Annotated in this window: 59 protein-coding genes (1 of these 59 only partly in view); 39 read left to right on the plus strand and 20 right to left on the minus strand. The window is 69.6% G+C overall.

Going from position 1 to position 54,912, the window contains the following annotated elements; genetic code table 11:
• Positions 1-204, plus strand: a 204-nt coding sequence (locus tag ABZU75_RS05960) for a DUF3592 domain-containing protein (RefSeq protein WP_355549966.1), incomplete at its 5' end; no start/stop codon positions are given.
• On the opposite strand, the gene ABZU75_RS05965 is transcribed toward ABZU75_RS05960, so the two are convergent.
• A complete protein-coding gene (locus ABZU75_RS05965) occupies positions 188-1,072 on the minus strand; it encodes an EamA family transporter (RefSeq protein ID WP_355549968.1) in 885 nt (294 codons plus the stop codon). The genes ABZU75_RS05960 and ABZU75_RS05965 overlap by 17 nt on opposite strands.
• Before the next feature lie 74 nt (positions 1,073-1,146).
• Here ABZU75_RS05965 and ABZU75_RS05970 point away from each other — a divergent pair, with 74 nt between their 5' ends.
• Positions 1,147-2,115 (plus strand): LysR family transcriptional regulator, encoded by a 969-nt coding sequence (locus ABZU75_RS05970; protein ID WP_355549971.1) that lies wholly within the window; start codon positions 1,147-1,149, stop codon positions 2,113-2,115.
• A gap of 112 nt (positions 2,116-2,227) precedes the next feature.
• Here the strand turns inward: ABZU75_RS05970 and ABZU75_RS05975 are convergent, their stop codons facing one another.
• Entirely contained in the window at positions 2,228-3,094 is an 867-nt protein-coding gene (locus ABZU75_RS05975) for a DMT family transporter (RefSeq protein ID WP_355549973.1), read from the minus strand.
• 135 nt (positions 3,095-3,229) lie between these two features.
• On the opposite strand from ABZU75_RS05975, the gene ABZU75_RS05980 reads away from it, so the two are divergent.
• Genes ABZU75_RS05980 through ccsB form a run of 5 tightly spaced genes read left to right on the plus strand, consistent with a single transcriptional unit; the run spans position 3,230 to position 7,872 of the window.
• Positions 3,230-3,868 (plus strand): histidine phosphatase family protein, encoded by a 639-nt coding sequence (locus ABZU75_RS05980; protein WP_355549975.1) that lies wholly within the window; start codon positions 3,230-3,232, stop codon positions 3,866-3,868.
• Between the two features lie 56 nt (positions 3,869-3,924).
• Positions 3,925-4,494, plus strand: coding sequence for a TlpA disulfide reductase family protein (locus ABZU75_RS05985; protein WP_355549977.1), 570 nt, complete (start codon positions 3,925-3,927; stop codon positions 4,492-4,494).
• Between the two features lie 27 nt (positions 4,495-4,521).
• Entirely contained in the window at positions 4,522-5,256 is a 735-nt protein-coding gene (locus tag ABZU75_RS05990) for a cytochrome c biogenesis protein CcdA (protein WP_355549979.1), read from the plus strand.
• Positions 5,256-6,914 carry a cytochrome c biogenesis protein ResB gene (locus tag ABZU75_RS05995; RefSeq protein ID WP_355549981.1) on the plus strand — a complete coding sequence of 553 codons (1,659 nt, stop codon included), beginning with the start codon at positions 5,256-5,258 and terminating at the stop codon, positions 6,912-6,914. Before ABZU75_RS05990 ends, ABZU75_RS05995 begins: the two co-directional genes overlap by 1 nt.
• The gene (ccsB, locus tag ABZU75_RS06000) at positions 6,904-7,872 is read left to right on the plus strand and encodes a c-type cytochrome biogenesis protein CcsB (protein WP_355549983.1); all 969 of its coding nucleotides are present in this window, start codon (positions 6,904-6,906) and stop codon (positions 7,870-7,872) included. The genes ABZU75_RS05995 and ccsB overlap by 11 nt, the downstream gene beginning before the upstream one ends.
• Positions 7,873-7,922: 50 nt before the next feature.
• On the opposite strand, the gene ABZU75_RS06005 is transcribed toward ccsB, so the two are convergent.
• On the minus strand, positions 7,923-8,222 hold the full coding sequence (locus ABZU75_RS06005) for a PLDc N-terminal domain-containing protein (protein ID WP_350955364.1): 300 nt from the start codon (positions 8,220-8,222) through the stop codon (positions 7,923-7,925).
• 191 nt (positions 8,223-8,413) lie between these two features.
• On the opposite strand from ABZU75_RS06005, the gene ABZU75_RS06010 reads away from it, so the two are divergent.
• On the plus strand, positions 8,414-9,196 hold the full coding sequence (locus ABZU75_RS06010; RefSeq protein ID WP_355549986.1) for a hypothetical protein: 783 nt from the start codon (positions 8,414-8,416) through the stop codon (positions 9,194-9,196).
• Positions 9,197-9,206: 10 nt separating this feature from the next.
• Positions 9,207-9,446, plus strand: a complete 240-nt coding sequence (locus ABZU75_RS06015; RefSeq protein ID WP_355549988.1) for a hypothetical protein — start codon at positions 9,207-9,209, stop codon at positions 9,444-9,446.
• A 122-nt stretch (positions 9,447-9,568) separates the two neighbouring features.
• Here ABZU75_RS06015 and ABZU75_RS06020 read toward each other — a convergent pair whose 3' ends face one another.
• Positions 9,569-9,808, minus strand: a complete 240-nt coding sequence (locus ABZU75_RS06020) for a BldC family transcriptional regulator (protein ID WP_012887349.1) — start codon at positions 9,806-9,808, stop codon at positions 9,569-9,571.
• Positions 9,809-10,075: 267 nt separating this feature from the next.
• On the opposite strand from ABZU75_RS06020, the gene ABZU75_RS06025 reads away from it, so the two are divergent.
• Entirely contained in the window at positions 10,076-10,273 is a 198-nt protein-coding gene (locus ABZU75_RS06025) for a DUF4229 domain-containing protein (RefSeq protein WP_355549990.1), read from the plus strand.
• Here the strand turns inward: ABZU75_RS06025 and ABZU75_RS06030 are convergent.
• Positions 10,257-11,522 carry a delta-60 repeat domain-containing protein gene (locus ABZU75_RS06030; protein WP_355549992.1) on the minus strand — a complete coding sequence of 422 codons (1,266 nt, stop codon included), beginning with the start codon at positions 11,520-11,522 and terminating at the stop codon, positions 10,257-10,259. The two genes, ABZU75_RS06025 and ABZU75_RS06030, sit on opposite strands and share 17 nt — an antisense overlap.
• A 78-nt stretch (positions 11,523-11,600) precedes the next feature.
• Here ABZU75_RS06030 and ABZU75_RS06035 point away from each other — a divergent pair, with 78 nt between their 5' ends.
• The 18 genes from ABZU75_RS06035 to ABZU75_RS06120 all read left to right on the plus strand — a co-directional run bounded on the left by ABZU75_RS06035 (position 11,601) and on the right by ABZU75_RS06120 (position 31,082).
• Positions 11,601-12,326, plus strand: a complete 726-nt coding sequence (locus ABZU75_RS06035) for a demethylmenaquinone methyltransferase (RefSeq protein ID WP_355549994.1) — start codon at positions 11,601-11,603, stop codon at positions 12,324-12,326.
• A 151-nt stretch (positions 12,327-12,477) separates the two neighbouring features.
• On the plus strand, positions 12,478-13,755 hold the full coding sequence (locus ABZU75_RS06040; protein WP_355549996.1) for a geranylgeranyl reductase family protein: 1,278 nt from the start codon (positions 12,478-12,480) through the stop codon (positions 13,753-13,755).
• 121 nt (positions 13,756-13,876) lie between these two features.
• Positions 13,877-14,236, plus strand: coding sequence for an NADH-quinone oxidoreductase subunit A (locus ABZU75_RS06045; RefSeq protein WP_350918475.1), 360 nt, complete (start codon positions 13,877-13,879; stop codon positions 14,234-14,236).
• 2 nt (positions 14,237-14,238) lie between these two features.
• The gene (locus tag ABZU75_RS06050; protein ID WP_355549998.1) at positions 14,239-14,790 is read left to right on the plus strand and encodes an NADH-quinone oxidoreductase subunit B family protein; all 552 of its coding nucleotides are present in this window, start codon (positions 14,239-14,241) and stop codon (positions 14,788-14,790) included.
• A gap of 77 nt (positions 14,791-14,867) precedes the next feature.
• On the plus strand, positions 14,868-15,545 hold the full coding sequence (locus tag ABZU75_RS06055; RefSeq protein ID WP_350918471.1) for an NADH-quinone oxidoreductase subunit C: 678 nt from the start codon (positions 14,868-14,870) through the stop codon (positions 15,543-15,545).
• Positions 15,546-15,610: 65 nt separating this feature from the next.
• Complete coding sequence (locus tag ABZU75_RS06060) at positions 15,611-16,867, plus strand: NADH-quinone oxidoreductase subunit D (protein ID WP_355550145.1); 1,257 nt, start codon at positions 15,611-15,613, stop codon at positions 16,865-16,867.
• A gap of 86 nt (positions 16,868-16,953) precedes the next feature.
• Positions 16,954-17,616 (plus strand): NADH-quinone oxidoreductase subunit NuoE, encoded by a 663-nt coding sequence (gene nuoE, locus ABZU75_RS06065; protein ID WP_355550147.1) that lies wholly within the window; start codon positions 16,954-16,956, stop codon positions 17,614-17,616.
• Between the two features lie 88 nt (positions 17,617-17,704).
• On the plus strand, positions 17,705-18,991 hold the full coding sequence (nuoF, locus tag ABZU75_RS06070; protein WP_350918465.1) for an NADH-quinone oxidoreductase subunit NuoF: 1,287 nt from the start codon (positions 17,705-17,707) through the stop codon (positions 18,989-18,991).
• Between the two features lie 67 nt (positions 18,992-19,058).
• Positions 19,059-21,542 carry an NADH-quinone oxidoreductase subunit G gene (locus ABZU75_RS06075; RefSeq protein ID WP_355550001.1) on the plus strand — a complete coding sequence of 828 codons (2,484 nt, stop codon included), beginning with the start codon at positions 19,059-19,061 and terminating at the stop codon, positions 21,540-21,542.
• Positions 21,542-22,891 (plus strand): NADH-quinone oxidoreductase subunit NuoH, encoded by a 1,350-nt coding sequence (nuoH, locus tag ABZU75_RS06080; RefSeq protein ID WP_355550003.1) that lies wholly within the window; start codon positions 21,542-21,544, stop codon positions 22,889-22,891. The genes ABZU75_RS06075 and nuoH overlap by 1 nt, the downstream gene beginning before the upstream one ends.
• On the plus strand, positions 22,878-23,393 hold the full coding sequence (nuoI, locus tag ABZU75_RS06085) for an NADH-quinone oxidoreductase subunit NuoI (RefSeq protein ID WP_350955372.1): 516 nt from the start codon (positions 22,878-22,880) through the stop codon (positions 23,391-23,393). The genes nuoH and nuoI overlap by 14 nt, the downstream gene beginning before the upstream one ends.
• Positions 23,386-24,222 (plus strand): NADH-quinone oxidoreductase subunit J, encoded by an 837-nt coding sequence (locus tag ABZU75_RS06090; protein WP_350918453.1) that lies wholly within the window; start codon positions 23,386-23,388, stop codon positions 24,220-24,222. The genes nuoI and ABZU75_RS06090 overlap by 8 nt, the downstream gene beginning before the upstream one ends.
• On the plus strand, positions 24,219-24,515 hold the full coding sequence (gene nuoK / locus ABZU75_RS06095; protein WP_350918451.1) for an NADH-quinone oxidoreductase subunit NuoK: 297 nt from the start codon (positions 24,219-24,221) through the stop codon (positions 24,513-24,515). Before ABZU75_RS06090 ends, nuoK begins: the two co-directional genes overlap by 4 nt.
• A gap of 66 nt (positions 24,516-24,581) precedes the next feature.
• Positions 24,582-26,444 carry an NADH-quinone oxidoreductase subunit L gene (gene nuoL, locus ABZU75_RS06100; protein WP_355550149.1) on the plus strand — a complete coding sequence of 621 codons (1,863 nt, stop codon included), beginning with the start codon at positions 24,582-24,584 and terminating at the stop codon, positions 26,442-26,444.
• Complete coding sequence (locus ABZU75_RS06105; protein WP_355550006.1) at positions 26,444-27,973, plus strand: NADH-quinone oxidoreductase subunit M; 1,530 nt, start codon at positions 26,444-26,446, stop codon at positions 27,971-27,973. Before nuoL ends, ABZU75_RS06105 begins: the two co-directional genes overlap by 1 nt.
• A 47-nt stretch (positions 27,974-28,020) precedes the next feature.
• Complete coding sequence (nuoN, locus tag ABZU75_RS06110; protein WP_355550151.1) at positions 28,021-29,520, plus strand: NADH-quinone oxidoreductase subunit NuoN; 1,500 nt, start codon at positions 28,021-28,023, stop codon at positions 29,518-29,520.
• 14 nt (positions 29,521-29,534) lie between these two features.
• Positions 29,535-30,530 carry a polyprenyl synthetase family protein gene (locus ABZU75_RS06115; RefSeq protein WP_355550008.1) on the plus strand — a complete coding sequence of 332 codons (996 nt, stop codon included), beginning with the start codon at positions 29,535-29,537 and terminating at the stop codon, positions 30,528-30,530.
• A 150-nt stretch (positions 30,531-30,680) separates the two neighbouring features.
• Positions 30,681-31,082 (plus strand): MarR family transcriptional regulator, encoded by a 402-nt coding sequence (locus ABZU75_RS06120; protein ID WP_355550010.1) that lies wholly within the window; start codon positions 30,681-30,683, stop codon positions 31,080-31,082.
• 3 nt (positions 31,083-31,085) lie between these two features.
• Here the strand turns inward: ABZU75_RS06120 and rarD are convergent, their stop codons facing one another.
• Complete coding sequence (rarD, locus tag ABZU75_RS06125) at positions 31,086-32,006, minus strand: EamA family transporter RarD (protein WP_355550012.1); 921 nt, start codon at positions 32,004-32,006, stop codon at positions 31,086-31,088.
• Between the two features lie 136 nt (positions 32,007-32,142).
• Here rarD and msrA point away from each other — a divergent pair, with 136 nt between their 5' ends.
• Positions 32,143-32,832, plus strand: a complete 690-nt coding sequence (gene msrA, locus ABZU75_RS06130; RefSeq protein ID WP_355550014.1) for a peptide-methionine (S)-S-oxide reductase MsrA — start codon at positions 32,143-32,145, stop codon at positions 32,830-32,832.
• A 100-nt stretch (positions 32,833-32,932) separates the two neighbouring features.
• On the opposite strand, the gene ABZU75_RS06135 is transcribed toward msrA, so the two are convergent.
• Complete coding sequence (locus ABZU75_RS06135) at positions 32,933-33,658, minus strand: MerR family transcriptional regulator (RefSeq protein WP_355550016.1); 726 nt, start codon at positions 33,656-33,658, stop codon at positions 32,933-32,935.
• A 507-nt stretch (positions 33,659-34,165) separates the two neighbouring features.
• Positions 34,166-34,354: a hypothetical protein gene (locus tag ABZU75_RS06140; RefSeq protein ID WP_355550018.1), complete on the minus strand. Its 189-nt coding sequence runs from the start codon at positions 34,352-34,354 to the stop codon at positions 34,166-34,168.
• A gap of 25 nt (positions 34,355-34,379) precedes the next feature.
• Between ABZU75_RS06140 and ABZU75_RS06145 the strand changes: the two genes are divergently transcribed.
• Complete coding sequence (locus ABZU75_RS06145) at positions 34,380-34,922, plus strand: CGNR zinc finger domain-containing protein (protein WP_355550020.1); 543 nt, start codon at positions 34,380-34,382, stop codon at positions 34,920-34,922.
• A gap of 278 nt (positions 34,923-35,200) precedes the next feature.
• Here ABZU75_RS06145 and ABZU75_RS06150 read toward each other — a convergent pair whose 3' ends face one another.
• The 4 genes from ABZU75_RS06150 to ABZU75_RS06165 are packed head-to-tail and all read right to left on the minus strand — an operon-like array spanning position 35,201 to position 38,617.
• Positions 35,201-36,394 carry an ABC transporter permease gene (locus ABZU75_RS06150; protein ID WP_355550022.1) on the minus strand — a complete coding sequence of 398 codons (1,194 nt, stop codon included), beginning with the start codon at positions 36,392-36,394 and terminating at the stop codon, positions 35,201-35,203.
• The gene (locus tag ABZU75_RS06155; RefSeq protein WP_355550024.1) at positions 36,391-37,044 is read right to left on the minus strand and encodes an ABC transporter ATP-binding protein; all 654 of its coding nucleotides are present in this window, start codon (positions 37,042-37,044) and stop codon (positions 36,391-36,393) included. Before ABZU75_RS06155 ends, ABZU75_RS06150 begins: the two co-directional genes overlap by 4 nt.
• On the minus strand, positions 37,041-38,093 hold the full coding sequence (locus tag ABZU75_RS06160) for a peptidoglycan-binding domain-containing protein (protein ID WP_355550026.1): 1,053 nt from the start codon (positions 38,091-38,093) through the stop codon (positions 37,041-37,043). Before ABZU75_RS06160 ends, ABZU75_RS06155 begins: the two co-directional genes overlap by 4 nt.
• Complete coding sequence (locus ABZU75_RS06165; RefSeq protein WP_355550028.1) at positions 38,090-38,617, minus strand: hypothetical protein; 528 nt, start codon at positions 38,615-38,617, stop codon at positions 38,090-38,092. The genes ABZU75_RS06160 and ABZU75_RS06165 overlap by 4 nt, the downstream gene beginning before the upstream one ends.
• An 87-nt stretch (positions 38,618-38,704) precedes the next feature.
• On the opposite strand from ABZU75_RS06165, the gene ABZU75_RS06170 reads away from it, so the two are divergent.
• Together ABZU75_RS06170 and ABZU75_RS06175 are read left to right on the plus strand one after the other, a co-directional pair.
• On the plus strand, positions 38,705-39,349 hold the full coding sequence (locus ABZU75_RS06170; protein ID WP_355550030.1) for a response regulator transcription factor: 645 nt from the start codon (positions 38,705-38,707) through the stop codon (positions 39,347-39,349).
• A complete protein-coding gene (locus tag ABZU75_RS06175) occupies positions 39,346-40,557 on the plus strand; it encodes a HAMP domain-containing sensor histidine kinase (RefSeq protein ID WP_355550032.1) in 1,212 nt (403 codons plus the stop codon). The genes ABZU75_RS06170 and ABZU75_RS06175 overlap by 4 nt, the downstream gene beginning before the upstream one ends.
• Positions 40,558-40,669: 112 nt before the next feature.
• Here the strand turns inward: ABZU75_RS06175 and ABZU75_RS06180 are convergent, their stop codons facing one another.
• The 3 genes from ABZU75_RS06180 to ABZU75_RS06190 all read right to left on the minus strand — a co-directional run bounded on the left by ABZU75_RS06180 (position 40,670) and on the right by ABZU75_RS06190 (position 42,053).
• The gene (locus ABZU75_RS06180) at positions 40,670-40,876 is read right to left on the minus strand and encodes a hypothetical protein (RefSeq protein WP_355550034.1); all 207 of its coding nucleotides are present in this window, start codon (positions 40,874-40,876) and stop codon (positions 40,670-40,672) included.
• Positions 40,877-41,256: 380 nt separating this feature from the next.
• Positions 41,257-41,403, minus strand: a complete 147-nt coding sequence (locus ABZU75_RS06185; protein WP_355550036.1) for a hypothetical protein — start codon at positions 41,401-41,403, stop codon at positions 41,257-41,259.
• A 77-nt stretch (positions 41,404-41,480) separates the two neighbouring features.
• Positions 41,481-42,053, minus strand: a complete 573-nt coding sequence (locus ABZU75_RS06190; RefSeq protein ID WP_355550038.1) for a DUF4386 family protein — start codon at positions 42,051-42,053, stop codon at positions 41,481-41,483.
• 140 nt (positions 42,054-42,193) lie between these two features.
• On the opposite strand from ABZU75_RS06190, the gene ABZU75_RS06195 reads away from it, so the two are divergent.
• The 4 genes from ABZU75_RS06195 (at position 42,194) to ABZU75_RS06210 (ending at position 47,674) form a co-directional block, all read left to right on the plus strand.
• Complete coding sequence (locus tag ABZU75_RS06195) at positions 42,194-44,887, plus strand: BTAD domain-containing putative transcriptional regulator (RefSeq protein ID WP_355550040.1); 2,694 nt, start codon at positions 42,194-42,196, stop codon at positions 44,885-44,887.
• 492 nt (positions 44,888-45,379) lie between these two features.
• Positions 45,380-46,024, plus strand: a complete 645-nt coding sequence (locus tag ABZU75_RS06200; protein ID WP_355550153.1) for a GNAT family N-acetyltransferase — start codon at positions 45,380-45,382, stop codon at positions 46,022-46,024.
• A gap of 52 nt (positions 46,025-46,076) precedes the next feature.
• Positions 46,077-46,655, plus strand: a complete 579-nt coding sequence (locus ABZU75_RS06205) for a helix-turn-helix domain-containing protein (protein WP_355550042.1) — start codon at positions 46,077-46,079, stop codon at positions 46,653-46,655.
• Positions 46,656-46,795: 140 nt separating this feature from the next.
• Positions 46,796-47,674: an SDR family NAD(P)-dependent oxidoreductase gene (locus ABZU75_RS06210; protein ID WP_355550044.1), complete on the plus strand. Its 879-nt coding sequence runs from the start codon at positions 46,796-46,798 to the stop codon at positions 47,672-47,674.
• Between the two features lie 235 nt (positions 47,675-47,909).
• Here the strand turns inward: ABZU75_RS06210 and ABZU75_RS06215 are convergent, their stop codons facing one another.
• Entirely contained in the window at positions 47,910-48,896 is a 987-nt protein-coding gene (locus tag ABZU75_RS06215) for an NAD(P)-dependent alcohol dehydrogenase (protein ID WP_355550046.1), read from the minus strand.
• 386 nt (positions 48,897-49,282) lie between these two features.
• Between ABZU75_RS06215 and ABZU75_RS06220 the strand changes: the two genes are divergently transcribed.
• The gene (locus ABZU75_RS06220; RefSeq protein WP_355550048.1) at positions 49,283-49,957 is read left to right on the plus strand and encodes a DUF2306 domain-containing protein; all 675 of its coding nucleotides are present in this window, start codon (positions 49,283-49,285) and stop codon (positions 49,955-49,957) included.
• Between the two features lie 146 nt (positions 49,958-50,103).
• Here ABZU75_RS06220 and ABZU75_RS06225 read toward each other — a convergent pair whose 3' ends face one another.
• The 4 genes from ABZU75_RS06225 to ABZU75_RS06240 form a co-directional block, all read right to left on the minus strand.
• On the minus strand, positions 50,104-50,760 hold the full coding sequence (locus tag ABZU75_RS06225; RefSeq protein WP_355550050.1) for a response regulator transcription factor: 657 nt from the start codon (positions 50,758-50,760) through the stop codon (positions 50,104-50,106).
• Positions 50,757-51,896 (minus strand): sensor histidine kinase, encoded by a 1,140-nt coding sequence (locus ABZU75_RS06230; RefSeq protein ID WP_355550052.1) that lies wholly within the window; start codon positions 51,894-51,896, stop codon positions 50,757-50,759. Before ABZU75_RS06230 ends, ABZU75_RS06225 begins: the two co-directional genes overlap by 4 nt.
• Before the next feature lie 216 nt (positions 51,897-52,112).
• Entirely contained in the window at positions 52,113-52,733 is a 621-nt protein-coding gene (locus ABZU75_RS06235; protein WP_355550054.1) for a DJ-1/PfpI family protein, read from the minus strand.
• Position 52,734: 1 nt separating this feature from the next.
• Positions 52,735-53,703 (minus strand): DJ-1/PfpI family protein, encoded by a 969-nt coding sequence (locus ABZU75_RS06240; protein ID WP_355550056.1) that lies wholly within the window; start codon positions 53,701-53,703, stop codon positions 52,735-52,737.
• Positions 53,704-53,910: 207 nt separating this feature from the next.
• Here ABZU75_RS06240 and ABZU75_RS06245 point away from each other — a divergent pair, with 207 nt between their 5' ends.
• Together ABZU75_RS06245 and ABZU75_RS06250 are read left to right on the plus strand one after the other, a co-directional pair.
• A complete protein-coding gene (locus ABZU75_RS06245; RefSeq protein WP_355550058.1) occupies positions 53,911-54,603 on the plus strand; it encodes a DUF998 domain-containing protein in 693 nt (230 codons plus the stop codon).
• A 65-nt stretch (positions 54,604-54,668) separates the two neighbouring features.
• Positions 54,669-54,912 carry the 5' portion of a YciI family protein gene (locus ABZU75_RS06250; protein WP_355550060.1) on the plus strand. Its footprint extends 122 nt past the window's final position, so 244 of the gene's 366 nt are visible here — the first part of the coding sequence; the start codon lies at positions 54,669-54,671; its stop codon lies beyond the right edge, outside the window.

Here is a 54,912-nt window from a genome sequence, read left to right on the forward strand (position 1 = left end):
GAGACCGAGTCGGATCTGGGCTCCAACCCGCCGCCGGCCCGTCCGGGCCAGCAGGTCATGGTGGTCTACGACCCCGAGCGACCCCAGCGCGCCCGCCTGGACGGGGTGGGCGGCAGAGGCGTGCTCCTCGGCGTGCTGTTCCTGACCGTCGGGGCGATCATCCTGGTGGTCCCCCTGGTCGTCGCGGTCAGCTTCTGGTTGTGAGGGCGGGGGGGCGGACTCGCGCGGCGGTCGTACGGGCTCGGGTGCTCGCGTAGAGGACGCCGGAGATGATCAGGGTGGCGGCGGCGAGTTTGAGGCCGGAGACGGGCTCGCCGGTGAACAGGGCGGCCGAGGACATGCCGAAGACCGGGACGAGCAGGGCGGAAGGCGCGACCACCGAGGCGTCGTAGCGCTGGAGCAGGAAGCCCCAGATGCCGAAACCACCGAGGGTGGAGATCAGTGCCACGTAGAGCACGGACAGGCTCCCCTCCACCGAGAACTCCAGCCGGGGAACACCCTCCACCAGCAGGGACAGGGCCAGCATGGGCAGGGTCGCGACCGCGCTGATCCAGACCATGAAGCGGAACGAGCTGGGCGGGGCGGCGCTCCTGACCGCGATGTTGCCCACGCTCCAGAAGAACGCCGCGCCGACGACCAGCAGGAACGCGCCGATGGGGCCGCCGGTGCCCAGGTCGGCGGCGATCAGCACCAGGCCGGCGAGCGCGACGGCCATGCCGGTGATCCGCCGCGCGGTGAGCCGCTCCCCCAGCAGCACGACGGCCAGGACGGCGGTGAAGACCGCCTGAACCTGGACGACGAGCGAGGTCAGCCCGGCGGGCATGCCCGCCCGCATGCCCATCAGCAGCAGGGTGTACTGGCCGATGCCGAGTGTGGCACCGGCGACGAGCACCTTCCGCCAGGGCACCCCGGGGCCGCCGACGAACAGCAGCGCGGGGAAGGCGGCCAGGGCGAAGCGCAGCGCCACGTAGAACAGCGGTGGAAAGTGCCGGAGCCCGACCTCCATGACGACGAAGTTGAAGCCCCAGAGGGCGGTGAGGCCGATGGCGAGGAGGAGGTGCCGGGTACGCATACATCCATCGTCGTTTTCAGCGATATTTCAGCACAAGTGAGAATTTCTGGTTTATGTCGTTTAGAGTTGCTTATGTGTTGGATCTCAATCGGCTCAAGGCGCTGCACGCGGTCTCCGTCTACGGATCGGTGGGCGCGGCGGCCGAGGCGCTCATGGTCACCCCCTCCGCGGTCTCCCAGCAGCTCGCCAAGCTGGAACGGGAGACCGGCGCGACCCTGCTGGAGCGCAACGGGCGCGGGGTGCGGCTGACCGACGCGGCGGGGCTGCTCGCCGACCACGCCGGGCGCATCCTCGCGCTGGTCGAGACGGCGGAGGCCGACTTCGAGGCACTGCGAGGGCAGGTCGTGGGGCGGCTCTGCATCGGCGCCTTCCCCACGGCGGCCAGGGGGCTGATGCCCGCCGCGCTGGCCCTGCTGCGTACCCGCCACCCCGACCTGAGGCTCCAGCTCATGGAACGCGAGCCCTCGCGGCAGATCCGCGAGGTGGCCAGGGGAGAGCTCGACCTCGCGGTGATCCAGGACTGGATGAACCGCCCGCTGGCGATCTCCGAGGGGCTGTCCCGGGCGACGCTCTTCGACGACATCGCCGACGCGATCCTGCCCGCGACCCACCCGCTGGCGGACCGCTCCGAGATCGAGCTGGCCGAGCTGTCCGGGGAGCAGTGGATCAGCTCCTCACCGGGCACGGTCTGCCACGACTGGCTGGTCTACACGCTGCGCTCGGCCGAGGTGGAGCCGGACATCGCCTGCATGGCGGATGAGTACCCCACCCAGATGGCCCTCGTCTCGGCCGGGCAGGGGTGCGCGATCATTCCCCGGCTGGGTCGTGACTTCGTCCCCTCCGGGGTGCGGGTCGTCCCGATCAGGTCGCGCCCGACCCGCAGGCTTTATGCGCTCTGGCGCAGTGACGCGGCCCGCCGCCCGGCGATCCGTGCCGCGGTCGAGGCGCTGAAGGCCGTCTCCGCCGATTTCCACATCCCCATCTCCGAGTCCGTCGGGGCGCCGTCCACCGTCCTGGCCGGGAACGTTCACCCGGTCGAGTGAGGATTCGCGGTCACCGCGCCAGGTGCGCCGTCCCGTGAGGCCGAAGACGTGCCCGGGGACCGTGGCAGGCAGCGGATCCAAGGACCTGCAAAGGGCGTCCAAGGGACAAGGCCTAGCTGATGGCGATCGTCACCACGCCGCCGACGATGACGCAGGCGGCCAGCAGCCGCCTGGTCAGGTCGCCCTCGGCCAGCAGCCTGCCGCCGAGCAGCACCGCGACGAGCACGCTGACCTCCCGTACCGGGGCCACCGCGCTGATCGGCGAGAAGGTGAACGCGGTCAGCGCCAGCAGGTAGGAGAGCGGCATCAGCACCGCCGCGCCGAGCACCCGCGTCCAGTGCTCGCGCCAGACGGGCAGGACCAGAGCCCGGCGGTGGCCGCCGAGCACCGGTGCGGTCAGCACGAGGGTGCGGCCGAAGTCGCCGAAGTAGTTGAGCAGGATCGGCGCGACCGCGAAGGCGCTCACCACCTGCTTGTCCCAGACGGTGTACGCCGCGATGAACACTCCGGTGGCCAGCCCGAACCCGATGCCGCTCAGATCCCGGCGGCTGGGCCTGCGCGCCATGCTGAGCAGGAAGACACCCACCCCGATCAGACCGATCCCCGCGATGCCCGCCAGGCCGGGTCGCTCACCCAGGAACAGGACGGCGACCAGGCTGGCCAGCAGCGGTCCGGTGCCTCGGGCGATCGGGTAGACCATCGACAGGTCACCGTGCCGGTAGCCACGCTGGAGGAACATGAAGTAGCCCAGGTGCAGCGTGGTGCTCGCGGCGATCACCCCGAGGTCGGCCCACGAGAGACCGGTGCCGCCGAGGAGGAGATAGCCGAGCGCGACCGGGGTCCAGACCACCGTGGACGCGGCGGCCACCATCCAGACGAAGACGACGCCGTCGGCGTCGGCCGCCTGCTTGCTCAGCAGGTTCCAGCAGGCATGGGCGACGGCCGAGGTGAGGATGAGGGCGAGGGCGAACAGGCTCACGGGGGACCTTTCCGGACCGCCGGACCGCGGAACCTTAGCCACAAACGCCCCAGACCCTACTCGCCTTCGCCACGCGCTCCCAGTGGTCCACCTGACCGGCTGTGGGCCGGTAGCTGTGGGTAGGCTGGCGGAACCATGGCTGAGACCACCGTCGTTCACCTCCTGCGCCACGGTGAGGTGCACAATCCCGCTAACGTCCTGTACGGCAGGCTTCCCGACTACCACCTCTCCGACAACGGCGTGCAGATGGCCGAGACGGTGGCCAAGGCGGTCGCCGGCCGCGACGTCGTCGCGCTGTTCTCCTCCCCGCTGGAGCGCGCCCAGGAGACCGCCGCCCCGCTCGCCGCGACCTTCCACCTGGACGTCACGCTCGACGAGCGGCTGATCGAGGCCGAGAACATCTTCGAGGGTCTCTCCGTCGGCGGAGGAGACGGTGTCTTCCGCAACCCGCGCTTCTACCGCTACCTGTGGAACCCGCTCCGCCCCTCCTGGGGAGAGCGCTACAGCCACCTGGTCAACCGGATGAGCGGCGCGATCAACGCCGCGCGCAGGGCGGCGCGCGGCCATGAGGCGATCATGGTGAGCCACCAGCTCCCGATCTGGATCATCCGGCTCGCCGCTGAGGGCAGGCGCCTGCCGCACGACCCGCGCCGCAGGCAGTGCGCTCTGGCCAGCCTCACCAGCTTCGCCTTCGAGGGGGACCGTCTGATCAGCGTGGGGTACAGCGAGCCCGCGGCGGCACTCGTCAAACGCCCCACTGTGCCGGGCGCCTGACCCCGCCGGTAGAGTGATTGCTCTACCGGTTGTAGTACAGGGAGCCTCCGTCATCCATGCGCGCACAATCCTTTGCCGCCGTCGCGCTGCTCATCGCCGTGGCCGGATGCGCCGGAAACCAGGGGGCGCAGCCGCAGACCGGCGACACCCGGTTCATCGCGGGCGACGGCAAGATCACCCTTTTCCAGGCCGCCGACCGCAAGGTCGCGCCGCCTGTTGAGGGGGAGACCCTCGACGGGGGCACCGCGACGCTCGCCGCACACAAGGGCAAGGTCGTGGTGCTCAACTTCTGGGCCTCCTGGTGCGCGCCCTGCCGGGCTGAGGCGCCGGTGCTCAAGGACATCTCCGCCAAGACGAAGGCGGACGGTGTGGAGTTCCTCGGCATCGACTTCAAGGACCGCAAGGCCGACGCGCTCGCCTTCGAACGGAGCCACAAGTCCGGCTACCCGAGCATCTTCGACCAGCCGGGCAAGGTCGCGCTCTCCTTCCAGGGCACGGTCCCGCCCGCGGCCATCCCCTCCACGCTGATCATCGACCGCCAGGGCAGGATCGCCGCCAGGGCACTCGGCGCGGTCAAGTACAACGACCTCCTCGACGCCGTGACCAAGGTCGGTAATGAGAGATAACGGCCCCGGGCGATGGCTGGGCCCGCGATGAGCGCTGACCTCGTGAGCACCGTCGCGAGCGGTTCGCTGGCGCTGGCGCTGCCGATAGCGGTCGCGGCCGGGCTGGTGTCGTTCCTGTCGCCGTGCGTGCTGCCGCTCGTGCCCGGCTACCTGTCGTACGTGACCGGCATGAGCGCCGACCCCAGGCGGGGGCGCATGGTCGCGGGCATCGTGCTGTTCGTCCTCGGGTTCGCCGCCGTGTTCGTGGCCGGAGGGGCGCTCTTCGGCGGGCTCGGCGCGATGCTGTTCGGCAACGCCGGGATCATCACGCGGGTGCTGGGCGCCCTCACGATCGTGCTCGGCCTGGCCTTCATGGGAGTCATCCCCGGCCTGCAGCGCGACTTCCGCATTCATCGGCTCCCGGCCGCGGGCCTGGCAGGGGCGCCCCTGCTCGGCCTGGTGTTCGGCCTGGGCTGGACCCCCTGCATCGGCCCCACCCTCGGGGTCGTGCTCACCCTCGGCCTGAACGAGGGCAGCGCCGGCCGCGGCGCGATACTCGCCTTCGCGTACGCGCTCGGCCTCGGCCTGCCGTTCGTGGTGGCCGGGCTGGCGTACAGCAGGGCTCTGCGGACCTTCAAGGCGGTACGCCGACACTCACAGCTGATCACGCGGGTGGGCGGCGTCATGCTGGTCGTCGTCGGCGTCCTGCTCGTCACCGGGCTCTGGGAGCAGCTCGTCGCGACGATCCAGGGCTGGGTCGGCGGATTCGAGCCGGTGATCTGATGGGGCACATCGACCCTGGGACGGGAGAGCGAGCGGTGGCCGAGCCGCAGACGGAGACGGTGGCCGCGAGCAGTCCCGAGGCCAACGGGAAGAACGGGAAGAACGAGGAACGGCGGCCCGGGGGAATCGGGGTCGTGGGCTGGGCGCGCTGGTTCTGGCGGACGCTCACCTCGATGCGGATCGCGCTGATCCTGCTGTTCCTGTTCGCCCTGGCGTCCATTCCCGGCTCGATCTGGCCGCAGCGCGGTGTCTCCGACGCCAAGGTCTTCCAGTACTTCGAGGACAGCCCCCGGCTCGCCGAGTGGCTGGACAGGTTCTGGCTGTTCGACGTGTTCAGGGCGCCCTGGTTCGCCGCGATCTACCTTCTGCTCTTCCTGTCCCTGATCGGCTGCGTGCTCCCCCGTACCATGACCCACCTGCGGGAGCTGCGCAGGAAGCCGCCCGCGGCGCCGCGCAACCTGGGCAGGCTGCCGCAGCACGCCTCCTTCGAGGCCCCGCTGACCGTCGAGGAGGCCGCCGCCACGCTGCGTGCCAAGCGGTTCCGGGTGATCACGGGGCCCGGCTGGGTCGCCGGGGAGAAGGGCTACCTGCGCGAGACCGGCAACCTGCTGTTCCACGTGTCCCTGCTCGGCCTGCTGCTCGCGGTCGGGATCGGCACGCTCTACGGCTACCGGGGCAACGTGCTGGTCGTGGAGGGCGAGGGGTTCGCCAACACGGTCGCGGCCTACGACCGCTACATGCCGGGGCAGCAGGTGAACGCCGAGTCGCTGGAGCCGTTCTCCTTCACGGTCGAGGACTTCCAGGCGAGCTACATCGCGAAGGGCGAGAAGACCGGGCAGCCCCTCGACTTCGAGGCCAGGCTCAAGGTCGAGGACGCCCCCGGCGCCCCCGCGCGCGACTACGTCCTCAAGGTCAACGAGCCGCTGAACGTCAACGGCACGCAGAGCTACCTGATCGACCACGGGTACGCGCCGACCTTCAGGATCACCGACGGCAAGGGCCAGGTCGCCTTCGACGGGCCGGTGCCCTGCCTGGTCGTCCAGCCCGCCAACTTCACCTCCGAGTGCGTGATCAAGGTCCCGGACGCGCAGCCGGAGCAGCTCGGTCTCCTGATCGGCTTCCTGCCGACGACGGTCCCGGTGGGCTCGGAGTGGGTGTCGGTCTTCCCCGGCGCCGCCAACCCCACGGCCCAGGTCTACGGTGCCTTCGCCGGTGATCTGGGCCTGAAGGACGGCCGGCCGCAGTCGGTCTACGAGCTCGACCCGGAGAGCCTGAAGAAGATGAAGCCGCTGGTCATGAAGGCGGACCCGCTGGCGGTCAACGAGAAGCTCACGCTCCCGGACGGTATGGGCTCCATCGAGTTCACCGGCGTCAGGGAGTGGATCGCCCTGCAGATCACCCACGATCCCGGCCGGATACCGGCGTTCGTCGCCTCGGTCCTCGCCGTGGCCGGCCTCGTGCTGGCCCTGACCGTCCGCCGCCGCAGGGTGTGGGTACGGGTCCGCGACGAGGCCGGTCGGCCCGAGGGCGAGAGCCGGCAGGTCGAGGTGGGCGGCCTCACGCGTACCGAGGGGGGCGATTTCGACGAGGAGTTCACCGAGATCGTCTCCGCTTTGAACCCAGGAATTCCCAACCCAGGAGTTAAGGATGCCCGTTGAGGTCGATGCCGGCCTCGCCACCCTGAGCGATCAGCTCATCTTGGCGACGGTGCTGCTCTACGTCTTCGCAATGATCGCCTACGCCCTCGACCTGGCCTTCGGCCGGTCCGCGGGGGTGTCGGCCCGCGCGGCGGCGCAGCCCGCGCTCGCCACCGTCGGTGGTGGTGCGGCCCCGGCCGCCCCGGAGTCCGCCCCGGTGGAGGGCGAAGGTCCCACTGACAAGGCGCCCGGTGCCTGGGCGACGCGGGTTGGGCCGGTGGCCGTCGGGCTGAGTTGGCTCGGCTGGGCCGCGAACCTCGGGTCCCTCCTCACCCGGGGCCTGGCCGTGGACCGGTGGCCGTGGGGCAACATGTACGAGTTCGTGGTCGCGATGTGCTTCGCGGCGGTGAGCGCGTTCCTGTTCACGAACCTCCGCTACCGGGTCCGCTTCCTCGGCGCGTTCGTCATGGTCACGGCTGCTCTCGGGCTCGGCTTCGCGGTCCGGTACCTGGAGGTGCAGGCCGGTCCGGTGGTGCCCGCGCTCAACAGCTACTGGGTCCTGATCCACGTGTCGGCGGCGATCGTCGCCAGCGGCCTGTTCCTGATGGCCGGGATCGCCGGCATCCTCTATCTGGTCAGGAAGGACACCGCGGTCCTGCTGCCGTCCCGGCCGCAGTTGGAGCGGGTCGCGCACCGGGCCATCGTGATCGGCTTCCCGATCTGGACCTTCGCCGTCATCGCCGGGGCGCTCTGGGCGGACAAGGCCTGGGGCCGCTACTGGGGCTGGGACCCCAAGGAGGTCTGGGCGTTCATCACCTGGGTCGTCTACGCCGCCTACCTGCACGCCAGGGCCACCGCGGGCTGGAAGGGCAAGGCCGCCACGATCGTGCAGCTCGTCGCCTGCGCCTGCCTGCTGTTCAACCTGGTCGGGGTGAACATCTTCTTCGGGGGCCTGCACTCCTACGCCGAGGTTCCCTGAGTCCGGCGCCGAGCCCCGGCTGACCGGCCACATCGGCCGGTCAGTCGTCGTCAGTCCTCGTCGCGCAGGCGGCGGTCGAGGTCCTTGAGGAAGTCGGGGTCGTCGTCGGGGCCCTTCGGGGCCTCGGGGCGCTGTGGCATGTCCTCCGCCAGGAGCGAGCGGGGCGCCCTGGGGCCGTACGGCCGGCCGAGCAGCAGCCAGAAGAGCCCTCCGACGGCCAGCAGCAGCACCACGATGAGCACCCAGAGGAGCTTGGGCAGGTTTCTGGACTCCTCGTCCGGCGTGGTGATGACGTCGAACAGGCAGTAGAGCCAGAAGGCGAATATCGCCAGACCGACAAGCAGGGGCATGCCCGAACTGTAAGCCATTGTGAGCCCAGTTGCGGTCAGCCCTCCGTTACGGATGACTGGCGAGGGCTCACCCGGTTAACGTAGAACCCGTTGACACTTCCCCAGGGGGTGTGATGGCACAATCGGGCGACAAGGGCCGCCATCGACGGCGGTGGTGGCAGCGAGGTCCGGCCGCGCGTGCGGAGAGTGCTGTGCGGGAAGCTCCGCGTGAGGTTTCCCGCGAGGTTCCCCGTGAGGTTCCCCGCGAAGCGGAGCGCCGGTTCGGGGCGGTCACGGCCCCGGTGGTCGACCGCCCGCAGTACACCTGGAAGGACTTCGAGCTCGACGACGAGCGTCCCCGGGCACAGCCCAACTCTCCGGACACCCCGGATCTGGGTGACGGCCTGCGCCACTGCGGGCGCCTGGAGCGCATTCTGCACCGTCAGTGGGACTCGCGGTGGGAGATCCCGCCTCCGGAGGTCGTGCGGGCGGTGGAGAGCCTGGCCAGGTTGCCCGACCTGCTGAAGGACAAGCTGGCCGACGGTCTCGACGGCATCTACGTCGGCGCGGGCGGGGTGCCCGACCTGGACGACATGGGATACCTGCGCGGTGCGCCGCTGCCCTCGGGCCGGGCGACCTGGGACGTCTGCGCGGGAGCGTACGGCGACCGCAAGATCGTGGTGGGAGATCGCCCCTCGCCCACCCCCGACGTGATGATGCACGAGGTCGGACATGCCCTGGACGATGTGGATGCCCCCCACGGCGACTGGGTCTCCGACTGCCCGGAGTTCGCCGCCCTCTACGCCCAGTGCGTTCCCGTGCTGGCCTCGGGGTTCCATCTCCAGCCGGGCGACCTGGGCCGCAAGGAGTTCTTCGCCGATGCCTTCGCCGCGATCGTCTCCCGGCAGCGCCCCGCGCTGGTCGACATGCTGGGCGGCGACACGCGAATGGCGCTCAACGTCATGTTGTTCTTCAACCGGCGCTACGGAATCTAGGTGATCTGGGATGTACGTCGTCAGGCTCGCTGACGGTACTCTGCGCGTTCCGCAGACCCTGGCCGGCGATGACGGGCGTCTGATCGGCAACGCCTATGTCGAGGTGTCTCCGGGGGATCCCGACTATGACCGCTGGCTGGCCGAGTCGCTCACCGAGGAGGAGTGGGCAGAGCGGCGGCGGCGCTGGTTGGCGGAGAACGACGACCTGGAGCGGGAGTTCCTGGCTTTCAAGGCCGAGCAGGAGACCTAGGCCGGTTCAGGTACGGGTGTGGTCACCGTCCGTGTCGTGTGGCATTTCACACGACTCCACGGTGACCCTGCGGCTTCCGGGTAAGGCGCGCAGGATCACCGATGGTGTGACGTCCTAAGTCGTCAGACGCGCGGGGACTCGCCTGCAGGCCGTTCGGCCGTCAAGACGTCCTCTCCACGCAGAAGGGCGTGCACTTCCGACTCGCGGAAACGCCGGTGCCCTCCGGGGGTACGGATGCTGCTGATGCGGCCTGCCGCGGCCCAGCGTGTAACCGTCTTTGGGTCGACCCGGAAGAGGGCGGCAACCTCTCCGGGCGTCAGCAGACGCTCGCTGCTACTCTCCACAATCTCTCCCCCTCGCATCCCGCTTCCTGCCAGCGGGCGGACAGGTAACCAGTGTGCCGAGCGAAGCCTGATTTATCCGTGGTTTTCAACAAAGATCACGGGTTGTTATCTACTGCCTGCCCGATTGTTATATGATAGAGCCTCTTTGGGACTCTCGTGGGTGTTTCTTTACGAAACTGGTCTGTTGTGAACACTAGCAGCGCTCGCAGTCAATGCGAAGGGCGCTCCCGCAGTCAGCACGGGGTCATGCCTGGGCGATGAGCGGAGTGACGTAGCCTCGACGTTGTGCATCCCGTCATCGTTTACACCGCGTCCCGGGTCGGTCTACTCGCCGTGAGCCTGGGAGTGCTCTATATCCTCGGCCTGCGCCAGCCCCTGGTCCTGCTTGTCGCCGCATTCCTGGTCAGCGGCGTGGCCAGCTACGTCCTGCTCTCAAAGCAGCGGGACGCGGTAAGCGAGCGAATCACTAAGAATCGGGAGTGAGCGGCGACGGGAACATGCCGACTCGGGCATGGTACTCGTGACCGAGCCGGGTTGTGTCACTACCAACGAGTAATCCGCCAGGATGTGCCAGGAATGCCTTGACTCCGATTCCGCGTTCCCGGGTGGGGTTCCATGTCAGGGCCTTGCCGGTGCGGGGGTGGATCGCTCCGATTCCCGGGCGCGCCACCGCTCCGGGTCCCGCCGAGTCGTGGCCGAGCGGGTTGTCCAGCCAGCGCTGGTGCCCGCCGACGTAGACCGCCGCCCCCGTCGCCGCCACCGCGTACAACGAGTCGCCCCCGGTGTGGTTCACCCAGGTGGGTCGTACCTCGCCGCGGGCGCGGGTCTCGAAGCGCGCGGCCGTGTCGCACATCCTGTCCCGCCCCCCGGGACCGCCGGTCGTGACGACGGCGAGATAGCTCCCGTCGGGGGCGAAGTCCAGGCCCCGCACGTAGCTGGGAAAGTCGGCCATGCACCTGCCCCGGTAGGCGCCGGTCCGCCAGGGCGCGACCTTGGCCGGTGACGCGGCGACGTCGATCAGGCCGAGCTGCGGGCGCGACAGGCCGTCGAGGGTGGCGAAGTCGCCGCCGACCGCCAGCCTGCCGTGGCTCAGGGAGAGCGCGTGGACCCTGGTCCTGCCACCCCTGGGCTCGTCCGGCCTGATCGCGAAGGTCGGGTCGACCGAGCCGGTGACGGCGTCCAGCCTGGCCAGTGCGGTAAGGGCGACGGGGCCGACACGGGTGAAGTCGCCGCCGACGTAGAGGTGGCGGCCCAGCCTGGCCAGGCTGGTGACCGTTCCGCCGCGGACCTGGGCGCCGAAGCGGGTCACCGGGGATCCGTCGGACAGCCGGAGCAGGGCCAGACCCCGCGTCTGCGTCTCGTCGGTCGTCGTGAACCGGCCGCCCGCGTAGACGGTGTCGTGCACCCCCGCCGCCAGGGCCTGGACCGGGCGGTCGAGGCGTGGTGCGAAACCGGGCAGCACCCGCCCCGTGGCCAGGTCGTAGGCGAAGAGGTTGTCGCGCGACAGCACCCTCGTGCTCCGGGCCTCGCGTACCTCGCTGAACGAGCCTCCGACCACCACCGTGCCGCCCACCAGCGCGATGGCGTTGACGATCCCGTCGAGCACGTGGGGAGTGCTGTTCACCGGATCGGTCAGGACGACCCTGCTGTGCTCCGTGGTGCCGGCGGCGGCGGTCCCGGGGAGCATCAGGATCAGGGCCGCGGCCGGCAGGTAAGCGGTTCTGGCAAACATTTGACAATTTTTAGCATGCTCCGGGTAATCGAATGACTACTTTCCGTGGATTGTCGGGGCGGGCCTAGGCTTGGTGTCATGACGCGCGCTTCTCTGGACAAGCAGCCGCATGAGGTCGCCGCGATGTTCGATCGCACGGCCCGGCGGTACGACCTTGTCAACGACGTTATCTCCCTGGGCCAGGTCCGGCTGTGGCGTAAGGCGACCGCCGCGGCCGTCGACGCGGGCCCCGGTGAGCTGGTCCTCGACCTCGGTGCGGGCACCGGCACGTCCACCGACTCGTTCACCTCGCTGGGTGCCCGCGCGATCGCCTCGGACTTCTCGCTCGGCATGCTGAGCACCGGGGTCAGGCGCAGGGGCGGCTCGGGCGTTTCCGGCGGGGGAGTGCGGGGTGTCAGCTTCGTCGCGGGCGACGCGCTGCGGCTGCCCTTCGCCGACGACGTGTTCGACGCGGTGACGATCTCCACGGCGCTGCGCAACGTGCAGGACACCGGCCAGGCGCTGCGCGAGATGTATCGGGTGGCCAAGCCGGGTGCGCGCCTGGTGATCCTGGAGTTCTCGCACCCGACGCCGAGGTCCTTCGACCTCGTATACTCGCAGTACCTGATGAAGCTGATGCCGCAGGCAGCCAAGCTCTTCGGTTCCAACGACGACTCCTACGAGTATCTGGCGGAGTCGATCAGGGCCTGGCCGGACCAGGCGGGGCTGGCGAGGATCATCCAGGAAGCGGGCTGGGAACGGGTCGCCTGGCGCAATCTCACGCTGGGCATCGTGGCCCTCCACCGCGGATATAAGCCCGCATAGAAGATTGGCAGGCGATAGCAGTACCCACCTGACACTTTGCCCCGCAAAGGCGTTAGACTTCGGGCCGACAAGTTTGTGAAGACCTTCACAAAGGATCGAAAGGCCCCTTACCCCGAGGCCCCCAAAGATTTTGTAGGACAGGACAGGTCCCGTGACCGTGCCAGCCGCCAGACAGCGGAATGTCGCTGAGGCTGACGCCGACGTCATCGTCGTCGGCGCCGGGCCCGCCGGTTCGACAACCGCTTTTCATCTCGCGCAGGCCGGACTTGACGTCCTGCTGCTCGAGAAGACCACCTTCCCCCGCGAGAAAGTCTGCGGCGACGGGCTGACGCCCCGAGCGGTCAAGCAGCTCATCGCCATGGGGATCGACATCGACGCCCCCGGCTGGGTCCGCAACAAGGGCCTGCGCGTGGTCGGCGGCGGGATGCGCTTCGAGCTCGACTGGCCTGAGCTGGCGAGCTACCCCGACTTCGGCCTGGTCCGCACCCGCCAGGACTTCGACGAGATCCTGGCCGGCAACGCGGCCAGGGCGGGCGTCCGCCTGCTGCAGGGGGTCAACGTCACGGCCCCGGTCCTGGACGACCGCAGCGGGCACATCGTCGGCGTCCTCGCCAGGCAGAACGGCGAGGAGGTCACCTACCGTTCCCGGCTGGTGGTCGCCGCCGACGGGAACTCCACCCGGATCTCCCTGGCCATGGGGCTGCACAAGCGCGAGGACCGCCCGATGGGCGTCGCGGTGCGGACGTACTTCGAGAGCCCTCGCCATGACGACGACTACCTGGAGACCTGGCTGGAGCTGTGGGACGGCGACACCCTGCTGCCCGGCTACGGCTGGATCTTCGGCGTCGGCGACGGCACGTCCAACGTGGGCCTCGGGCTGCTGAACACCAGCGAGTCCTTCAAGGGCATGGACTACCGCGACCTGCTCAAGCGCTGGGTGAAGGGCATGCCCGCCGAGTGGGGCTACGTCGAGGAGAACATGACGGCCCCGATCAGGGGCGCCGCGCTGCCGATGGCCTTCAACCGCCAGCCGCACTACACCCGGGGTCTGGTGCTGGTGGGCGACGCCGGCGGGATGATCAACCCGTTCAACGGCGAGGGCATCGCGTACGCGATGGAGAGCGGCCACGTCGCGGCCGAGATGATCGTCCAGGCACTGGGCAGGGTCACCCCCGCCCAGCGGGAACGTGTGCTGCGAGCCTACCCGCAGACGCTGAAGGACGCCTACGGCGGCTACTTCACGCTCGGCCGGGGCTTCGTCGAGCTCATCGGGCACCGTGGTGTGATGAACTTCGCCACGCGTCACGCGCTGCCGCACCCCCGCCTGATGAGGTTCGCTCTCAAACTCCTTGCTAATCTCACCGACCGGCGGGGTGATGCGTCGGATCGCATCATCAACGCCCTGTCGAAGGTGGCGCCACCGGCATGAGCTCAACGAACGCCGAACACCTGGGACCCGGGGCGATGATCGTCCTGCCTAGACTTTCGAAATACACCAACATGCAGAGCTACGCGCGGGCGCGCGTGGAGATGGGAGAGGAGGCGTAGCGATGGAGCTGTACGCACCCATCCTGGTGCTCGCCGTTCTCGCGGCGGGATTTGCGGTCTTCTCAGTGACGATCGCCCCCTTCACCGGTCCCAAGCGCTGGAACCGCGCGAAACTCGACGCCTACGAATGCGGTATCGAGCCGACGCCCCAGCCCGTGGGCGGAGGTCGCTTTCCGCTGAAGTACATGGTCACCGCGATGCTGTTCATCGTGTTCGACATCGAGATCATCTTCCTCTATCCGTGGGCTGTCGCGTTCGACCAGCTCGGGATGTTCGGGCTGGTCGAGATGGTGCTGTTCATCGTCACCGTGCTCGTGGCCTACGCGTACGTGTGGCGCCGCAAGGGTCTGGACTGGGACTAGATATGGGACTTGAAGAGAAACTTCCGAGCGGGTTCATGCTCAGCACGGTCGAGCAGGTCGCCGGCTGGGCACGCAAGAACTCCGTCTGGCCGGCCACCTTCGGTCTTGCCTGCTGCGCCATCGAGCTGATGTCCACCGGTGGTCCCAAGCACGACCTGGCGCGCTTCGGCATGGAGCGCGCTTCGGCGTCTCCGCGCCAGGCCGACCTGATGATCGTGGCGGGCCGGCTGTCGCAGAAGATGGCCCCGGTGCTGCGCCAGATCTACGACCAGATGGCCGAGCCCAAGTGGGTCATCGCCATGGGCGTCTGCGCCTCCAGCGGCGGCATGTTCAACAACTACGCGATCGTGCAGGGCGTCGACCACGTCGTCCCCGTCGACATCTACCTGCCCGGTTGCCCGCCGAGGCCCGAGATGCTCGTCGACGCGATCGTCAAGCTACACGACAAGATCCAGAACACGAAGTTCGGCGCGCATCGCGCCAAGCAGATCGACGAGCTCGAACTGCAGGCACTGCGGACGTTGCCGCTGATCGACCAGGGAACCGCCAAATGAGAAGCGGTGAGCGACCGATGGCGCGAAGCGGATTCACCGCGGCCCGCGCGGCGAACGAGGAGCGGTAGGCGACCGACATGAGCACTGAAAACCTCCCGGAGGTCCCGGAGGAGCCCATCGCCCGCCTGGGCATGTTCGGCACCTCGGGTACCGGAGACACCTCGGGCTACGGCCGCCTCGTCGTGCGGCGCAAGCCCGAGCTCTCCACCCCCCGCCCGTACGGCGGGTACTTCGACACCGTCGCCGACGAGCTGGAGCGCGCCCTCGGTGGCGACTTCGCCGACGCCGTCGAGCGCGTGGTCGTCGACCGCGGCGAGCTGACCTTCCACGTCAGGCGCGAGCGCCTGCTCGACGTGGTCAGGGCACTGCGCGACGACGCCGCCCTGCGCTTCGAGCTCTCGCTCGGCGTCTCCGGCGTGCACTACCCCCATCTGACGGGTCAGGAACTGCACGCGGTGATCCACCTGTGCTCGATCACGCACAACCGCCGCCTGCGCGTCGAGGTCTCCTGCCCCGACGACGACCGGCACATTCCCTCCACGGTCTCTGTCTACCCGACGCACGACTGGCACGAGCGCGAGACCTGGGACTTCTTCGGCATCGTCTTCGACGGACACCCGGCGCTGACCCGCATCATGATGCCCGACGACTGGGACGGCCACCCCCAGCGCAAGGACTACCCGCTCGGCGGCATCCCGGTCGAGTACCGCGGCGCCGAGATTCCCGCGCCGGACCAGAGGAGGTCTTACACGTGAGCACCTTTGACGACGAGGCCACCGAGGGCACGGTCTACACCGTCTCCGGCAACGACTGGTCGGAACTGGTCGAGACCCTCACCGGCCAGCAGGACGAGCAGCTCGTCATCAACATGGGTCCCCAGCACCCGTCCACGCACGGCGTGCTCCGCCTGATCCTGAACCTGGACGGCGAGACGGTCACCGAGGCCCGCACGGTCATCGGCTACCTGCACACCGGCATCGAGAAGAACCTCGAGTTCCGGACGTGGACCCAGGGGACGACGTTCGTCACCCGGATGGACTACCTGGCGCCGATCTTCAACGAGACCGCCTACTGCATGGGCGTCGAGAAGCTGCTCGGTATCACCGACCGGGTCCCCGAGCGGGCCCAGGCCATCCGCGTGATGATGATGGAGCTCACCCGGATCTCCTCGCACATGGTGGCCATCGGCACCTTCGGCATGGAGCTGGGCGCGACCACGCCGTTCCTCTTCGGGTCCCGCGAGCGCGAGATGGTGCTCGACGTGATGGAGTACATCACCGGCCTGCGGATGAACATGGCCTACGTCCGGCCCGGCGGTGTCTCCGTCGACCTGCCGGCCGGCGCCGTCGACAAGGTCGGCGAGCTGCTCAAGGTCATGCCGGGGCGCATCAAGGACATGCGCAAGATGCTCGACGCGAACCCGGTCTACCTGGCCCGCACCAAGGACGTCGCCTACCTCGACCTCACCGGCTGCATGGCGCTGGGCGTCACCGGTCCGATGCTGCGGGCCGCAGGCCTGCCGTGGGACCTGCGCAAGTCACAGCCCTACTGCGGCTACGAGACCTACGAGTTCGACGTCCCGACGGAGAAGAGCGCCGACGTCTACGGCCGCTACCTGGTACGGATGGCCGAGATGGAGGAGTCGCTCAAGATCATTGAGCAGGCTCTGGACCGCCTCTCGGGGCCGCTCAAGGGCGGCCGGGTGATGGTCGACGACAAGAAGATCGGCTGGCCCGCGCAGCTCGCGCTCGGCCCCGACGGCCTGGGCAACTCGCCCGACCACATCGCGCACATCATGAGCGGCTCCATGGAGGCGCTGATCCACCACTTCAAGCTGGTGACCGAGGGCTTCAGGGTCCCGGCGGGGCAGGCGTACGCCTCGGTCGAGTCGCCCCGCGGCGAGCTCGGCGCCCACGTGGTCAGCGACGGTGGCACCCGCCCCTACCGCGTACACTTCCGCGATCCGTCCTTCACGAACCTGCAGGCCATGCCCGCGACGTGCGAGGGCGGCATGGTCGCCGACGTCATCTCGGCGGTGGCCTCGATCGACCCGGTGATGGGGGGTGTCGACCGATGAGCGCGCCCGACGAGAGAGCGGTTGCCGGCGGTGAGCCGGTGGGTGGGCAGAGCACCCCGTCGAGCAACGAGGAGGTGAGCGCGACCATGACCAAGGGGTACGCGCCGGAAGTGCGCGAGCGCCTGGAGCGCGACGCCAAGGAGATCATCGGCCGCTACCCCAGGCCGCGGTCGGCGCTGCTTCCCCTGCTGCACCTGGTGCAGTCCGAGGACGGCTACGTCTCCGACGACGGCCACGAGTTCTGCGCCGAGATGCTCGGGCTGAGCAAGGCCGAGGTCGTGGGCGTCTCCACCTTCTATACGATGTACAAGCGCAGGCCGATGGGCCAGTACCACGTGGGCGTGTGCATCAACACGCTCTGCGCGGTCATGGGCGGCGACCAGATCTGGGACGAGCTCTCCGAGCACGTCGGTGTCGGTCACGACGAGGCGACCCCGGACGGGAAGATCTCGCTGGAGCGGCTGGAGTGCAACGCCGCCTGCGACTTCGCCCCGGTGATGATGGTCAACTGGGAGTTCTTCGACAACCAGACCCCGGACTCGGCCAAGCAGCTCGTCGACGACCTCAGGGACGGCAAGGAGCCCTCGCCGACCCGCGGCCCGAAGAAGCTCTGCACGTTCAAGGAGGCCTCGCGGGTGCTCTCCGGCCTGCCCGACGGCCTGGCCGGTGACGGCCCCTCGGCGGTGGGTCCCTCCCTGGAGGGCCTGAAGATCGCTAAGGCCAACGGATGGAAGGCTCCCGAGGCGTGAACGGGCGCGAGGTCAACATGATCGGGCGAGCAGGCAGGTACGGCGCGGTCTCGTCACGGAGCGACGGGCTGCCAGGCGAGGAGACGAAGTGACCACTCTCACCCCGGTTCTCACCGCGAACTGGGACCAGCCGAACTCCTTCACGCTGGAGGGCTACGGCGACTACTCGGCGGCCAAGAAGGCGCTGGGCATGGACCCCGACGCGGTCATCCAGGTCGTCAAGGACTCCGGGCTGCGCGGCCGAGGCGGCGCGGGCTTCCCCACCGGCATGAAGTGGGGCTTCATCCCCCAGGGGGACGGCAAGCCGCACTACCTGGTGGTCAACGCCGACGAGTCCGAGCCCGGCACGTGCAAGGACATCCCGACGATGATGGCCAACCCGCACGCGCTGGTCGAGGGCATCATCATCACCGCGTACGCGATCCGGGCCAACCACGCCTTCATCTACGTGCGCGGCGAGGTGCTGCACGTCATCCGCCGCCTGCAGGCGGCGGTGGCCGAGGCGTACGCCAAGGGCTACCTCGGCACCGACCTCTTCGGCACCGGCTTCAACCTGGAGCTCGTCGTGCACAGCGGGGCGGGTGCCTACATCTGTGGCGAGGAGACGGCGCTGCTCGACTCGCTGGAGGGTCATCGCGGCCAACCTCGGCTCAAGCCCCCCTTCCCCGCCGTGGCGGGTCTCTACGCCTCGCCCACCGTGGTCAACAACGTCGAGTCGGTCGCGAGTGTTCCCTCGATCATCGCCAACGGCGCCGAGTGGTTCGCCGGGATGGGCACCGAGAAGTCCAAGGGCTTCGGCATCTTCTCGCTGAGCGGCCACGTGACCCGGCCCGGCCAGTACGAGGCTCCGCTCGGCATCACGCTGCGCGAGCTGCTGGAGATGTCCGGCGGCATCAGGGAGGGCCACCGGCTCAAGTTCTGGACCCCGGGCGGGTCGAGCACCCCGATCTTCACGGACGAGCACCTGGACGTCCCGCTGGACTTCGAGTCCGTGGGCGCCAAGGGCTCGATGCTCGGCACCCGGGCCCTGCAGATCTTCGACGAGACCACCTGCGTGGTGCGCGCCGTGCTCCGCTGGACCGAGTTCTACGCGCACGAGTCCTGCGGCAAGTGCACCCCCTGCCGGGAGGGCACCTACTGGCTCAAGCAGGTGCTCAAGCGGCTGGAGAAGGGGCAGGGCACCGAAGAGGACCTGACCACGATCACCGACATCGCCGACAACATCCTGGGCCGCTCCTTCTGCGCCCTGGGTGACGGTGCCACCAGCCCCATCCACTCGTCGGTGAAGTACTTCCGCGACGAATACCTCAAGCACTTCGAGATCGGCGGCTGCCCGTTCGATCACGCCCCGTCCACGGTGTGGGGGGCGAAGTGAGCGCGCGCAGGAAGGCCACCGGCAAGCACAGCACCGTCTCGGTCGCCAGGCCGACGGAGGAGACGCCATGACCGTCGAAGCCACCACCCCGGCGCAGGCGCCGGTGAACCTGGTCACCGTCACCATCGACGGCTTCCAGGTGAGCGTCCCGAAGGGCACGCTGATCATCCGGGCGGCCGAGCTGCTCGGCATCCAGATCCCCCGGTTCTGCGACCACCCGCTGCTGGACCCGGCCGCCAACTGCCGCCAGTGCCTGGTGGACATCCCCGACGCGGGCAACGGCCGGGGGTTCCCCAAGCCGCAGCCCTCCTGCGCGATCGAGGTCGCCGAGGGCATGGTCGTCCAGACCCAGCTCACCTCGCCGGTCGCGGAGAAGGCGCAGCGCGGCGTCATGGAGCTGCTGCTCCTGAACCACCCGCTGGACTGCCCGGTCTGTGACAAGGGCGGCGAGTGCCCGCTGCAGAACCAGGCCATGTCCAACGGCCAGGGTGAGAGCCGCTTCGTGGAGAAGAAGCGGACCTTCGAAAAGCCGGTCGCGCTCTCCTCGGAGGTGCTGCTCGACCGCGAGCGCTGCGTCCAGTGCGCGCGCTGCATCCGCTTCTCCGACGAGATCGCCGGCGACCCGCTCATCGACTTCTTCGAGCGCGGGGCCAAGGAGCAGGTCGGAGCCGCGGACGGCCGCCCGTTCGAGTCCTACTTCTCCGGCAACACGGTGCAGATCTGCCCGGTGGGCGCGCTGACCGGTGCCGCCTACCGCTTCCAGGCCCGCCCGTTCGACCTGGTCTCCACGCCCAGCGCCTGTGAGCACTGCGCCAGCGGCTGCTCCCTGCGCGCCGACCACCGGCGCGGCAAGATCACCCGCCGCCTGGCCGGGGACGACCCCGAGGTCAACGAGGAGTGGAACTGCGACAAGGGTCGCTGGGCCTTCACCTACGCGACCCAGCCCGACCGGCTGAAGACCCCCCTCGTCCGTGACGAGGAGGGTCGCCTGGTGCCGGCCTCCTGGCCGGAGGCGTTCGCCGCCGCCGCCAAGGGCCTGTCCGCGGCGCGCGGGCGCGCGGGCGTGCTCGTCGGCGGTCGCGTCACCGTCGAGGAGGCGTACGCGTACTCGAAGTTCGCCCGGATCGCGCTCGGGACGAACGACATCGACTTCCGCGCCAGGCCGCACTCCGAGGAGGAGGCGCGCTTCCTGGCGCACGCCGTCGCCGGCAAGGGCATCGAGGTCCGCTACGCCGACCTGGAGAAGGCGCCGACGGTGCTCCTGGCGGGCTTCGAGCCCGACGAGGAGTCGCCGATCGTCTTCCTGCGCCTGCGCAAGGCATGGCGCAAGAAGGGCCTGAAGGTCTTCTCCGTCGCGCCGTTCGCCGGCCCCGGACTGGCCAAGATGGGCGGCACGCTGATTCCGGCGGTGCCGGGCACCGAGACCGCCGTCCTGGACGACCTGGCCGCCGTCGACGTGACGGCCGCCGAGGCGATCAGGCAGCCGGGAGCGATCATCCTGGCCGGTGAGCGACTCGCCACCGTGCCGGGCGCGCTGTCGGCGCTGCTGCGGCTCGCCGACTCCAGCGGTGCCCGCCTGGCCTGGATCCCGCGCCGCGCCGGTGAGCGCGGGGCCGTCGAGGCCGGGGCGCTGCCGAACCTGCTGCCCATCGGCCGCCCGGTCGCGGACGAGACCGCCCGCGCCGAGGTGGCCAGGGCCTGGGACGTCACCTCGCTGCCCGAGGGCGAGGGCCGCGACACCACCGCCATGCTGGCGGCGGCGCTCGACGGAGAACTCGACGCCCTGGTCGTCGCGGGTGTCGACCCCTACGACCTGGCCGCGCCGCAGGCGGCCCTGCTGGCCCTGGAGAACACCCCGTTCATCGTGAGCCTGGAGCAGCGCGCCAGCGCGGTCACCGACCGCGCCGACGTGGTGTTCCCCGTCGCCGTGGTGGCCGAGAAGTCGGGCACCTTCGTCGACTGGGAGGGGCGCGGGCGCTCCTTCGAGGAGGCGCTCGGGGTTCCGGGGATCATGAGCGACCTGCGGGTCGTCTCCGCGATCGCCGACGCCATGGACGTGCACCTCGGCCTGCCCGACCCCGCCGCCGCCCGCCGCGAGATCGGCTCGATCGGCGCGTGGCGTGGCCCCAGGGCCGCGGCCCCCCAGGCGAGCGGCTCTCTCGCCGCCGGGCCGCGGGCGGGGGAGGCCGTCCTGGCCAGCTGGCACCTGCTGCTCGACGACGGCCGCCTGCAGGCGGGCGAGCCGTACCTGGCGGGCACCGCCCGCCCCGGCGTGGCGCTGGTGTCCGAGGCCACCGCCGCCGAGTGCGGCCTGGTAGAGGGTGGAGAGGTGGTCGTCGGCACCGAGCACGGCTCATTGAGCCTGCCCGTGCGGATCGCGGACCTGCCCGACCGGGTGGTGTGGCTGCCGGCCAACTCCGAAGGTCGCTCGGTCACCCGTGACCTGCACGCCGTCGCCGGTGATGTGGTCAGGGTCGGCGCGGTGAACACCGCCGAGAGCACCACGGCCGGCGAGGTAAGCGCCGCCGGCGAAGCTAACGAGGAGCGGTAATGAATGCCCGGACTCTTCTAGCGGCCGATCCGACCCTTGCCGACTTCGGCAAGGACCCGCTCTGGATCAGCATCATCAAGGCCGTCGTCATCTTCATAGTCCTGATGCTGGGCGTGCTGTTCGGCGTGTGGTTCGAGCGCAAGCTCATCGCCCGCATGCAGAACCGGTACGGTCCCAACCGGGCGGGCAAGTTCGGGCTGCTCCAGTCGGTGGCCGACGGCCTGAAGATGGGGCTCAAGGAAGACCTGATGCCCCGGACCGTCGACAAGGCGATCTACTTCATCGCCCCGGTCGTCCTGGCGGTACCGGCCTTCCTGGCCTTCTCCGTCATCCCGATGGGCCCGATGGTGTCGATGTTCGGTGTCCAGACGCCGCTGCAGCTCACCGACCTCCCGGTCGCGGTGCTGCTGGTGCTGGCGATGGCCTCGATCGGCGTGTACGGCATCGTGCTGGCGGGCTGGGGCTCACGCTCCCCGTACTCGATCCTCGGCGGCCTGCGGGCCAGCGCCCAGGTGGTCTCGTACGAGATCGCGATGGGCCTGTCGTTCGTGGGCGTGTTCCTGTTCGCCGGGACGCTCTCCACCTCGGAGATCGTCGCGGCACAGGCCAAGGGCGGGGTGTTCACGCTGGGCGGCCTGGAGATCCCGATGCCCTCCTGGTACATGATCCTGCTGATCCCGTCCTTCCTGATCTACATCGTCACGATGCTGGGCGAGACCAACCGGGTCCCCTTCGACCTGCCCGAGGGTGAGGGCGAGCTGGTCGGCGGCTTCCAGACCGAGTACTCCAACTCGCTGAAGTTCGCGATCATCATGCTCGCGGAGTACGTCAACGTCTTCGTGGTCTCCGCGGTGTCCATCACCCTGTTCATGGGCGGCTGGCGTGCCCCGTGGCCGATCTCCATGTGGGACGGCGCGAACACCGGCTGGTGGCCGCTGCTCTGGTTCTTCGCCAAGATGGTGCTGGTCTTCGGCTTCTTCGTCTGGTGCCGCGCCTCGCTGCCGCGCATCAGGTACGACCAGCTCATGGCCCTCGGCTGGAAGGTCCTCATCCCGATCAACCTGGCCTGGATCCTGCTCGTGGCCACGGTCAGGGCCCTGCAGCTCGAAAACGTCAACCGGTCGCTCGTGCTCATCCTGGCCGCGATCGTGATGATCGGCTGCCTCGGGATCTGGTGGCGCTTCGACAGCGTGCTGCAGAAGCGCAAGGAGGCCAAGGCCGCACTGGTCGAAGCCGAGTTCGAGCAACTCCAAGCCGAGCCGACCGCGGGTGGCTTCCCTGTGCCGCCGCTCGACCTGCCGCACTACCACGGGGTAGAGCGCAAGGAGGTTCCCAGTGGGAGCAACTGATTGGCTGAATCCCATCAAGGGATTCGGCGTGACCTTCCACACGATGTTCAAGAAGGTCGAGACGGTCAACTACCCCGAGGAGAAGCGGCCCACGGCGCCGCGCTTCCACGGCCGGCACCAGCTCAACCGCTGGCCCGACGGCCTGGAGAAGTGCGTCGGCTGCGAGCTGTGCGCCTGGGCCTGCCCGGCCGACGCGATCTTCGTCGAGGGGGCCGACAACACCGATGAGGCACGGTTCTCACCCGGTGAGCGCTATGGGCGCACCTACCAGATCAACTATCTGCGGTGCATCCTGTGCGGCCTGTGCATCGAAGCCTGCCCGACACGGGCGCTGACGATGACCAACGAGTACGAGCTCGCCGACACCAGCCGTGAGAGCCTGATCTACACCAAGGAAATGCTGCTCGCACCGCTCGGTCCCGGCATGGAGGTCCCGCCGCACCCCATGCGTCTCGGCGAGACCGAAGAGGACTACTACCGGCTGGGACGCAACAATGGGTGAGACCATCACGTTCTGGATCCTGGCGGTCGTCTCGGTGTCGGCCGCCCTCGGGCTCGTCTTCAGCCGCAAGGCCGTCTACTCGGCCCTGATGCTGGGCGTCGTCATGCTCTCCCTGGCCGTGCTCTACGCGGTACAGGACGCCCCCTTCCTCGCCGCGGTGCAGATCATCGTCTACACCGGCGCGGTCATGATGCTCTTCCTGTTCGTCCTGATGCTCGTCGGCGTCGACTCCGCCGACTCGCTGGTCGAGACGATCAAGGGGCAGCGCGTCTGGGCGGCGATCGCGGGCCTGGGCTTCGCCTTCCTGCTCGCCCTGGGGGTCGGCAACGCCACCTTCGCCGCGCCCACCGGCCTGGCCGAGGCCACGAAGGTCGCGGGCGGCAACGTGCCCTCCCTGGCACAGCTGATCTTCACGCGGTACGTCTTCGCCTTCGAGGTCACCTCGGCGCTGCTGATCACCGCCGCGCTCGGCGCGATGGTGCTGGCGCACCGCGAGCGCATCCGGCCCAAGGCCACCCAGCGTGACCTGGCCCGCGCCCGGTTCAACGGCCCGCAGCCTTCGCCGCTGCCGGGACCCGGCACCTACGCGCTGCACAACGCGATCGACATGCCGGCCCTGCTGCCCGACGGCACGGTCGCCGACAAGTCCATCAACCGGGTGCTCGCCAGGCACGAGATGGAGGGCGGCTTCGCGCCGACCGACCCGGTGAAGGCGGCGCTCATCAAGCAGGTCCTGGAGAGGGACGCGGCGCAGGATCGCGATTCCGACTCAGGCGACAAGCCCGTCCAGGCGGAGGACGCGGCGCCCCAGCAGGAGGACGGCAAGTGACCACTCACTACCTGGTGCTCTCCGCGCTGCTGTTCGCGATCGGCGCCATCGGCGTGCTGGTACGGCGCAACGCGATCGTGGTGTTCATGTGCGTGGAGCTCATGCTCAACGCCTGCAACCTCGCGTTCGTCGCCTTCGCCAGGCAGCAGGGCAACCTGGACGGCCAGATCATCGCGTTCTTCGTGATGGTGGTGGCCGCGGCCGAGGTCGTCGTCGGCCTCGCCATCATCGTGATGATCTTCCGAACCCGCAGGTCCGCGTCGGTGGACGACGCGAACCTGCTGAAGTACTAAGAGGTGGCCGTGGAACCCGCTGAGATCATCCAGCATTCCGGGGGTGTGATCGGAGTCTCCTGGCTCATGGTCGCGCTCCCGCTGCTCGGTGCCGCGATCCTGCTGCTGTTCGGGCGCCGCACCGACCGCTGGGGTCACCTCCTCGGTGTCGCGATGTCCCTGGGCGCGTTCGCGGTGGCGGTCGCCGCCTTCGTCCAGCTGCTCGGGCTGCCCGATGCCCAGCGTCGCCAGGGGGTCAGGCTCTACGAGTTCATCCCCGGCCTCGCCGACATGGGGCTGCTGATCGACCCGCTGTCGATCAGCTTCGCCCTGCTGATCACCGGTGTGGGATCGCTGATCCACATCTACTCGATCGGCTACATGTCGCACGACCCGGGCCGGCGCCGGTTCTTCGCGTATCTGAACCTGTTCGTCGCCGCGATGCTCCTGCTGGTGCTGGCCGACAACTACGTCGTCCTGTTCGTCGGCTGGGAGGGGGTGGGCCTCGCCTCGTACCTGCTGATCGGTTTCTGGCAGTTCAAGCCCACGGCGGCGGCCGCGGCCAAGAAGGCGTTCATCGTCAACCGCGTCGGCGACTTCGGCCTGCTGATCGCGATCTTCACGATCTGGACGACGTTCGGCTCGGTCGCCTTCAACGAGCTCACCGGAGGGGCGGTCGGCGGAGCGATCTCCTCCGGCGCGGCCTCCCAGGGCACGATCACCGCGGTCGGCCTGCTGCTGCTCCTCGGTGCCTGCGGCAAGTCGGCCCAGCTGCCGCTGCAGTCGTGGCTGCTGGACGCGATGGAGGGCCCGACCCCGGTCTCGGCACTCATCCACGCCGCGACCATGGTCACCGCGGGCGTCTACCTGGTCGTCCGCTCCGGCGCGTTCTTCGAGGCCGCCCCGACCGCGCAGCTCGTCGTGACGATCGTCGGTGTGGCCACCCTGCTCGCCGGTGCGATCATCGGTTGCGCCAAGGACGACATCAAGAAGGGCCTCGCCGGTTCGACGATGTCGCAGATCGGCTACATGATGCTCGGCGCGGGCCTCGGCCCGGTGGGCTACGCCTTCGCCATCGCGCACCTGATCGCGCACGGCTTCTTCAAGGCCAACATGTTCCTCGGGGCGGGCTCGGTCATGCACGCCATGAACGACGAGGTCGACATGCGCAAGTACGGTGGCCTGTTCTCGGTGATGAAGGTCACCGCGGCCACCTTCATGATCGGCTATCTCGCGATCATCGGGTTCCCGCTGCTGTCCGGTTACTTCACCAAGGACGGCATCATCGAGACGGCCATGGAGCACAACCAGATCCTCGGCTGGCTCGCGGTCGTCGGTGCCGGCATCACCGGCTTCTACATGTCGCGGATGGTCTTCATGACCTTCTTCGGCAAGCGGCGCTGGGCCGACGACGCGCACCCGCACGAGTCGCCCTCCGTGATGACCGTGCCGCTGATCCTGCTGTCGATCGGTTCGGTCTTCCTGGGCGCCTTCCTGATCCTGGACAACCGGCTCATGAGATTCCTCGCCCCGGCGGTCGGCCTGCCCGAGCACCTGCCCGGATTCCACCCCTTCAGCGTCCCCGGTCTGACCACGCTCGCGCTGGTCGCCGTCGGCGTCGTCTACGCCTGGTTCCGCTACGGTGCCGCCGAGGTGCCCCGGCTCGCCCCGCGCGGCTCGTTCCTCACCACCTTCGCCCGCCGTGACCTGTACGGCGACGCTCTGAACGAGGCGCTGTTCATGCGCCCCGGCCAGTGGCTGGCCCGGTTCGCGGTGTTCTTCGACAACCGCGGCATCGACGGCCTGGTCAACGGCCTGGCGGCGGGGATCGGCGGGACCTCCGGGCGGCTGCGCCGCATCCAGACCGGCTACGTACGGTCCTACGCGTTGTCCATCCTCTTCGGTGCCGCCGTGGTCGTTGGCGCGCTGCTCTACGTAGGGAACATGTGATGCCCTGGCTCTCGACCCTGATTGCCGTGCCCGTTCTGGGCGCGGTGGGTGTCTCCCTTGTCAAGAGTGACAAGCTCGCGAAGCAGCTGGCGCTGGCGGTCTCACTGGTCGTGCTGGCGCTCACCGGCGCCCTCGCGTACCTGTTCGAACCGGCCTCCGAGACGCGCTTCCAGTTCGCCGAGGTCTACGACTGGATCCCGCGGTTCGGCGTCCACTACGGCGTCGGCGTGGACGGCATCGCCCTGGTGCTGATCGCGCTGTCGGCGGTGCTCGTGCCGATCGTGATCCTCGCCTCCTGGCACGACGCCGACGGAACCGGGGCCGCGGCTCCGCCCAAGCGCTCGGTGAAGACCTACTTCGCGCTGCTGCTGGTGCTGGAAGCGATGATGATCGGCGTCTTCGCGGCGACCGACGTCTTCCTCTTCTACGTCTTCTTCGAAGCCATGCTCATCCCGATGTACTTCATGATCGGGTCGTACGGCGGAGCCCAGCGGTCCTACGCGGCCGTGAAGTTCCTGCTGTACTCGCTCTTCGGCGGCCTGCTCATGCTGGTCGCGGTGATCGCGCTCTACGTGATCGCCGGCAAGGGCACCTTCATGTTCCCCCAGCTGATCGGCGTCATCCAGGACCCGACCACGCAGAAGTGGCTCTTCGCGGGCTTCTTCATCGCGTTCGCGGTCAAGGCGCCGCTCTGGCCGTTCCACACCTGGCTGCCCGACGCCGCCGCGCAGGCCCCGGCCGGCGCCGCGGTGCTGCTGGTGGGCGTGCTGGACAAGGTCGGCACGTACGGCATGCTCCGCTTCTGCCTGGAGCTCTTCCCGGACGCGTCGAAGTTCTTCACCCCGCTGGTGATCGTGCTGGCGGTGGTGGGCATCGTCTACGGCGCGATCGTGGCCATCGGCCAGACCGACATGAAGCGCCTGATCGCCTACACCTCGATCTCGCACTTCGGCTTCATCGCGCTGGGCGTCTTCGCGATGACCAGGGACGCGGGCGCGGGCGCCACCCTCTACATGGTCAACCACGGCTTCTCGACCGGCGCGCTCTTCCTGGTCGCCGGTTTCCTGATCTACCGCCGGGGTTCCAGCCAGATCGCCGACTACGGAGGCGTGCAGAAGGTCGCCCCGCTGCTGGCCGGCACCTTCCTGATCGCCGGCCTGTCCGGGCTCTCCCTGCCGGGACTGTCCACGTTCGTCAGCGAGTTCATGGTCCTGATCGGCACCTTCGAGCGCTACCCGGTCGCGGCGATCATCGCGACGAGCGGCGTCGTCCTGGCGGCCGTCTACATCCTGTGGATGTACCAGCGCACGATGACCGGCCCCTCGAAGGAGTCGGCCCACGTCATGCCCGACCTCAACTGGCGCGAGATCTGGGTGATGGGCCCGCTGATCGCGGTGATCATCGCCATGGGCTTCTTCCCCAAGCCGGTGCTTGACGTGATCAATCCCGCGGTCGACAAGACGATCTCCAGCGTCCACATCGAACCGTTCACGCCCGCCGTGGCAGAGAAGAAGGGGGCCGGCCAGTGAACGGCACCATCCAAGCCCCGACAATCGAGTACGCGCTGCTCTCGCCGATGCTGCTGGTGTTCGGTGCGGCGATCATCGGGGTGCTGGTCGAGGCGTTCGCGCCCCGCTACCTGCGCAAGTCGATCCAGATGCCGCTCACGCTGCTCGCCCTGCTCGGCGGGTTCGTCATGACCGTCCTGTCCGCCCTCAACGGCCTGCCGGACGCGCCGACGGCCATGGGTTCGATCGCGGTGGACGGCCCCTCCCTGTTCATCTGGGGCATCATCCTCATCCTGGCGCTGGTCAGCACGCTCCTGATCAACGACGAGGACCAGTTCGTCGCGCAGGCGGCGGCGGTACCGGGAAGCCCGGACGAGGAGGAGGCGATCCTCAGCGGACACGCCCAGACCGAGGTCTACCCGCTGCTGCTGTTCTCGGTCGGCGGCATGCTGCTCTTCGCCTCCGCCAACGACCTGCTGGCCATGTTCGTCGGCCTTGAGGTCATGTCCCTGCCGCTGTATCTGCTCTGCGGTCTGGCCCGCCACCGCCGCCTGCTCTCGCAGGAGGCCTCGGTCAAGTACTTCCTGCTCGGCGCGTTCTCCTCGGCCTTCTTCCTGTACGGCATGGCCCTGGTCTACGGCTACGCCGGGTCGGTGGACCTGAAGGTCATCAGCGCCGCGCTCACCAAGGTCAGCGGTCAGGAGACGCTGCTGCTGCTCGGCCTCGCGCTGCTCGGTGTCGGCTTGCTCTTCAAGGTCGGAGCCGCGCCGTTCCAGGCGTGGAAGCCCGACGTCTACCAGGGCGCGCCCACCGCGGTCACCGCTCTGATGGCCTCCACGGTGCTCGTGGCGGCCTTCGGCGCGGTGCTGAGGGTCTTCTGGGTCGCCCTGGGCGGCCTGGAGTGGGACTGGAAGCCGGTCATGTGGGGCATCGCGATCCTGACGATGATCGTCGGTGCGATCCTGGCCATCACCCAGACCGAGATCAAGCGGATGCTCGCCTACTCCTCGATCGCGCACGCGGGCTTCCTGCTCACCGGCGTCGTCGCGATCGGCGCCGCCGAGCAGAACAAGCACGCCCTGTCGGCCATCCTGTTCTACCTGGCCGCGTACGGCTTCACCACGGTCGGCGCCTTCGCGGTCGTCACCATGGTCCGTGACGCGGGAGGCGAGGCCGGGCATCTGTCCCGCTGGGCCGGTCTGGGCAAGCGTTCCCCCGTTCTCGCGGGTATTTTCGCCTTCTTCCTGCTGGCCTTCGCCGGCATTCCGCTCACGAGCGGCTTCTTCGGCAAGTACGCCGTTTTCTCGGCGGCGGTCGCCGGAGACGCGCTGCCGCTGGTCATCGTGGGTGTGGTCAGCTCGGCGATCGCCGCGTTCTTCTACGTCCGGGTGATCGTGCTGATGTTCTTCAACGAGCCCGCCGTCGACGGACCGTCCATCGCGACGCCCACGGTGGGCACCTCGGCTGTGGTCGCCCTCGCGGCAGCGGCTACGGTAGTGCTAGGGGTTTTCCCGCAGCCGGTGCTCGATCTCGCGGATCAGGCTGCGTCCGCGCTGTTCATTCGCTAGAGGAGTAACGGTTCATGGCTGCGCCACCGGTTGTTGATCTTCCGTTCGTCGACGAACGGTTGGCGCAGGACCTCGCTACCGGACTGGCCGAGGTCGAGAAACTGCTGCGATCCTCGGTGGAGAGTGAGGACGCCTTCGTCACGGAGGCGTCCAAGCACCTCATCGAGGCGGGCGGCAAGAGGTTCCGGGCCATGCTGGTCCTGCTCGCCGCCCAGTTCGGTTCACCCGCGGCGGCGGGAGTGGTGCCCGGGGCCGTGGTGATCGAGCTGACCCACCTGGCGACGCTCTACCACGACGACGTGATGGACGAGGCCCCGGTCCGCCGGGGCTCTCCGTCGGCCAACGCCCGCTGGGACAACACCGTGGCCATCCTGACCGGCGACTACCTGTTCGCCCAGGCCTCGGAGATCCTCGCCGACCTTGGCTCCGACGTCATCAGGATCCAGGCGCAGACGTTCTCCCGGCTGGTCCGCGGCCAGATCCGCGAGACCATCGGCCCCCGCTCCGGCGAGGACCCGGTGGCCCACTACATCGGGGTGCTGGCCGACAAGACCGGCTCGCTGATCGCCACCTCCGGCCGGTTCGGCGCCATGCTCAGCGGTGCCACGCCCGAGGTGGTCGAGCGACTGACCCGGGCCTGCGAGGCCATCGGGGTCGCCTGGCAGCTCGGCGACGACCTGCTGGACGTCGCCTCGGAGACGGCCGAGTCGGGCAAGACGCCGGGCACCGACCTGCGCGAGGGCATCCGGACCCTGCCCGTGCTCTACGTCCTGGCGTCGGACAACCCCGAGAGCGTCCGGCTGCGCGAGTTGCTGGCCGGTCCGGTGGCCGAGGAGGACATCGAGGAGGCCCTGCGTCTGCTCCGCGCCGACCCCGCCATGGGACATGCCCGCGCCGAGCTGCTCGACTGGGTCGACCGTGCCCGCGAGGACCTCGCGGGCCTTCCCGACATCCCGGCCCGCGCCGCCTACCTGGCCCTCTGCGACTACGTCGTCGAGCGCTCCGGCTGAGCGCCGGTCCAGGACAGGACCCAGCCCGGCCCGGCGACAGCGCCGAGCCGGGTTTTTCGTGTTTCTTCCACGATATTACTTGCAGGGCAAAGCAAATAATGTATGTGCATGTAGACTCCTGCCGGATAGCACACTCCAGGAGGAATCACCATGTCGTGGGACCGTTTCGCCCTCTTGCACGCACGCGTGGAGGCGGAGTTGGCCAAGGCACTCCAGCGCGGTCACGGCCTGGGGTTGTCGGAGTACCGCGCACTGATCCAGCTCGCCGCCGTCCCCGACGGCTCCATGCGCATGCAGGAACTCGCCGAGGCGGTGGGGCTCAACCAGAGCTCGGTGACCCGCCTTGTCGCCCGTCTCGAAGGGGCCGGGATGACCCGGCGCAACCTCTGCTCGGACGACCGGCGCGGCGTCTACTCGGTGATCACCGACGAGGGGCGCATCCGCCTGGCCGGTGCCACGCCCACCTACGAGCGCTCCCTGAGCGCCGCGCTGGAGCAGGCGGGCGTCGACCCGGTCTTCACCCCCCTGGTCCTCGCCGTACGCGGCTCCTGAGGCTTATGAGGCGTTCTGTACGGCTACCTGCTTGGGCATCGCGCGGCGGACCTGAGCGGCCGTCCTGAGACTGTCCCAGGTGAAGACCGACAGCGCCAGCCAGATGATGGCGAACCCCACCCAGCGGCTGGGCGGCATGACCTCGCGCATGACGACCACCCCGCACAGGAACTGCAGGATCGGGGCGATGTACTGCAGCAGGCCGATCGTGGTGAGAGGTACCCGAAGCGTGGCGGCGGTGAAGCAGAGCATTGGAACGGCGGTGACCACACCCGCTCCGGCCAGCAGGAGCGCGTGGCCCGCCCCCCAGTTGCCGAACGTGCTCGTCCCCTGCTGTCCCAGGTAGGCCAGGTAGCCCAGCGCGGGCAGCAGCAGCACCAGCGTCTCGATCGTCATGCTCTCCGCCGCACCCACCCCGGCGATCTTCTTGACCAGGCCGTAGGTGCCGAAACTGGCGGCCAGCGCCAGTGCGATCCACGGCGGCCGCCCGTAGTCCACGGTCAGCATGACCACCGCCACCGTGCCCAGCCCCACCGCGGCCCACTGCCACGGCCGCAGCCGCTCCTTCAGTATCAGGACGCCGAAGAGCACGCTGACCAGGGGGTTGATGAAGTAGCCGAGCGCGCTCTCGACCACGTGCCCGGTGTTGACGGCGTAGATGTAGACGCCCCAGTTGATCGTGACGAGCACCGCGGCCAGGACGAGAAGGCCGATCTTTCTCGGGGTGCGCAGCAGCTCGCGGAACCAGGACCAGTGGCGTCGCACCGCCAGGATGGCGACGACGGCGACCAGGGACCAGGCGATGCGGTGGGCCAGGATCTCCAGGGCGCCGGAGGGCTTCAAGAGCGGCCAGTAGAGCGGGAACAGGCCCCACATTGCGTAGGCGGCGATCCCGTAGAGAACTCCACGGCGTGTTTCAGGCATGACCCCTATCTTTACTCCTTACTCGATTTAACACAATTTAGCTGTGCTTTTCGATCAGTTAAGAAACACTTGTGGGAACACGGGGGAGCCGCCCTCGGTTGCTTCCTGGTGAGAACGTGTCAGGAGGAGGTTCGCAATGGGCTGGCTGTTCGGCAAGGACAAGACTTCCATGGTGTCCCCGGAGAACGCGCTGCCGGGCCGTGCCACCAGGATGGCGGTGCCCGGGCGTCATGAGGTTCTCGACGCCCCGCTGGCTCCGCCGTACCCCGAGGGGAGTGAGATCGCGGACTTCGGCCTCGGCTGTTTCTGGGGCGCCGAGCGCATTTTCTGGCAGACCCCGGGTGTGGTCTCCACCTCCGTCGGCTACGGGGGCGGCTACACCCCGAACCCGACCTACGAGGAGGTCTGCACCGGCCAGACCGGTCACACCGAACTCGTCCGCGTCGTCTTCGACCCGGCCCGGGTGTCCTACGAGGAACTGCTGCGCGTCTTCTGGGAGTCGCACAACCCCACCCAGGGCATGCGCCAGGGCAACGACGTCGGCACGCAGTACCGCTCGGCGATCTACTTCCACTCACCCGAGCAGGAGAAGGCCGCCCTGACCTCGCGTGACGCCTACCAGAAGGTCCTCACCGACTCCGGCTACGGCGCCATCACCACCGAGATCGCCCCCGCCGGCGACTACCACTTCGCCGAGCAATATCACCAGCAGTACCTCTACAAGAACCCCGGCGGCTACTGCGGCATCGGCGGCACCAACGTCAAGCTAGGTGACCCGTCTCAGTGGGGCGCCTGCCAGACCGGTCTGGTCCCGACCGAGGAGTAGCTCCACAGCGCTCCGCTGTACGGCTCACGCTCAACTTCTGGGCGTGAGCCGTCCTGCCGTCCGGCCCCGGTTCGGTGGGTGGGAGACGTGTGAGGAGCGGTCAGGCCGAGGGGGTGTGTCGTTGGGGGTGTACGGATACTTCAAGGACGACGGCGTGGGCTCCGTCGGCGTCGACGAGGTGTTCTTCCACGGTGGGGCCGGTGATGGCCAGGTGGTGGCGGTGCAACCAGCCGAACAGGTCCTGCCCGGCGCGGACCACGTCTGCGGAGGGCGGAACGACGGCTCGCACGACGGATCGAGCGGGCAGGGTGAGCTGCTCGCTGTCGCGATCGGTGGTCACCGCCGCCGTGAACCCGCCGGTCGGCTGCCCGCGCAGCCAGGTCAGCAGGGTCGCCGGCGGTGCCGGGCATAGGGCGGCGAGCTCGGATGGATGATCGAGGTGCAGCCGGCGTACGCGTAGGCGGCGTGATCTCATCGCGGTCTGCTGGGGCAGGATCGACATCGGCGTGGCGAGGTGGTCCTCGGCATGAGCCGCAGTGGCGGCCAAAGCGGCGATGTCACGCTTGATGCCCGTCACGATCTCGGCCAGGGCTTGTCGCAGCTGCGCCTCGGGAGCGTCCAGCAGATCGGCGATCCGGCGTAACGGCAGGCCCAGGCGTTGCAAGCCGCGGATGCGTTCCAGCCGTGACAGCTCGGCCACGCCGTACCAGCGATAGCCGGTGGATCGGTCCACCGCGGCGGGAGCCAGTAGCCCGATCTTGTCGTAATGGCGCAGGGTCCGTTCGGACACGCCGACCATGTGCGCCAGTTGACCGATCCGCCACACCCTGGCTCCTCTCCCCGGCATGTTGACTCTGTCCCTGCGGCAAGGTCCTACCGTCACCGTCCATTTGCCTGGGCGGCTCTGAGCGAGGCGCCGAAGGTGCCGCTGCGCCATCGGCGGGACCGGGGTTGCGTGCCCCGTGAGACTGACCTCCGGCGACGCGTAGACCTGCGAAGACAGCCGAAACTTGGCCCAGGTCGGCCCGGTCCATCCGGTGTCGATTTGGGACCGGTGTCGTTTTCGGCGAGGAGTTTCATTACAGGGTTAAAGTCGGTTCGCTGCGGGGTCCGCCGGGTGCGCTGATCGGTCTGCGTGCCCGGCTACGGCTCTCCGGCCGGTCCGAGCACGCACGGCCCCACGCGCCCCGTGGGGCCGACAGAAGCCACCAAGGAGACGCCGCGCGGACACATCTGTGAGGAGTCACACCGGCAGCGCTGGAGGTGGCCCGCACCCGCCACGCATCGCTCCTACTGCCGGGGGTCCGCGGCCAGGTTGAAAAGAATGCGCCGGTCAGCGGCGCGCCTGGCCGGACGGTGCGCTCCGCCGGGCGCTCCACGCCACCACCGCCGCGGCGGGCGGGTTAAGGGCCCCGCACAGCACCCGCCAGGTGCCGCAGCGGCAGGTCTGGTAGCGCACCAGCCCTTCGCTGGTGTGGTGGTGGGAGCGGGTGTGCCAGTCATGTCCGTCGTGATCGTTCATGGGTCCAGCGTGCTGTAATGGCATTGTGCATCTCAACCCTTACGGGGCGGACGCGGTCCTTCTGATGGCGGACCTGACCAACTTCCCGCCCGCATCCCTCGACGACCTGGTGAAACGGTGCGCGGACGCCGGCCTCGTCATCGACCGCCCCCCGGGGGAGGCGGATCTAGCTGCCGCGCTCAACCTGGCCGAGCAGTGGTGCGAGATCGTCGACATCCGCGACGAGCGCGCACGGGTCGCGCTGCTCAACGACCTGCTGGCCACCTCGGCGGCGTATCCCCGCGTCACTGACCACGCCGGAACCGGCTGGCACCTGCACTATCGCGACGCGGGCCTGTCGCTCGGCGGCGTGCTGCGCGCGCTGGTCGCGGTGGGCACCGCCCTGCATCTGACGGGGCGCGGCATGTCGCGGCTGGCGCGCTGCGCGCGCGACGGCTGCGGGCTGGTTTACGCGGACGTCTCGCGGAGCGGCCGGCAACGCTACTGCTCGCCGCGCTGTGCCAACCGGGACGCGGTGCGGCGGCACCGGGCCCGCCACGCTCCTCCTTCTCCGGTGAATCGACAGTGAACCTCCGCGGGCGGCCACCGACTACTGCGGCCTCAGTGCCCTTCTTGTTTCGCCCCTGCTTGTGCTTGAAGCCGTACGAGATGAACGCCGGCGGCTGGAGACCGTGGCCTACTCTCGCACCAGCCCCTACCAGCAGGCGATCCGCGCGCGGATCGTGCTGGACGCCGCCCGCCTCTCCCCCCGAGGCCCTTGCCGCCCCGTGACCCTCCGTCAGGGCCAACACAAAGCGCCCCGGAGCGATCAAGCTTCGGGGCGTTTGGGCTGTTCAGAGGATGTGGTCAGGGGGCGGCAAGGGCCTCGGTGGGGGAGAGGCGGGCGGCGCGCCAGGCCGGGTAGATGCCGGCGAAACCGCCGATCACCAGCGTGGCGACCACGCCGCCGACGCCGGCCCACGCGGGCACCACCGCGGGCCAGTTCTGGTACGTCGCGTACGCCCCCGTCACGGCGATCCCCAGCAGTGCGCCGCCGACGCCACCGAGCGCCGACAGCAGCAGGGATTCGGCGAGGAACTGGATCCTGATATGTCCCCGGGTGGCGCCCAGCGACCGGCGCAGGCCGATCTCCGCGCGCCGTTCGAGCACCGAGATGACCATCGTGTTCGCTACGCCCACGCCGCCGACCAGCAAGGCCACCGCGCCGAGGCCGAGCAGCAGCCCGGTCAAGGCCGTGTCCGTGGCCTGCTTGGCCGCGAGCGCGTCCGACGGCCGCGACACGTCCACCTCGTTCGGGTTCTCCGGGTTGGCGGTGGCGCCCAGGACAGCCTTCACCGCCAGTACGGCGTCGTCCCGCGTACGGGTGTAGACGGTGGTCGGATACCCGTCGAAGCGCAGGGTGGACTTCGCCGCATGCCAGCCGACCAGGGCGGCGAAGTCCAGTTCCGGCGCGAGGACGACCGGGCGCAGGACGCCGACGACGGTGAACCACTGGCCGCCCAGCCATACCTTCACGTCCGGGGTGGCCCTGACGACGCCGAGCCGCTTGGCCGCCGAGGCCCCGAGCACCACGGCGGGGTACCGCACGGTGGCCGCGTTGAGCCACGTCCCGTTGGCCACGCTCGCGCCCACTGTGCCGAGCAGGTCGGCCCGAGCGGCCATCACCGTCAGGTTGCCCGTCTCGCCCGGTGGGACACGGTCACTCCGGTACACGTTGGCGCTGGTCAGCGTCCCTGTGGCCGTCACCGAGAGCACCGGGCCGATCCGGCCTATCATCGCCACCGACTCCTCCGGCAGGTGCGACTGGTCGCCGTGGAGGGTGTGCCCGGGGGACACCCGCAGCAGGTTCGTGCCGAGTGCGGCGAGCTGCCGGTTGAGGCTCTCCCGGCTGGAGCTCGCGATGCCGACCACGCACACCATCGCGGCGATGCCGAGCGCGATGCCGAGCGCGGACAGGAACACCCGCAGTGGCCGGGCGCGCAGACCGGCGGCGCCGACCCGGAAGGCGTCCGCGGGTGAAAGATGCGACGGCGCGGTCATGCGACCACCTGCCCGTCGCGTACGTGCACCAGGCGGTGCAGCCCTGCGGCGAGGTCCCGGTCATGGGTGATCACCACGACGGTGGTGCCGGTGGAGTGAAGGTCCCGCAGCAGCCGCATCACCTCCGCGCCCGAGGCGGAGTCGAGGTTGCCGGTCGGCTCGTCGGCGAGCAGCACGGGCGGATCGCCCACCACCGCGCGGGCGATGGCCACCCGTTGCTTCTCCCCGCCGGAGAGCTCGTGCGGGCGGTGGTCCAGCCGGTCGCCCAGTCCCAGCCGCTCCAGGGTGACGGTCGCCCGGCGGCGTCGCTCGCGCAGCCGGACGCCGGCGTAGAGCAGGCCGTCGGCCACGTTGTCCACCGCCGGTACGCCCGCCGCGAGGTGGAACTGCTGGAACACGAAGCCGACGGTGCGCCCCCGCAGCGCCGAGAGCCTCCGGTCCGGCAGCCGGGACACGTCGGTTCCGGCGATCGTCACCGTCCCGTTGGTCGGCAGGTCCAGCGCCCCGATGAGATGGAGCATCGTCGACTTGCCCGATCCGGACGGGCCGACGACGCCGACCAGCTCGCCGGCGTCGATCGTCAGCGAGACGTCGCGCAGCGCCTGGAAGCCGCCCGGGTAGGTCTTGCCCACTCCGCTGAGGACGATCATTCGGGCACCCCCACGCGGGTGCCCTCGGTGATGCCGTCACCGCTGACCTCCACCCGGCCGTCGCCGAACATGCCCAGACGCACGGGCACGTACCGGCTGGTGGAGCCGGTCACCACCTGCAGACCGTAACCGCCCTCGGCGAGCACGGCCAGCGCCGCGACGGGGACCGTGAGCACGTCGCGCACGCTGTCCGACACCAGGCTGACGACGACCGGGGCCCGGTCCAGCCGGCCGATCTTCGACTGGTCCCGGAGGGTCACGGTCACGTCGATCGTCGCGGGGCGCTGCTCATCCGGCCCGGGGGTGGCCACGGTGCCCACCTCGGCGATCCTGCCCTTGGCGGTCTTGCCGTCCGGGAGTTCGACCGTCGCGGGCAGCCCCCGCCTGACCAGGGTTTGCAGCGCCACGTCCAGGGCGATGCTGACCACCTTCGTGGTGCGGGTGTAGGCGAGGATCGGCCCGCTTCCGGGGGTGCCGAGCCGCCCGGTGAGTGACGCCACCCGTATCGCGCCGGGCGCGATCACCACGGACGCCGGGTCGAAGACACCTGTCTGGGTAAGCCCGAGATCCTTCTGCCACCGGCGTACGGCGACCGCCGTGGCCCAGGTGTACCGGTGGTCCACGGTCAGACCCGGGTAGCCGAGGGCGGCCAGGTTACGCTCCACCTCCTCGACGTCCCTGCCGGCGTCACCGATGCGCAGCTGCCGGTAGAGCGGAAGCCTGCCGTAGAACAGCGGCACCGGGTCGTCGTCCGCCCGGTAGACCGACCGGCCGCGTTTGATCGTGGCGCCGAGGCGCGGTAGCCAGGTGAGGGTGCCGGAGCCGCGTCCGGCGACGGTCACCGACGCCCCGTAGCCCAGCACCCCGTTCACCTGCTGGCTCCGGGTCAAGGTGGTCCGGGTGACCGGAGCGGTGGCGGGTAGTGCCCTGGTGGTGCTCGACGAGGTGGACGGGCTCTTCCCGCCGAAGCCGATCGCGGCGGCCGTCACCACCACGATCGCCAGCAGAGCCGACCCGCCCACCAGCGCCGTCCGGGTCGGCCGGTTCACTTCCCCTCCTTCTGTTCCTGGGGCAGCTTGTCCTTGCAGGCCTCGATGGCCGCCTTGTAGACCGGGTCGCTGTCGAGCTGGGCCCGGGTGACGTTCGCGAATCGGCCCTTGATCACCATGTTTCCGTCGGCTGGGTCGGGATCGCTCATCTCGACGTCGTGGGCGCGCATGCACACGGCGAAGGCCCGGAGCTGCTCCAGTTCCTCTGGCGGGGGGCCGTTCTCCCGCATCCCCTCCGGTAGGAAGCGCAGGCACGCCTGGTGGGCGGTTCGCCACGCGCGTGCTTGCTCGCCGCTCGGCGGGATGAGCCTGAGAGGTTCGTTCGGGCCGAGATCCGGCATGGTCTGGCCGTGCTCCCGCATGCACTTCACGTAGGCGGCCGGATCGCCGGCCGGGGATGCGGACGGGCGCGCGCTTGCGGTGCCGCTGGTCGCCGAGGCGATACCGGTGCCCTCGGGGGCCTTGGTGCAGGCGGCGACCGCCAGCCCGCACAGCAGGACGGGGATCACGAGAATTGGTCTCATGCTGTCGAGGTCTACGCCGCGGCCGGTGACAGCACCGCTACGTCCGATGTCGGACCGATGTCATGCCCGGCGACGCAGAATGACCTCATGCGAGTCCTGGTGGTCGAGGATCACGTCACGCTGGCCCATCGGATCGCCGAAGGGCTCCGAGACGCCGGGATGGCGGTCGACGTGGTCACCGACGGAGCGGCCGCCATGGTCGAGGCGGCCGCCACGGCGTACGACGTGATCGTGCTCGACCGGGACCTGCCCGGGGTTCACGGCGACCAGGTGTGCCGGTCGCTGGCCGGTGGCAGGGCCTGCATCCTGATGCTCACCGCGGCGGCCGGGGTCGACGATCGGGTCGACGGGCTGGAGCTGGGCGCCGATGACTACCTGGGCAAGCCGTTCGCGTTTCACGAGTTGGTCGCCCGGGTGCGCGCGCTCGGCCGCCGCGCGCCGTCCGCGCCGCCGATCGTCCGCCGCGGCGACCTGGTCGTGGACCGGGCCCGCCACCGGGTCAGCCGTGGCACCCGCGCGTTGTCGCTCACCCGTAAGGAGTTCGGGATCCTGGAGATGCTCATGGCCGCCGACGGCGGCGTGGTCAGCACCGAGGAGCTGCTGGAGCACGTCTGGGACGCCAACGCCGACCCGTTCAGCAACATCGTCTCGGTCACGATGACCCGGTTACGCCGCAAACTCGGTCCGCCGCCGGTGATCGAGACCGTCGTCGGACGGGGTTACCGGCTGTGACCCGGCCGCGCCTCACCATCCGGGTCCGCCTCACGCTGCTCTACACCGGCCTGTTCGCGGCGTGCGGGGCGATCGTTGTCGCCATCACCTACTTCCTCGTGGCCGGGCTTCCCGAGATCCAAGGCACGGGGACGCGCCCGGCGGACAATGCCGAGCAGTTCCTCACATACTGCAGGCAGGCCCTCCGCGTGGACGCCGATCCCGCGCTTCAGGCCAAGTGCGACCTGGCCTACCTGGAAGGCGTCGTGGCCGGCGCGGCGGGCCAGCGCGAGGCGACCCTGTCACACCTGCTGCGGTACTCGCTGATCACCCTCGTGGTGGTCATCCTCCTCGCCGCGCTCGCCGGGTGGATCGTCGCCGGGCGGGTGCTGCGCCCGGTCCACCGCATCACCGCGGCGGCGCGCGCCGCGTCCGAGCACAACCTGTCGGCGCGGGTGTCGCTGACCGGCCCGCGCGACGAGCTGCACGAGCTGGCCGACACCTTCGACGACATGCTCGGCCGCCTGCAGGCCGCGTTCGAGAGCCAGCGGCGGTTCATCGCCAACGCCAGCCACGAGCTGCGTACGCCACTGACCGTCATGCGCGCCACCGTCGACGTCGTCCTCGGCAAGCGGGCACCCACGGAGGCGGAGCTGCTGAGCATGGGCCGGGACGTCCGGGTCGCCGTCGACCAGGCCGAGGCGGTCGTGGGGGCCCTGCTCACCCTGGCGCGGAACGAGCGCGGGCTGAGCGTCCGGGAGAAGGTCGACCTGGCCACCGTGGCCGAGGACGTCCTCGACGACATCCGGCTCGGCGACCGGAACCTGCACGCGACGCTGGAGCCGGTGGTGACGTGGGGTGACCCCGTGCTGCTGGAACGGCTCGTCGCCAACCTGGTCGACAACGCGATCCGCTACAACGTGCCCGGCGGCGACATCTGGCTCACCACCTCCGCGATGGACGAGCGGGTCACGCTTTCGGTGACCAACACAGGACCGGACGTTCCCGCGGATCGCGTCGACGCCCTGTTCGAGCCGTTCCAGCGCCTGCACGATCGCACCACGTCGGACGGGTTCGGGCTGGGACTGGCGATCGTCTCGTCGATCGCCGCCGTGCACGACGGTGCGATCACCGCCGCTCCCCGCCCGGATGGCGGCCTGCGCGTCACTCTGACGGTTCCAGCGGCCGGGCCTGCACCGCGCGAGCAGTCGTCAGATCGCGCCCATTGATTGGGCGACCCAGATCTCGCCACATCCACGCGGGCGGATAGCCGCCCAAGCCTGAGACCGAAGCCGGTCGCAGCGTCTGATCAAAGCGAGGGATGGGAATGAGTACGGACCTTTAGGGCGCCGAGTTTGCGTTTCGCCTTGAGGGAATCTCCGAAAGTGCCTCGCGGATCAGTTCCGACAGCCACCAGGGGAAGGACGCGCCATCGGTCCAGACCGATACCAGCGCGATCCCGTAGCCCTCGTGAACGTCAGCCGCGATGCCGAGATCTTCCAGCGCCGTCAGTAATCGGTTGGCTGCCCGGAGTGGTAAGCGATGCATGACGCGATCATCACGAAGGACGGCACACGCGCTGAACAGCCCAGCACTGCCAGTAGTGGCTCTATTCGTGTCACGAATACGGCCGCGCCGAGGCGATCCGGCTTAACCTAACGTCATGGATCGAGCGAGCGGCAGCTTGCCGCCCCAGTTCTGGTCTTCCCCGGCTCTCGCGGCGCTCACCGTCGCCCCGACTCCGATACAAGAACCGCAACGGCTACTGCGGCATCGGCGGAACGGGCGTTGCCTGTCCGGCCGGCCTGACCTCCGGCGAAGCGTAGACCTGCGGAGATGGTCAGAACCTGGCTCGTGATCGCCCGGCGCGCCCGGAGTCGATCATGGGCCAGAGCTGTTTGCGCGGCGTCGCCGTCCAGCGCGAGCTCCTAGTGGATGGCCAGATAGACGGCTTCGGGGCGGGACGGCCTGGCGGGCATCCGGTCCTTCGGCAGTGGCCGGGTGCCGACCGGGCCGGCGAACAGGTCGACCACGTCGTCGACCGGCTCGGCGGCCTTCACCTCGTGCAGCGCCACTGCGACCCCCTGATGTCGTGGCCAACGACAGGAGCGCTCCTGTGATCATCAGCGGAAAAACTCACGCAACGCCCAAATCACCTGTTGAAGCCCTTGATGAGCAGCCACGACGCCAGCACCATCTCGCTGACCGACAGCGGCGCGATCAGCACGGCGTGCGCCGGCGCGGACACCTCGACCACCCCGAAGAGCACGAGCAGAGCGTCCACCGCGTACGGCACCACCGCGGCCAGCGCCCATCCGGAGATCAGCCGCGGCACCAGCGCGCCCCGCCACAGCGCCCCGTTGAGCAGCACCACGGCCAGGCAGAAGAACAGGGAGCTGACCGGATAACCCCAGGTGCCGTACGTGCCGGACCACGAGGCATCTCCGCCGGACGCGGCGACGAGCGGCCCGAGCGCCGACGGGAGCAGCAGCACGACCTCCAGCGTGCGCGCCACGACGTACCCGACGGCCACCCCCTCGCCGCGTTCGCGCAGCACCGGGAAGATCGCCGCCGGGATCATCGCGATGGCGGCGGCCATCACTACCACCAGCAGCGCCCCGGCCCGCGACCGGTCCCCTGCCAGCAGCACCGCGCTCAGCACACCCGCCACGGTCGCGGTGATGAAGAGGCCCCCGACGATCCGGGCCGTCGTCTGTCTGCTCATGCTCACTCCGAAACTCCGAAGACAACTGAAGACGATGAGGACCGCGATGTCCGCTATGGTCCGATCGATGCGGCACCCACCCTGGCCGGGGACGGTGTGCGAACGGTGTGCCGGCGGTTGGCCGGGCGAGGAGGCGGCCCGTGGTCCGGATCCGGCTGCTGGGCGGCGTGACCGCCGAGACCGACGACGGCGACCCGATCGACGTGGGCGCGGCCAGGACGCGCACCCTGCTGGCGGCCCTGGCCCTGTCGCCCGGCGCGCCCGTGCCAGTCGCGCGGCTGATCGAGCAGGTGTGGGCCGACGCGCCGCCCCGTACGGTGGCCAAGACCTTGCAGTGGCACGTCGCCCGGCTGCGCGCGGCGCTGGGCCACGCCGCGATCGGTCGGGCCGGCGCCGCCTACCGGCTTGACCTGCCGGCCGAGGCCGTCGACGTGGGCCGTTTCCGCGCCCACCTGCGCGACGGCGACGCGGAAGCGGCACTCGCCGAGTGGACCGGCGACCCGCTGGCCGGAGTGGACGCGCCGGGCCTGGCCGCAGCGGTGCACGGCCTGATGGAGGAGCGGCTCGGCGCCCTGGAGTCGGCTCTGGAACACCAGGTGGACCGCGACCCGCACCGGGCCGCCGCCACCCTGACCGGCCTGGTCACCCGCCACCCGCTCCGAGAGGGCCTGTGGGCGCTGCTGATGACCGCGCTGACCCGGTCCGGACGGCGGGCCGACGCCCTGGCCACCTACCAGCGGGCCCGCCGCCACCTGGTCGCCGAGCTCGGCATCGAGCCCGGCCCCCGGCTGCGCGACCTGGAGGCGCGGATCCTGCGCGAGGAGGAGCCCCGGGAGGGCAACCTGCCGCCGCGGCTGAGCCCGCTGATCGGCCGCGACGACGCCCTGGCGGCGGTGGTCGGCGCCCTCGCCGGGTCGCCGGTGGTCACCCTGGTCGGGCCCGGCGGCATCGGCAAGACGCGGCTGGCCCTGGCGGCGGCGCTGCGAACCGGTGGCGCCGCCTGGCTCCTGGACCTGTCGGAGATCACCGACGCCGCCGATGTGCCCCGCGTCGCGGCAGGCACGCTCGGCGTCGCGCAGCGGCCCGGCCGCGGCCTGACCGAGTCGGTCGTGGCCGCGCTGGCCTCCCGTACGGCGCTGCTGGTGGTGGACAACTGCGAGCACGTGCCGGACGGCGCGGCCGGATTCGTCCAGGCGGTGGCCCGGGGATGCCCGCACGTACGGGTGCTGGCCACCTCACGGGAGCGGCTGGCCGTGGACGGCGAGCAGGTGGTGGCCGTCGACCCGCTGGCGCCGGGGGCCGCCGCCGAGCTGTTCCACACCCGCGCGTCCGCCACCGACCTCGGCTACGACCGCCTCGCGCACGCCGCCGACGTGGCCGACCTGTGCCGCCACCTGGACGGCATCCCGCTGGCCATCGAACTGGCCGCCGCCCGCGTCCGCAGCCACCGCCCCCGCGACCTGCTGGCCCGCCCCGGCGCGGCGACCGGTGAGCGCAGGACCGGCGCCCCCAGGCACCGCAGCCTGCACGCCGCCCTGGCCTGGTCCCACGACCTGCTCACCGACGCCGAACGCGTGACGCTGCGCGACCTGTCGGTCTTCCGCGGCCCTTTCCCGCTGGCCGCGGCCGCCACCGTGACCGGGGACGACGCCCTCCTGGGCACCCTGGTCGAGCGGTCGATGGTGGCGACCGTGCCCGGGCCGCGGTTCCGGCTGCTGGAGCCGATCCGCCAGTTCGCCGCCGCCCAGGGCCCGACCGAGGAGGCCGCGGGACGGCACGCCCGCTGGTGCCTCATCGAGGTCGCCGAGATCGGCGTGCTGCTGCGCAGCACCCGGGAGGAGGAGGGCGTGGCCCGGCTGCGCGAGCTGTGGCCGAACCTGCGCGCCGCGTTCGGGTGGGCGTGCGCGGCCGGCGACGTGGCGACGGCCGACGCGCTGGTTCGCCCGGTGGTGACGGAGCTGACGCTGCGCGGCACCCAGGAGATCGGCGACTGGGCCGAGCGCCTGCTGGCCCTGCTCCCGCCGGATCAGGCCGGTCGGCGCGCGTTCTGGCTGCTGTGGGCGGCCGAGCGGCTCACCCAGACCGCCGACCCGGCCGCCTTCGTCGCCCTGGCCGCGCCGGACCACCCGCTGGCCCGCTACGCCGCCGCCTACGTGTGCGGCGACGGGCAGGCCCTGGCGGAGCTGCTGCTGCCGGCGGCGGCCGGGCTGCGCGAGCGGGAGCCGTACCTGGCGGCGTTCCTGCAACTGAACGCGGCCGGAACGCTGCTCGGCATTGGCCGCTTCGCGCAGGTGGATGAGGCGGTCACGGTGCTGGCCGCCCGCTACCGCGCGGAGGGGCCGCCGACGCTCCACCACTGGGCACTGCAGACCCTGGCCTACTCGGCCGCGTTCCAGCGCCGCCCCGGCGACGCCGAGCGGTTCTTCGACGAGGCGGCCACGATCGACCTGCCGGAGGGCTCGCTGTCGGCGGGAAAGGCCGTCCAGGCACGTACGGCGTTTCGGCGCGGGGACCACCCGCGCGCGTACAGGTTGCTGCGTGGTTACATCGACGAGCTCGTGGCCACCGACAACGTGGTCGCGGCGAGCGTGGTCTGCATCGAGTTCGTCACCATGACGGCGGCGCTCGGCCTGCGGGAGGAGGCCGCGCGGATGCTGGCCTACCTGGAGTCGCGCAACGAGTTCGGCGCGATGGCCGCGCGTTTGCTGGTGCCGTACGCGGTGGGCGGGCGCACGGCGGACCCGGGCCTGACCGACCGGCAGGCGCTCGACTACATGGGTGCGGTCCTGGACCGGCTGACGACCGATCAGGAACGAAGAAGCGCCGGGCGGTGACTCCTCTCTACGGTGGGAAACATCCCAGAAACCCCCAAAAGGGTAGGAATGAAAATGGACGCCACGAAGAAGAACGAAAGCACCACCAAGGCGTTCACCGACGAGGATAAGGCCGTCTTACAGACCTGCGACGGTGCAGCGAGATCGGGCCGGATCGGGGCGTTCGAGGGGCCGCGCTGCGGAGCAAGTTAGAACACAAGTCGGACTGATCGATCCGAGGGCGGATCGGCCCCTCCGTCGCCGGTGTCGGCGAGGAGGGCCAGGAGGACGAGGAGCCCCGCGCGGCGACGGCCCGGGGTCCGGGATCACAGAAGACCAGCACCACAAAGGAGCAGGCGACGACACGACGAACAGACACACGAACACCGCCGAGACGACGGCCACGAACGGCAGAGCGCAACACAGCGGATCAACAGGCCGGCCAGAGACCACAGCGTCAGAAAGAATGAACCGACAGGAGAGACAGTGCTAGGCATCATCACTTTTGTGACGATGCGTCCAGGACGAAAAGACCGGGTCCGCGAGCGGCTGCTGGGCCGCTCGTGCGGCTGGTGCGGCCGGCGCGTGCCCTACTCCGGGCGCGGCCGCCCGGCCTCCTACTGCTCCAAGTCGTGCTGTAACCGCGCCTGGGAGGTGCGCAGCGCTGAGGCCAGGTTGCAGCGCGACATCGCCGTCGGCGTCGTGCGCACAGAGCCGGTGCGCGAGGTGGTCCGCGAGACCGTCGTGGAGACCCGCTTCGTCCCCGTGCGCCGCGAGCCCGGTGAGCCGGGCGCGACGTCGGCCGTCCCGGCGACGGCGCAGCAGTGGCTGGCGCAGCTGGCCGAGCTCGCCGCCCAGTTGCGCGAGGGCGAGCTGGGCCGCCAGCACTGGTATCACGCCAGGCTCTACAACGCGATGATCTCCGCCGCCGGGTATCGCCCATGGTTGAATACAGCGGCGCAGCTGTCCGTCTTGACCGCCGCGAAGTATCGCGGCCGTGGCCTGGCTCGCTTGGTAGCCTCGGCGGCGGTGGCCGACGCTCTGGTCAACGGGTTGCTGCCGCAGTGGAGAGCGCGTCCGGAGCCGTCGCGACGAGTCGCCCGAGCCCTCGGTTTCCGGGAGTTCGGCTCGCAGATCAGCCTTCTCATGAAGCACTGACCGCCGGCCCGCGCTCGAATCGGCTTGACCGGCAAGCCGTTAGGCTGTGCCCGTGACACCCAGTGCTGAGCGGGGGACGGCGTTGCGCGCGGACGCCGCACGCAACCGCGCACGGGTGTTGAAGGTCGCCCGCGAGCAGTTGGCCATGGGTGACGACTCGCTCATGCTGAACACCATCGCCCGGCTCGCGGGAGTGGGCGTCGGGACCGTGTACCGGCATTTCCCCAACCGGCACGCGCTGCTGGAGGCGCTGCTGGCGGAACGCTTCCAGCAGCTCGTCGACGAGGCGCAGGCTGCGGCGGCCGACGAGGACGCCCTTTCGGGTTTGCATCGTCTTCTGCGTTTCACTCTCGGACGCATGCTGGACGACGCCGGGTTCGCAGCGGTGCTCGAATCCGCCAGCGACGCCGATGCGCAGACCTCGGCGATGAAGGTCGAGCTGGACCGTGCCGTCGCGGAGCTGCTCGACCGTGCCCGCCGCGCGGGCGCCATCCGGCGGGGCATCGAGGCGGACGATGTCCGCCGTCTGCTCTGCGGCATCGAGCACGCGGTCCGCTCCGGTGGCAACGACACCGAGCATGCCGAGATCTACCTCGACGTCCTCCTTGAGGGCCTGCGCCCCTCGCGTTGACGGCAGCCTGGAACCCGCAGCTTGGGAGTTCGTTGCCGCACGCCCGTCTCCGCTAAGCGGATAGTCATCCATTTATGCTACGGTGTGAGCCTTAAAGCGGATGACTATCCGGTAGCGTTCGACCAGTGGAGGGTGGGGCCATGGGCAAACGGGCCGTGGTGACGGCGGGGACCGGAGGAATCGGCTTGGAGACCGCGATGGGGCTGGCGGCGACAGGTCATGCGGTGACCGTGATCGGCCGGAACGCTGAGCGAGGTGCTCGCGCGGTCGAGAGAATCGACGCGGTGGCGACAGGGCAGGGGGCGAGGTTCGTCGCCGCCGACCTCGCATCGCTCGGCTCCGTCCGGGGGCTGGCCGCCCGGCTCGCGGGAGAGGGCCCGCTGAACGTCCTGGTCAACAATGTCGGGGCGATGTTCGCAGATCGGCAGCAGACGGTGGACGGGATCGAGGCGTCGTTCGCCGTCAACCACCTTTCCCCGTACCTGCTGACCGAACTGTTGCTGGAGCCGCTCCGGGCCGGAGGACCGAGCCGGATCGTGAATGTCACCTCGGGCGCGGTCCGGACGGCCAAACGCTCCTTCGATGCCGCCGAGCCGCCGGGCGGCTACTACGGCTTTCACTGGTACGGCCGAGCGAAGCTCGCCAACCTCGCTTACACGCTGGATCTGGCGGAGCGGCTGCGAGGCACGGGCATCTCGGTTTTCGCGGCCGATCCCGGTGGCGCGGCCACCGCGATGACCGACGGCACCATGCGGTCGCCGAAGATCGTCTCGCCGGGGCTGCGGCTGCTTTGGCCGCTGGTCCGGCGTACCTTCGAACGCGCCACGTCCGGCTCCGCGTCACTGGCCGCACGGTCGTCGGTCCTCGCGGCGGCCGACGCCGCACTGGACGGGCGGACCGGCCTGGTCATCGGACCCGAGGCTCGTCCCGTCGCGCCCTTCCGTCCCGTCACCGACTCCCGAATGGCCGAGGCCGTCCTCCGGCTCAGCCGGCAGCTGGCCCCGCTCACCTCAACCTGACCTTCACGTCGCTTTTTTGGCCGAGGCGAACAACTTAGGTGGATTTTGTTCGGTGCAGTTACATCGGCCCAGTCGAACAAAATCATGGGGGCGTCGGTGTCTGCTGCCCGGTGGGGCTGACGAGTTCTTCGGAGGAGTGACCGAACGCGGAGACCCCTTGGGCGATCAAGGGGTCCTCCGCAGGCGGGGCATCGGCCCGGCCGAGCGTCGTGCGCGTGGCGGATCCGGTGGTGCCTCAAACCGTGACGACGACCTTTCCCGGAGCGTGTCCCTCTTCCACATATCCGATGGCCGCCGGGATCTCTTCGAATGGGTAACACCGGTCGATGACCGGAGTGATTTTTCCGCCCTCGATGAGCTCGGTCAGCGTCATCAAGTTCTGTTTGTTCTCCGTGCATCCGACCACGTCCGCCATGATCGTCCTTTGGGACATGAGCCGCGACATGATGAGCGCCGAGAACATGTGGCCAACGGGTTGCAGCCACCGGCCGGCCTGCCCGCCGATGATGACGCGGGCCCCCCTGGGGGCCAACACCCGCCGGCATGCCGACGTCGAGAGGCCTCCCGCGATGTCCAGCAGGAGATCGTAGCGCTGTCCATTCCGCGTGAAGTCCTCTTTGGTGTAGTCGATGACCTCATCCGCGCCGATCGATCGGACCAGGCCCACGTTCCGCGTGCTGCAGACGCCGGTGACCTCCGCGCCGATCGCCCGGGCGATCTGCACGGCGAACGTCCCCACACCTCCCGAAGCGCCGTTGACGAGGACCTTCTGTCCCGGCTGGACTCGTCCCTTGTCGCGCAGGCCCAGCAGGGCGGTGTTGGCCGCCAGCGGTACCGCCGCCGCCTGCTCGAACGACAGGTTCTTCGGTTTCGGCGCCAGTTCGCCTTCCCGGACGCACACGTACTCGGCGAAGCCGCCCTGCTTGGGCATCGCGAACACCTCGTCGCCGGGGCGGAACTCCGTCACGTCCTTGCCGACCGCCTCGACCTGTCCCGCCATGTCGGCGCCCAAGATGTCGATCCTCGACTTGCGCAGCCCGAGGCCGCCGCTCATCAGCCGCGAGACGTACGGCTCCCCTCTCATGAAGTGCCAGTCATAGGGCTGGACGGAGGTGGCACGCACCCGGACCAGCACCTCGTCGTCGCCGGGCACGGGCTTGTCGATGTCGGTGAGATCCAGTACGTCGGGTGAGCCGTACGAACGTAGGACGAACGCTTTCATCACATTCTCCTTATCCATCGCGGGTGCGGGTGTCAGCCGTGCCGTAGATTCGTGGTCGACGTTGTGGCCCGTATCGATGGGGCGGAGGCATCGCCGGCCGGATGGCGACAAGCGTGTCTCGAGCCACCGGGAATCAGCGTAGAAGGCTGCTACAGAGGGCTCATCGGCCGAAAGTACGCCTGATTGGCGGATGATCGGCTGGCTCGGATCAGGCCGTTCTACCGATGAGCCGCCACTGTCTCAGTCGTCACGATCAGGTCATGACCGACGAGAGCCTGACAGGACACCTTCCGTCTCCGCAGTCGCCGCGAAACGGCCGGTCGGCGGATGACCGGAACACAGCAGGGACTTCCGCCGTAGCCTTCTCCGCCAGGGCGAACTGGCTCGTGCCCGCTGCGCTGGTCGTGCTCAGCGCTGTTCCGATGGCCGCCGGAGCCGTCCGCCTGACCGAGCTGACGGGCGGCGCGGAAATCACATCGGAGAACGCACGGTTCTTCGCGGCGCCCCTGCCTGTGGTGCTGCACATCCTCAGCGTCGGCCTGTACAGCATTCTGGGGGCCTTTCAGTTCGCTCCCGGCTTCCGCCGCCGGAGGCCCGCCTGGCACCGCGTCGCCGGGCGGGTTCTGGTCCCATCTGGACTCGTCGCAGCGCTTTCGGGGTTGTGGATGACCCTGTTCTATCCCCGCCCCGTCGGCGACGGCGATCTCCTCGCCGGGTTCCGGCTCGTGTTCGGCTCGGCCATGGTCCTGGCCATTGTTCTCGGCTTCGCCGCGATCCGGCGACGGGACGTCGCCAGGCACCGCGCCTGGATGATCCGCGGTTACGCGATCGGTCTGGGCGCGGGCACGCAGGTGCTGACCCATCTGTTCTGGTTCCTGTTCCTCGGCACACCTGGGGAGTTCCCCAGAGCCCTGCTCGTGGGCGCCGGGTGGATGATCAACCTCGCGGTGGCCGAGTGGTTCATCCGCAGGCGTCCGCCCCGTACCTTCACCGGCTCCGCCGATGTTCCGCGGGCGGGTCTCACCGGCCGCGGAGGAACGGGGACCCGTCACCGGGGGTAAGGGGGCGTCGTGGAGGCGGTGGGTGAGACCCGGCCCGCGGCCCGCCACGGCGGGAGCGGAGCCGCACCGAGCCGTCGCGGCGAGGGATCCGGCGGCCCGGCCGGTGGTCACCGGCGGTCATGGTAGGGGGCGTCGCCGTACCCGGCTCAGTTCCTGACCCGGTTGGTCTCGTAGGCCCACATGGCGATCTCGACGCGGTTGCGGGCGCCCAGCTTGGCCAGCAGGCTGGCGATGTGGGACTTCACCGTGCTGAGAGAGATGTGCAGCTCGTCGGCGATCTCGCTGTTGGTCCGTCCACGTGCCACGGTGGCCAGGATCTGTTCCTCCCGGGCCGTGAGCGCCTCGATGGGGCGCACCGGCGGTGTGGCGGGCACGGTGCGGGCGAAGGTTCCCAGCAGTCGGGCGGTGACGCTCGGGGCGATGAGCGCGTCGCCGTTCGCGGCGGCGTGGACGGCCTGGGAGAGCAGGTCGGCTCCGGCGTTCTTGAGCAGAAAACCCCGGGCACCGGCTCGCAGCGCGGCGTAGACGTACTCGTCGAGGTCGAAGGTGGTGATGACGACGACGGCGAGGGGGTCCTCGATGCCCGGCCCGGCGAGGGAGCGGGTGGCTCCGATGCCGTCGAGGCCGGGCATGCGGATGTCGAACAGGCACACGTCAGGGCGTAGGCGCCGCGCGAGCTGGACGGCCCGCCACCCGTCGGCGGCTTCGCCGACGACCTCGATGTCCGGCTGGGCGTCGAGAATCATGGTGAGCCCGGTGCGGACGATCTCCTGGTCGTCGGCGACGAGCACCCGGATGCTCATGTCACCGCTCCGGTTCGGGGCAGTACGGCGGTCACGGTCCAGCCTCGATCCGGGGCGGGGCCGGCTTCGCAGGTGCCGCCCAGCAGGTCAGCACGTTCGATCATGCCGATGAGCCCGTATCCCGGTGACCCGGCCGGGCGTACCAGGCCGCTGTCGCCGTCGTCGCTCACCCGCAGGCGCACCGATGTGTCGTCGGCGGCGACGCGAACCTCGATGCGGGTGGCGTGACGGGCGTGCCGTCGAGCGTTGGTGACCGACTCCTGGGCGATGCGGTAGATCGCAGCCTCGACCGGCAGGGGAAGGTCACCGATGTCGTCGGAGATCTCCACGTCGACGGACGGGCCGGAGCGGCCTGGGCTCGCGAGCTGTTCGAGGTCGGTGATGCGACGGCCGGGCGCCGACTCCGCGGGTTGGTCCCGGCGCAGGAGGCGGACCAGGGCGCGCATCTCGTCGAGGGCGCGTGCCGCCTCGGCCTCGATCACGTGGAGTGCCTCGGTCGCGGAGTTGGGCCGCGACGCCGAGGTGGCGATGCCCGCCTGTGCTCGGATCGCCATCGCCGAGATGTGATGGGCGACGGTGTCGTGCAGGTCGCGGGCCAGCCGTTCGCGTTCGAGCAGCTTGATCTGGTCGAGCTCGCGCATTCTCGCCCCGGCCCGGTAGCGGAACGTCCCGCCCAGGGCGATGGCCGAGAACGTGACGGCGAACGCGCCGACCGTGTCGCCGGGGGTGAGGCGGCCGGAGAACAGCGAGAGGGAGACCGTGACGAGCATGATCGTCAAACCGATCGCGACCTCGCGCCCCGATCCCCACCGGAACAACGAGTACAGCAGGACCAGCACGTACACCATCGTGTACGTCTCCAGGGCGTCGCCGTCCGTCAGCAGCGGGGCCAGGCTCGTGGCGGCGAAGACGATCACGACCATCAGCAGCGGCCTGGTCCGGCGCCACAACAGCGTGGGCACCAGCCCGACGGTGACGGTCACCGAGACGGCCCGCCATGGAAGATCGGGCCGCAGAACTCCTTCGAGCACCGCGACCGCCACGAGTACTCCCACGAGTGCCCAGTCCCGCCAAGCCCGCGACGGCGGGTTGGGAGGGCGGGGCTCGTCCCACACGGAGCGAAGAAGGGCGAGCACATGAACATGGTACGAAAGTCCACGCTGCTCGGGGCGGCCCAAAGTACAAGACGCACATTTCACCGTCGCGCGGCCCCGACATGTGGGGGGCCGTACCGCGCCGCTGTCCCGCGGTCGGTCGGGTGCCCGCGGGTGAGACAGTGCTCACGCCGGTACCCCACTGAGCGACGCCGACCGTGCGGATCCGCGAGGCGGACGTCGGCCACGGCACCGACGTCAATCTCTCAGCAGGGAGCGCACCAGTTCGGTGATCTCTCCGGGGGCGGTCTTCGGCGTCCCGGCGCTGAACGGTGGCTGCGGGGCGTACTCCAACCCGAGTTGGATCGCCATGGCCATGTCCGGCCCCGCCAGCAGGGACGTGAGGTAGAGCGCCATGTCGATGCCGGCCAGCACGCCGCCCGAAGTTATGATCTTGCCGTCTCTGACGAAGCGCTCGTTGACCGGCCGCGCCCCGAACTGTGCGAGCAGGTCGTAGGCCACCCAGTGAGTGGCCGCCCTGACTCCCTCCAGCAGGCCTGCCGCGCCGAGCGCGAGCGAGCCCACGCATACCGAGGTGGTCCAGGTGGTGGTCGGGTGTACGGCCTTCAGGTAGTGGATCAATTCCTGGTCCGCCATGCTCCGCTGCACGTCCTTGGCGCCCGGCACCACCAGGACATCGGGTCTGGGCAGATCGGCGAAGGAGGCGGTGGCGGTCAGCGTGACTTCCTCGTCGGCGATGACGCCTGGCCGCTCAGCCACGAAGGTGACCGTCGCGCCGGGAATGTTCCGGAGCACGAAGTACGGCCCCAGGGCGTCCATGGCGTCGTAACCCGGGTACAGGGGGATGGCGATGTGCATGTCAGTTCTCCTTGTCACGGAACCTGCGCCGGTAATCTCCCGGCGAGATCTTGAGATGCCGGCGGAAGACGCGATAGAGGGTCTCGGGCGTCCCCAGCCCCACCCGGGTGGCGATCCGGTCGAACGGCTCATCGGTGCTCTCCAGCAGTCGCTTGGCCGCCGCCGTCCGTGCGTGCTCGACATACCGCGCGGGCGGCACGCCGACCTCGGCCCTGAACACGCGTGAGAAGTGGCGGACACTCGTGTTCACGCGTCCCGCGAGAACCTCCACCGACAGGTCGGCACTGAGGTTCTCCTCGATCCATCCCTGCAGGTCGCGCAGGGGTTCGCGCTTCGGCGTCCGCGCGCTCAGCGGCGTGCTGAACTGGCTCTGCCCGCCTGGTCGCTGCAGGTACACGACCAGCCAGCGAGAGATCTCCCTGGCCAGGTCGTGCCCGTGGTCGTGGGCGACGAGGGCAAGGGCGAGGTCGATCCCCGAGGTGACCCCCGCCGAGGTCCACACGTTCCCGTCGCGTACGTGGATACGGTCGGCGTCCACCCGTACGTTCGGATGCTCGCGGGCGAGCAGGTCCCCCACCGCCCAGTGGGTGGTCGCCCGCCGCCCTTCCAGCAGGCCGGCCTCGGCCAGCAGCAACGTGCCCGAACAGATGGACCCGATACGACCTGACTCCCCGGCGAGCCTGCGCACCTCCGGTACCAACGCCGCCGTGTCGACGACAGCCATGCGGGCCGGGAGACCGCCGACGACCAGCAGCGTGTCGATCGGACCTCGCACGCTTCGCAGCGGTGTCTCGGCGGTCACCGTGACACCGGACAGGGAGCGCACGGCTCCCGCGTGGACGGCCGTGACCTCCACCCGGTAGTCGGCGCCGGGGCTCAGCAGACCGGCCGCGGAGAAGACATCGGCGGGTCCCGCGAGATCGAGCAACTGGAAGCCGTCAAAAAGCACGATGACGACGCGTTTCGGCATACCGCCCATGCTTGGCCATCCGTGGCGATGGCTGCAAGGACACATATCTTGCAGATCCGGCCATGACGAAGCGCCGCACAGTGGTGCTAAAAGATCTTGAAAAAGATTTGAGCGGGCTGTCGAATCGGGGCGGTCTCGTTCGAAGCGTGGTCAGAGGGCCGAGAGGAACACCCGAGAGCCGGCCCAGGACTCGTAAGGAGAACGGCCATGACCCAGCAGCTGACGAGGACCGCGCCCCCGGTGACCTGCGACCCGCGTACCGGTGTCACCAGGTCGCTGCTGGGCTACGGGATCATCGCCGGGCCGGTGTACGTCGGGGTGTCCCTGGCCCAGGCGCTGACCCGGGAGGGGTTCGACCTCTCCCGCCACGCATGGAGCATGCTGGCCAACGGCGACCTCGGCTGGATCCAGATCACCAACTTCGTCGCCGCCGGGCTGATGGTCATCGCCTGCGCGGTCGGCCTGGGCCGGGCCCTGGCCGGCGGGCGGGGCGCGACCTGGGCTCCCCGGCTCGTCGGGATGTACGGGGTGAGCCTGATCGGCGCGGGGATCTTCCGGGCGGATCCGGCGATGGGCTTCCCGGTGGGGACGCCGGAGGGGCCCGGGGCGGTGAGCCTGTCCGGGACGCTCCACTTCGCCTGCGGCGCGGTGGGTTTCCTGTGCGTGATCGTGACCTGTTTCGTCATCGGCCGCAGGTTCGCCGCCGCGGGCCGTACCGGGTGGGTGCTTTACTCCCGGCTCACCGGCGGGTTGTTCCTCGCGGCCTTCGCCGCCATCGCGACCGGTGCGGGCGCCCCGTGGGCCAACCTTGTCTTCACCTCCGGGGTAGTGATCGTCTGGGCCTGGCTCTCGGCCCTGTCTCTGCACCTGTACCGGCACACCGCCCCCCAGCGCGCCTGAGCGCACCCGATCCCCGCACCACACCGTCAAGAAAACAAGATCGAAGGAGACATCCGATGCGATACATGATCATTCTTAGGGTCACCAACCAGCCCACCACCCCGCCGCCGGCGGAGCTGATGGAGGCCATCGCCAAGCTCGGCGAGGAGGCCACCGGGGCCGGGGCGCTGCTCGACACCGCCGGGCTGGCCCCGAGTGCGCAGGGCGCGCGGGTCGAGCTCACCGGGGGCAGGCTGAGCGTCACCGACGGCCCGTTCGCCGAGGCGAAGGAGCTGATCAGCTACGCGCTCTACCAGGTCCGCTCGAAGG

The sequence above is a fragment of the Streptosporangium sp. NPDC005286 genome (assembly GCF_040607515.1).
Lineage (GTDB): Bacteria > Actinomycetota > Actinomycetes > Streptosporangiales > Streptosporangiaceae > Streptosporangium.

Excerpts from the sequence above, each read along its gene's own strand:
- ABZU75_RS05965 (WP_355549968.1), bottom strand. The coding sequence starts at position 1,072 with ATGCGTACCCGGCACCTCCTCCTCGCCATCGGCCTCACCGCCCTCTGG.
- ABZU75_RS05980 (WP_355549975.1), top strand. The coding sequence starts at position 3,230 with ATGGCTGAGACCACCGTCGTTCACCTCCTGCGCCACGGTGAGGTGCAC.
- ABZU75_RS05985 (WP_355549977.1), top strand. The coding sequence starts at position 3,925 with ATGCGCGCACAATCCTTTGCCGCCGTCGCGCTGCTCATCGCCGTGGCC.
- ABZU75_RS05990 (WP_355549979.1), top strand. The coding sequence starts at position 4,522 with ATGAGCGCTGACCTCGTGAGCACCGTCGCGAGCGGTTCGCTGGCGCTG.
- ABZU75_RS05995 (WP_355549981.1), top strand. The coding sequence starts at position 5,256 with ATGGGGCACATCGACCCTGGGACGGGAGAGCGAGCGGTGGCCGAGCCG.
- ccsB (WP_355549983.1), top strand. The coding sequence starts at position 6,904 with ATGCCCGTTGAGGTCGATGCCGGCCTCGCCACCCTGAGCGATCAGCTC.
- ABZU75_RS06005 (WP_350955364.1), bottom strand. The coding sequence starts at position 8,222 with ATGCCCCTGCTTGTCGGTCTGGCGATATTCGCCTTCTGGCTCTACTGC.
- ABZU75_RS06015 (WP_355549988.1), top strand. The coding sequence starts at position 9,207 with ATGTACGTCGTCAGGCTCGCTGACGGTACTCTGCGCGTTCCGCAGACC.
- ABZU75_RS06020 (WP_012887349.1), bottom strand. The coding sequence starts at position 9,808 with ATGCGAGGGGGAGAGATTGTGGAGAGTAGCAGCGAGCGTCTGCTGACG.
- ABZU75_RS06030 (WP_355549992.1), bottom strand. The coding sequence starts at position 11,522 with ATGTTTGCCAGAACCGCTTACCTGCCGGCCGCGGCCCTGATCCTGATG.
- ABZU75_RS06035 (WP_355549994.1), top strand. The coding sequence starts at position 11,601 with ATGACGCGCGCTTCTCTGGACAAGCAGCCGCATGAGGTCGCCGCGATG.
- ABZU75_RS06045 (WP_350918475.1), top strand. The coding sequence starts at position 13,877 with ATGGAGCTGTACGCACCCATCCTGGTGCTCGCCGTTCTCGCGGCGGGA.
- ABZU75_RS06050 (WP_355549998.1), top strand. The coding sequence starts at position 14,239 with ATGGGACTTGAAGAGAAACTTCCGAGCGGGTTCATGCTCAGCACGGTC.
- ABZU75_RS06055 (WP_350918471.1), top strand. The coding sequence starts at position 14,868 with ATGAGCACTGAAAACCTCCCGGAGGTCCCGGAGGAGCCCATCGCCCGC.
- nuoE (WP_355550147.1), top strand. The coding sequence starts at position 16,954 with ATGACCAAGGGGTACGCGCCGGAAGTGCGCGAGCGCCTGGAGCGCGAC.
- ABZU75_RS06075 (WP_355550001.1), top strand. The coding sequence starts at position 19,059 with ATGACCGTCGAAGCCACCACCCCGGCGCAGGCGCCGGTGAACCTGGTC.
- nuoH (WP_355550003.1), top strand. The coding sequence starts at position 21,542 with ATGAATGCCCGGACTCTTCTAGCGGCCGATCCGACCCTTGCCGACTTC.
- ABZU75_RS06090 (WP_350918453.1), top strand. The coding sequence starts at position 23,386 with ATGGGTGAGACCATCACGTTCTGGATCCTGGCGGTCGTCTCGGTGTCG.
- nuoL (WP_355550149.1), top strand. The coding sequence starts at position 24,582 with ATGGTCGCGCTCCCGCTGCTCGGTGCCGCGATCCTGCTGCTGTTCGGG.
- ABZU75_RS06105 (WP_355550006.1), top strand. The coding sequence starts at position 26,444 with ATGCCCTGGCTCTCGACCCTGATTGCCGTGCCCGTTCTGGGCGCGGTG.
- nuoN (WP_355550151.1), top strand. The coding sequence starts at position 28,021 with ATGCTGCTGGTGTTCGGTGCGGCGATCATCGGGGTGCTGGTCGAGGCG.
- ABZU75_RS06115 (WP_355550008.1), top strand. The coding sequence starts at position 29,535 with ATGGCTGCGCCACCGGTTGTTGATCTTCCGTTCGTCGACGAACGGTTG.
- ABZU75_RS06120 (WP_355550010.1), top strand. The coding sequence starts at position 30,681 with ATGTCGTGGGACCGTTTCGCCCTCTTGCACGCACGCGTGGAGGCGGAG.
- rarD (WP_355550012.1), bottom strand. The coding sequence starts at position 32,006 with ATGCCTGAAACACGCCGTGGAGTTCTCTACGGGATCGCCGCCTACGCA.
- msrA (WP_355550014.1), top strand. The coding sequence starts at position 32,143 with ATGGGCTGGCTGTTCGGCAAGGACAAGACTTCCATGGTGTCCCCGGAG.
- ABZU75_RS06140 (WP_355550018.1), bottom strand. The coding sequence starts at position 34,354 with ATGAACGATCACGACGGACATGACTGGCACACCCGCTCCCACCACCAC.
- ABZU75_RS06150 (WP_355550022.1), bottom strand. The coding sequence starts at position 36,394 with ATGACCGCGCCGTCGCATCTTTCACCCGCGGACGCCTTCCGGGTCGGC.
- ABZU75_RS06155 (WP_355550024.1), bottom strand. The coding sequence starts at position 37,044 with ATGATCGTCCTCAGCGGAGTGGGCAAGACCTACCCGGGCGGCTTCCAG.
- ABZU75_RS06165 (WP_355550028.1), bottom strand. The coding sequence starts at position 38,617 with ATGAGACCAATTCTCGTGATCCCCGTCCTGCTGTGCGGGCTGGCGGTC.
- ABZU75_RS06170 (WP_355550030.1), top strand. The coding sequence starts at position 38,705 with ATGCGAGTCCTGGTGGTCGAGGATCACGTCACGCTGGCCCATCGGATC.
- ABZU75_RS06180 (WP_355550034.1), bottom strand. The coding sequence starts at position 40,876 with ATGCATCGCTTACCACTCCGGGCAGCCAACCGATTACTGACGGCGCTG.
- ABZU75_RS06190 (WP_355550038.1), bottom strand. The coding sequence starts at position 42,053 with ATGAGCAGACAGACGACGGCCCGGATCGTCGGGGGCCTCTTCATCACC.
- ABZU75_RS06200 (WP_355550153.1), top strand. The coding sequence starts at position 45,380 with ATGCGTCCAGGACGAAAAGACCGGGTCCGCGAGCGGCTGCTGGGCCGC.
- ABZU75_RS06210 (WP_355550044.1), top strand. The coding sequence starts at position 46,796 with ATGGGCAAACGGGCCGTGGTGACGGCGGGGACCGGAGGAATCGGCTTG.
- ABZU75_RS06215 (WP_355550046.1), bottom strand. The coding sequence starts at position 48,896 with ATGAAAGCGTTCGTCCTACGTTCGTACGGCTCACCCGACGTACTGGAT.
- ABZU75_RS06225 (WP_355550050.1), bottom strand. The coding sequence starts at position 50,760 with ATGAGCATCCGGGTGCTCGTCGCCGACGACCAGGAGATCGTCCGCACC.
- ABZU75_RS06235 (WP_355550054.1), bottom strand. The coding sequence starts at position 52,733 with ATGCACATCGCCATCCCCCTGTACCCGGGTTACGACGCCATGGACGCC.
- ABZU75_RS06240 (WP_355550056.1), bottom strand. The coding sequence starts at position 53,703 with ATGCCGAAACGCGTCGTCATCGTGCTTTTTGACGGCTTCCAGTTGCTC.
- ABZU75_RS06245 (WP_355550058.1), top strand. The coding sequence starts at position 53,911 with ATGACCCAGCAGCTGACGAGGACCGCGCCCCCGGTGACCTGCGACCCG.